This is a genomic window from Streptomyces sp. NPDC039480 (assembly GCF_055597165.1).
In genome coordinates this window covers 276,375-332,459 of the sequence record NZ_JBVITX010000007.1, presented here as the reverse complement: position 1 = coordinate 332,459, position 56,085 = coordinate 276,375, and the positions used below count along the sequence as shown (strand labels likewise).

Annotated in this window: 50 protein-coding genes and 2 pseudogenes (1 of these 52 cut by a window edge); 27 read left to right on the top strand and 25 right to left on the bottom strand. The window is 72.7% G+C overall.

Features of this window, described 5'->3' with window-relative positions; translation table 11 throughout:
• Window positions 1-43: 43 nt before the first annotated feature.
• A complete protein-coding gene (locus tag ACZ56E_RS23480; RefSeq protein ID WP_471216973.1) occupies window positions 44-880 on the bottom strand; it encodes a hypothetical protein in 837 nt (278 codons plus the stop codon).
• Window positions 881-998: 118 nt separating this feature from the next.
• Between ACZ56E_RS23480 and ACZ56E_RS23475 the strand changes: the two genes are divergently transcribed.
• Window positions 999-1,637, top strand: a complete 639-nt coding sequence (locus ACZ56E_RS23475; protein ID WP_471216971.1) for a hypothetical protein — start codon at window positions 999-1,001, stop codon at window positions 1,635-1,637.
• Between the two features lie 61 nt (window positions 1,638-1,698).
• A pseudogene (locus ACZ56E_RS23470) lies at window positions 1,699-2,073 on the top strand (VOC family protein); the annotation flags it as partial.
• Here ACZ56E_RS23470 and ACZ56E_RS23465 read toward each other — a convergent pair.
• Window positions 2,072-3,700 carry a FadD3 family acyl-CoA ligase gene (locus ACZ56E_RS23465; RefSeq protein WP_471216969.1) on the bottom strand — a complete coding sequence of 543 codons (1,629 nt, stop codon included), beginning with the start codon at window positions 3,698-3,700 and terminating at the stop codon, window positions 2,072-2,074. The pseudogene ACZ56E_RS23470 and the gene ACZ56E_RS23465 sit on opposite strands and share 2 nt — an antisense overlap.
• A gap of 113 nt (window positions 3,701-3,813) precedes the next feature.
• On the opposite strand from ACZ56E_RS23465, the gene ACZ56E_RS23460 reads away from it, so the two are divergent.
• The 4 genes from ACZ56E_RS23460 (at window position 3,814) to ACZ56E_RS23445 (ending at window position 7,103) form a co-directional block, all read left to right on the top strand.
• The gene (locus ACZ56E_RS23460; RefSeq protein ID WP_471216967.1) at window positions 3,814-4,965 is read left to right on the top strand and encodes a lipid-transfer protein; all 1,152 of its coding nucleotides are present in this window, start codon (window positions 3,814-3,816) and stop codon (window positions 4,963-4,965) included.
• Window positions 4,966-5,055: 90 nt separating this feature from the next.
• A complete protein-coding gene (locus ACZ56E_RS23455; RefSeq protein WP_471216965.1) occupies window positions 5,056-5,505 on the top strand; it encodes a Zn-ribbon domain-containing OB-fold protein in 450 nt (149 codons plus the stop codon).
• Window positions 5,502-6,293 (top strand): enoyl-CoA hydratase/isomerase family protein, encoded by a 792-nt coding sequence (locus ACZ56E_RS23450; RefSeq protein ID WP_471216963.1) that lies wholly within the window; start codon window positions 5,502-5,504, stop codon window positions 6,291-6,293. Before ACZ56E_RS23455 ends, ACZ56E_RS23450 begins: the two co-directional genes overlap by 4 nt.
• Window positions 6,294-6,425: 132 nt before the next feature.
• Window positions 6,426-7,103 carry a hypothetical protein gene (locus ACZ56E_RS23445; protein ID WP_471216962.1) on the top strand — a complete coding sequence of 226 codons (678 nt, stop codon included), beginning with the start codon at window positions 6,426-6,428 and terminating at the stop codon, window positions 7,101-7,103.
• Here the strand turns inward: ACZ56E_RS23445 and afsK are convergent.
• Both afsK and ACZ56E_RS23435 read right to left on the bottom strand, forming a co-directional pair.
• Complete coding sequence (afsK, locus tag ACZ56E_RS23440; protein WP_468610476.1) at window positions 7,100-9,493, bottom strand: protein serine/threonine kinase AfsK; 2,394 nt, start codon at window positions 9,491-9,493, stop codon at window positions 7,100-7,102. The two genes, ACZ56E_RS23445 and afsK, sit on opposite strands and share 4 nt — an antisense overlap.
• Before the next feature lie 227 nt (window positions 9,494-9,720).
• On the bottom strand, window positions 9,721-10,533 hold the full coding sequence (locus tag ACZ56E_RS23435; protein WP_471216960.1) for a VOC family protein: 813 nt from the start codon (window positions 10,531-10,533) through the stop codon (window positions 9,721-9,723).
• Between the two features lie 179 nt (window positions 10,534-10,712).
• Here ACZ56E_RS23435 and ACZ56E_RS23430 point away from each other — a divergent pair, with 179 nt between their 5' ends.
• Window positions 10,713-11,360 (top strand): TetR/AcrR family transcriptional regulator, encoded by a 648-nt coding sequence (locus tag ACZ56E_RS23430; protein ID WP_398303174.1) that lies wholly within the window; start codon window positions 10,713-10,715, stop codon window positions 11,358-11,360.
• Between the two features lie 66 nt (window positions 11,361-11,426).
• Here the strand turns inward: ACZ56E_RS23430 and ACZ56E_RS23425 are convergent, their stop codons facing one another.
• Both ACZ56E_RS23425 and ACZ56E_RS23420 read right to left on the bottom strand, forming a co-directional pair.
• Complete coding sequence (locus tag ACZ56E_RS23425) at window positions 11,427-11,954, bottom strand: nitroreductase/quinone reductase family protein (RefSeq protein ID WP_471216958.1); 528 nt, start codon at window positions 11,952-11,954, stop codon at window positions 11,427-11,429.
• Window positions 11,954-13,171 carry an acyl-CoA dehydrogenase family protein gene (locus tag ACZ56E_RS23420; protein ID WP_471216956.1) on the bottom strand — a complete coding sequence of 406 codons (1,218 nt, stop codon included), beginning with the start codon at window positions 13,169-13,171 and terminating at the stop codon, window positions 11,954-11,956. Before ACZ56E_RS23420 ends, ACZ56E_RS23425 begins: the two co-directional genes overlap by 1 nt.
• A 151-nt stretch (window positions 13,172-13,322) precedes the next feature.
• Between ACZ56E_RS23420 and ACZ56E_RS23415 the strand changes: the two genes are divergently transcribed.
• Window positions 13,323-14,510 (top strand): thiolase C-terminal domain-containing protein, encoded by a 1,188-nt coding sequence (locus ACZ56E_RS23415; RefSeq protein ID WP_471216954.1) that lies wholly within the window; start codon window positions 13,323-13,325, stop codon window positions 14,508-14,510.
• Here ACZ56E_RS23415 and ACZ56E_RS23410 read toward each other — a convergent pair.
• A complete protein-coding gene (locus tag ACZ56E_RS23410) occupies window positions 14,484-14,741 on the bottom strand; it encodes a DUF397 domain-containing protein (protein WP_471216952.1) in 258 nt (85 codons plus the stop codon). The two genes, ACZ56E_RS23415 and ACZ56E_RS23410, sit on opposite strands and share 27 nt — an antisense overlap.
• Window positions 14,738-15,577: a helix-turn-helix domain-containing protein gene (locus ACZ56E_RS23405; protein WP_471216950.1), complete on the bottom strand. Its 840-nt coding sequence runs from the start codon at window positions 15,575-15,577 to the stop codon at window positions 14,738-14,740. The genes ACZ56E_RS23410 and ACZ56E_RS23405 overlap by 4 nt, the downstream gene beginning before the upstream one ends.
• Before the next feature lie 89 nt (window positions 15,578-15,666).
• On the opposite strand from ACZ56E_RS23405, the gene ACZ56E_RS23400 reads away from it, so the two are divergent.
• Both ACZ56E_RS23400 and ACZ56E_RS23395 read left to right on the top strand, forming a co-directional pair.
• Entirely contained in the window at window positions 15,667-16,074 is a 408-nt protein-coding gene (locus tag ACZ56E_RS23400; protein WP_468610491.1) for a hypothetical protein, read from the top strand.
• A 57-nt stretch (window positions 16,075-16,131) separates the two neighbouring features.
• Complete coding sequence (locus tag ACZ56E_RS23395; RefSeq protein WP_471216948.1) at window positions 16,132-16,812, top strand: pyridoxine/pyridoxamine 5'-phosphate oxidase; 681 nt, start codon at window positions 16,132-16,134, stop codon at window positions 16,810-16,812.
• A gap of 7 nt (window positions 16,813-16,819) precedes the next feature.
• Here the strand turns inward: ACZ56E_RS23395 and ACZ56E_RS23390 are convergent, their stop codons facing one another.
• Together ACZ56E_RS23390 and ACZ56E_RS23385 are read right to left on the bottom strand one after the other, a co-directional pair.
• Window positions 16,820-17,671, bottom strand: coding sequence for a GNAT family N-acetyltransferase (locus ACZ56E_RS23390; protein ID WP_471216947.1), 852 nt, complete (start codon window positions 17,669-17,671; stop codon window positions 16,820-16,822).
• 184 nt (window positions 17,672-17,855) lie between these two features.
• On the bottom strand, window positions 17,856-18,293 hold the full coding sequence (locus ACZ56E_RS23385; RefSeq protein ID WP_471216945.1) for a Zn-ribbon domain-containing OB-fold protein: 438 nt from the start codon (window positions 18,291-18,293) through the stop codon (window positions 17,856-17,858).
• 393 nt (window positions 18,294-18,686) lie between these two features.
• Here ACZ56E_RS23385 and ACZ56E_RS23380 point away from each other — a divergent pair, with 393 nt between their 5' ends.
• The 4 genes from ACZ56E_RS23380 (at window position 18,687) to ACZ56E_RS23365 (ending at window position 24,098) form a co-directional block, all read left to right on the top strand.
• Window positions 18,687-19,844, top strand: coding sequence for a flavin-containing monooxygenase (locus tag ACZ56E_RS23380; protein WP_471216943.1), 1,158 nt, complete (start codon window positions 18,687-18,689; stop codon window positions 19,842-19,844).
• Window positions 19,845-20,107: 263 nt separating this feature from the next.
• Window positions 20,108-22,333, top strand: a complete 2,226-nt coding sequence (locus ACZ56E_RS23375; protein WP_471216942.1) for an acetate--CoA ligase family protein — start codon at window positions 20,108-20,110, stop codon at window positions 22,331-22,333.
• Window positions 22,334-22,457: 124 nt separating this feature from the next.
• Window positions 22,458-23,321: an enoyl-CoA hydratase/isomerase family protein gene (locus tag ACZ56E_RS23370; protein ID WP_471216940.1), complete on the top strand. Its 864-nt coding sequence runs from the start codon at window positions 22,458-22,460 to the stop codon at window positions 23,319-23,321.
• Between the two features lie 75 nt (window positions 23,322-23,396).
• Entirely contained in the window at window positions 23,397-24,098 is a 702-nt protein-coding gene (locus tag ACZ56E_RS23365; protein WP_471216938.1) for a flavin reductase family protein, read from the top strand.
• 15 nt (window positions 24,099-24,113) lie between these two features.
• On the opposite strand, the gene ACZ56E_RS23360 is transcribed toward ACZ56E_RS23365, so the two are convergent.
• A complete protein-coding gene (locus ACZ56E_RS23360; protein WP_471216936.1) occupies window positions 24,114-25,430 on the bottom strand; it encodes an MFS transporter in 1,317 nt (438 codons plus the stop codon).
• A 71-nt stretch (window positions 25,431-25,501) separates the two neighbouring features.
• Here ACZ56E_RS23360 and ACZ56E_RS23355 point away from each other — a divergent pair, with 71 nt between their 5' ends.
• On the top strand, window positions 25,502-26,491 hold the full coding sequence (locus ACZ56E_RS23355) for a GlxA family transcriptional regulator (RefSeq protein WP_471216934.1): 990 nt from the start codon (window positions 25,502-25,504) through the stop codon (window positions 26,489-26,491).
• Here the strand turns inward: ACZ56E_RS23355 and ACZ56E_RS23350 are convergent.
• From ACZ56E_RS23350 to ACZ56E_RS23335, 4 genes are all read right to left on the bottom strand, one after another.
• Entirely contained in the window at window positions 26,423-27,607 is a 1,185-nt protein-coding gene (locus tag ACZ56E_RS23350; RefSeq protein ID WP_471216932.1) for an MFS transporter, read from the bottom strand. The genes ACZ56E_RS23355 and ACZ56E_RS23350 overlap by 69 nt on opposite strands.
• A gap of 773 nt (window positions 27,608-28,380) precedes the next feature.
• Window positions 28,381-29,430 carry a Zn-dependent alcohol dehydrogenase gene (locus tag ACZ56E_RS23345; RefSeq protein WP_471216930.1) on the bottom strand — a complete coding sequence of 350 codons (1,050 nt, stop codon included), beginning with the start codon at window positions 29,428-29,430 and terminating at the stop codon, window positions 28,381-28,383.
• 12 nt (window positions 29,431-29,442) lie between these two features.
• Complete coding sequence (locus tag ACZ56E_RS23340; protein ID WP_471216928.1) at window positions 29,443-30,660, bottom strand: acyl-CoA dehydrogenase family protein; 1,218 nt, start codon at window positions 30,658-30,660, stop codon at window positions 29,443-29,445.
• A gap of 38 nt (window positions 30,661-30,698) precedes the next feature.
• On the bottom strand, window positions 30,699-31,646 hold the full coding sequence (locus tag ACZ56E_RS23335) for an SDR family NAD(P)-dependent oxidoreductase (protein WP_471216926.1): 948 nt from the start codon (window positions 31,644-31,646) through the stop codon (window positions 30,699-30,701).
• An 83-nt stretch (window positions 31,647-31,729) separates the two neighbouring features.
• Between ACZ56E_RS23335 and ACZ56E_RS23330 the strand changes: the two genes are divergently transcribed.
• Window positions 31,730-32,680 (top strand): cyclase family protein, encoded by a 951-nt coding sequence (locus ACZ56E_RS23330; protein ID WP_471216924.1) that lies wholly within the window; start codon window positions 31,730-31,732, stop codon window positions 32,678-32,680.
• Window positions 32,681-33,316: 636 nt separating this feature from the next.
• Here ACZ56E_RS23330 and ACZ56E_RS23325 read toward each other — a convergent pair.
• The 3 genes and pseudogenes from ACZ56E_RS23325 to ACZ56E_RS23315 all read right to left on the bottom strand — a co-directional run.
• Window positions 33,317-33,742, bottom strand: a pseudogene (locus tag ACZ56E_RS23325) (ATP-binding protein); the annotation flags it as partial.
• Between the two features lie 534 nt (window positions 33,743-34,276).
• A complete protein-coding gene (locus tag ACZ56E_RS23320; RefSeq protein WP_471216922.1) occupies window positions 34,277-35,134 on the bottom strand; it encodes an acyl-CoA dehydrogenase family protein in 858 nt (285 codons plus the stop codon).
• Window positions 35,135-35,142: 8 nt separating this feature from the next.
• Window positions 35,143-36,285, bottom strand: coding sequence for an acyl-CoA dehydrogenase family protein (locus ACZ56E_RS23315; RefSeq protein WP_471216920.1), 1,143 nt, complete (start codon window positions 36,283-36,285; stop codon window positions 35,143-35,145).
• 160 nt (window positions 36,286-36,445) lie between these two features.
• Here ACZ56E_RS23315 and ACZ56E_RS23310 point away from each other — a divergent pair, with 160 nt between their 5' ends.
• A complete protein-coding gene (locus ACZ56E_RS23310) occupies window positions 36,446-38,023 on the top strand; it encodes a class I adenylate-forming enzyme family protein (RefSeq protein WP_471216918.1) in 1,578 nt (525 codons plus the stop codon).
• A gap of 17 nt (window positions 38,024-38,040) precedes the next feature.
• Here ACZ56E_RS23310 and ACZ56E_RS23305 read toward each other — a convergent pair whose 3' ends face one another.
• The gene (locus tag ACZ56E_RS23305; RefSeq protein WP_471216916.1) at window positions 38,041-38,553 is read right to left on the bottom strand and encodes an EF-hand domain-containing protein; all 513 of its coding nucleotides are present in this window, start codon (window positions 38,551-38,553) and stop codon (window positions 38,041-38,043) included.
• Window positions 38,554-38,727: 174 nt separating this feature from the next.
• Here ACZ56E_RS23305 and ACZ56E_RS23300 point away from each other — a divergent pair, with 174 nt between their 5' ends.
• The gene (locus tag ACZ56E_RS23300) at window positions 38,728-39,189 is read left to right on the top strand and encodes a hypothetical protein (RefSeq protein ID WP_471216914.1); all 462 of its coding nucleotides are present in this window, start codon (window positions 38,728-38,730) and stop codon (window positions 39,187-39,189) included.
• 27 nt (window positions 39,190-39,216) lie between these two features.
• On the opposite strand, the gene ACZ56E_RS23295 is transcribed toward ACZ56E_RS23300, so the two are convergent.
• Window positions 39,217-39,591 carry an STAS domain-containing protein gene (locus tag ACZ56E_RS23295; protein ID WP_398303122.1) on the bottom strand — a complete coding sequence of 125 codons (375 nt, stop codon included), beginning with the start codon at window positions 39,589-39,591 and terminating at the stop codon, window positions 39,217-39,219.
• A 358-nt stretch (window positions 39,592-39,949) separates the two neighbouring features.
• Between ACZ56E_RS23295 and ACZ56E_RS23290 the strand changes: the two genes are divergently transcribed.
• Entirely contained in the window at window positions 39,950-40,546 is a 597-nt protein-coding gene (locus ACZ56E_RS23290; RefSeq protein ID WP_468610524.1) for a sigma-70 family RNA polymerase sigma factor, read from the top strand.
• Window positions 40,543-41,889: a zf-HC2 domain-containing protein gene (locus ACZ56E_RS23285; RefSeq protein WP_471216912.1), complete on the top strand. Its 1,347-nt coding sequence runs from the start codon at window positions 40,543-40,545 to the stop codon at window positions 41,887-41,889. Before ACZ56E_RS23290 ends, ACZ56E_RS23285 begins: the two co-directional genes overlap by 4 nt.
• A 27-nt stretch (window positions 41,890-41,916) precedes the next feature.
• On the opposite strand, the gene purU is transcribed toward ACZ56E_RS23285, so the two are convergent.
• Both purU and ACZ56E_RS23275 read right to left on the bottom strand, forming a co-directional pair.
• Entirely contained in the window at window positions 41,917-42,798 is an 882-nt protein-coding gene (gene purU / locus ACZ56E_RS23280) for a formyltetrahydrofolate deformylase (protein WP_468610528.1), read from the bottom strand.
• An 82-nt stretch (window positions 42,799-42,880) separates the two neighbouring features.
• On the bottom strand, window positions 42,881-43,381 hold the full coding sequence (locus ACZ56E_RS23275; RefSeq protein WP_468610530.1) for an SCO4402 family protein: 501 nt from the start codon (window positions 43,379-43,381) through the stop codon (window positions 42,881-42,883).
• A gap of 118 nt (window positions 43,382-43,499) precedes the next feature.
• Between ACZ56E_RS23275 and ACZ56E_RS23270 the strand changes: the two genes are divergently transcribed.
• Window positions 43,500-44,774 (top strand): ABC transporter substrate-binding protein, encoded by a 1,275-nt coding sequence (locus ACZ56E_RS23270; RefSeq protein ID WP_471216909.1) that lies wholly within the window; start codon window positions 43,500-43,502, stop codon window positions 44,772-44,774.
• A 42-nt stretch (window positions 44,775-44,816) separates the two neighbouring features.
• Here the strand turns inward: ACZ56E_RS23270 and ACZ56E_RS23265 are convergent, their stop codons facing one another.
• Window positions 44,817-45,890 (bottom strand): hypothetical protein, encoded by a 1,074-nt coding sequence (locus ACZ56E_RS23265; RefSeq protein WP_471216907.1) that lies wholly within the window; start codon window positions 45,888-45,890, stop codon window positions 44,817-44,819.
• A 246-nt stretch (window positions 45,891-46,136) separates the two neighbouring features.
• On the opposite strand from ACZ56E_RS23265, the gene ACZ56E_RS23260 reads away from it, so the two are divergent.
• Both ACZ56E_RS23260 and ACZ56E_RS23255 read left to right on the top strand, forming a co-directional pair.
• Window positions 46,137-46,301, top strand: a complete 165-nt coding sequence (locus ACZ56E_RS23260) for a hypothetical protein (RefSeq protein WP_471216905.1) — start codon at window positions 46,137-46,139, stop codon at window positions 46,299-46,301.
• Between the two features lie 219 nt (window positions 46,302-46,520).
• The gene (locus ACZ56E_RS23255; RefSeq protein WP_471216903.1) at window positions 46,521-46,928 is read left to right on the top strand and encodes a hypothetical protein; all 408 of its coding nucleotides are present in this window, start codon (window positions 46,521-46,523) and stop codon (window positions 46,926-46,928) included.
• A 590-nt stretch (window positions 46,929-47,518) separates the two neighbouring features.
• Here ACZ56E_RS23255 and ACZ56E_RS23250 read toward each other — a convergent pair.
• Window positions 47,519-48,907, bottom strand: a complete 1,389-nt coding sequence (locus tag ACZ56E_RS23250) for a transcriptional regulator (RefSeq protein ID WP_471216901.1) — start codon at window positions 48,905-48,907, stop codon at window positions 47,519-47,521.
• A gap of 316 nt (window positions 48,908-49,223) precedes the next feature.
• Between ACZ56E_RS23250 and ACZ56E_RS23245 the strand changes: the two genes are divergently transcribed.
• From ACZ56E_RS23245 to ACZ56E_RS23230, 4 genes are all read left to right on the top strand, one after another.
• Complete coding sequence (locus ACZ56E_RS23245; RefSeq protein WP_468610540.1) at window positions 49,224-49,886, top strand: bifunctional DNA primase/polymerase; 663 nt, start codon at window positions 49,224-49,226, stop codon at window positions 49,884-49,886.
• A gap of 80 nt (window positions 49,887-49,966) precedes the next feature.
• Entirely contained in the window at window positions 49,967-50,743 is a 777-nt protein-coding gene (locus tag ACZ56E_RS23240; protein ID WP_471216900.1) for an ABC transporter ATP-binding protein, read from the top strand.
• Window positions 50,740-52,365, top strand: a complete 1,626-nt coding sequence (locus ACZ56E_RS23235) for a transporter (RefSeq protein WP_471216899.1) — start codon at window positions 50,740-50,742, stop codon at window positions 52,363-52,365. Before ACZ56E_RS23240 ends, ACZ56E_RS23235 begins: the two co-directional genes overlap by 4 nt.
• Before the next feature lie 405 nt (window positions 52,366-52,770).
• Window positions 52,771-54,183 (top strand): PAS domain-containing protein, encoded by a 1,413-nt coding sequence (locus ACZ56E_RS23230; RefSeq protein ID WP_471216897.1) that lies wholly within the window; start codon window positions 52,771-52,773, stop codon window positions 54,181-54,183.
• Window positions 54,184-54,960: 777 nt separating this feature from the next.
• Here the strand turns inward: ACZ56E_RS23230 and ACZ56E_RS23225 are convergent.
• A protein-coding gene (locus ACZ56E_RS23225; RefSeq protein WP_471216895.1) for an ABC transporter permease crosses the window boundary here: on the bottom strand, window positions 54,961-56,085 show its 3' portion. Its footprint extends 96 nt past the window's final position; the window shows 1,125 of its 1,221 coding nt (coding positions 97-1,221); the start codon falls outside the window, past its right edge — the gene reads right to left on this strand; the stop codon is at window positions 54,961-54,963.

Genomic DNA, 56,085 nt, shown 5'->3' with positions numbered 1-56,085 from the left:
CGCGGCCGGACGGAAGGCGGGACGCGGCACCAGACGGGCTGCGTCAATCGACCCACTCCGCCAGGGACCTTTTCAGTGCCGCCACGAACGCGTCCCGCGTCTCCTCGTCCAGGAGGTCCAGGGAGAGGTAGGGGTTGAGGTCCTCCAGCTCGACCAGCAGCAGCTCCCCGGCACGGGTCCTGCACGCGTCGACCCGCTGGATGCCGTGGTCGACGGCGTTCCACTCGACGAAGCCGCGGGCGAAGGCCAGGTCGGCCTCGGTGGGGACGTAACGCTCCAGGTGCCAGCGCCTGGCGGGGTCGGGCGCGTGCAGTGCGTACTGGAAGGCGTCGTCCACGAAGTAGAACGAGACCTCGTACGTGAAGTCGACGCACGGCTGGATCAGGACGCCGGCCTCGGGCCGCAGCCTCGCGACCTCGTCCCGGCTCATGAACTCCAGGCCTATGGAGTCCGCGCCCGCCTTCGGCTTGACCACGTACGTGTCCGACTCCGGGAGGCGGTCGAGCTCCCCCGGGTCGTCAACCGTGGGGATCACGGGGTGGCCGCCCGCCGTCAGGTCGAGCAGATACTGCTTGCCGACCATGTCGGCCTTGCCGTTCAGCTGGTTGTAGACCCGCGCACCGCAACGCCCTGCACGTTCCTTGAAGTCCTCCCACTGCGCCTCGTAGTGGAGGACGGGCCCGCTGTTGCGGACCACGACGGTGTCGAAGGCCCCCGTCTCCATCAGGGCCGCCGCGTCCAGCGGATGGCACAGAGCCACGTCGAAGTCCTCCCGGAGGCGGGAGGTGAGATAGATGTCCTCGTCGCAGTAGCGGCGACCTTTCGCCTGATAGGCAAGGTCCGTGACAAAGAGGATGCGGAGCTGTCGTGCGGAGTGCATCAACCAATCCTGACAGAGCCACCCACCCGGCCCCGGCCCAGCCGCTCACCCGGTCCCGGCCCAGCCGCATACCCGGTCGAGGCCCAGTCGCCCACGCTGCCGTGGCACAGTCATGGGCATGGTCACCTCGACGTACCGAACCCCCACGTACCGAACCCGCCGAAGACGCCTCGGTGCCTGCGCGCTCCTCCTCGGCTCCGCCCTCGCCCTCACCGCCTGCGGCGACGAGCGGCCCGCCACGGACGCCGCGGCCCCCTCCGCCGGCACGCCAACGCCATCCCCGTCCCCCACGCCCTCGGAAGCCCCCGGCGCCTCCCCCTACGTAGAGCCCGGAGTCGTCGACGGCGCGCCCCACAACGGTGAGAACAACGCCTACCGCCGCCCCGGTGAGATGTCCGTGGACTCCGCGGAGGCCGCCCGCGTCGAGGCCGCCCGCGTCCGGCCCGTCCTGAAGCGGCTGTGGGAGGCGCGGAAGTGGGACCCGGACAGCGTGCGCACCGCGCTCACCGGCGAGCTCGGGTACGAGGTCCGGAAGACGACCGAGAAGGGCGAGTTGATCGGCGGGCAGCTCGACGTGCAGGCCATGAACTCGCGGTACGAGGAAGGGGACCACGTCACGCCCGAAGGTGCCGTGATCGGGCTCTATGTAGGCGACGACGCCTGCGTCACCGCCTTCGTCCAGAAGTCGGACTTCGAGGTCAGGACGAGCGGGCGCTTCATGGAGACCGGCTGTTTCGAGCCGCCGTCCGGGCACTGACCGCCCGCGCCGGGCTAATTTCCGTGGACAACTCCCGCCCCCACAGCGGAGAGTGCCGCCCATGACATCTCATGTGCGCCACCTCACGTTCGACTCCCACGACGCCTACCGCCAGGCCACCTTCTGGGCCGAGGTCCTCGGTGGCAAGGTTTCCGACGACGACTCCCCCGGTGACCCGGAGGCACTGGTCGAGTCGGCCGGGGCCACGCTGCTCTTCGTGACCGTGCCGGACACCAAGACCCTGAAGAACCGGCTGCACGTCGACCTCCAGCCGCAGGACCGGACCCGCGACGAGGAGGTCGAGCGGCTGCTCGCGCTCGGCGCGAAGCTCTACGAGGACCACCGGCGGCCCAGCGGCCGCGGCTGGGTCACCCTCACCGACCCGGAGGGCAACGAGTTCTGCGTGGAGTGCGGCGAGGCCGAGCGGGCCGCCCTCATCGCGGCCGGCGCCGAGTAGCAGCGGCAGTGCCGCCCCGCAGCTCCCCCTTGACCACCTTCCCGCTCGCGTTCCGCGGCAGTTCCGCCACGAACTCGACGGCTCTCGGCACCTTGTAGTTGGCCATCTCCCGGCGCGCCCACGCGATCAGGTCGTCCGCCGTCACGACGGCCCCCGGGCGCCGCACCACGTACGCCTTGCCGACCTCGCCGAGCCGCGGATCGGGCACGCCGATCACGGCGACGTCCGCCACCTCCGGGTGCACGCCGAGGAGTTGCTCTATCTCGGCGGGGTAGGCGTTGAAGCCGCCGACGATGAACATGTCCTTGATGCGGTCCGTGATGCGGAGGTTGCCCTCCTCGTCGAGGACGCCCACGTCGCCGGTCCGCAGCCAGCCGTCGGGCGTCAGGCACTGTTCGGTGCCGGCGGGGTCCTCGAAGTAGCCCCGCATGACGTGGTGGCCGCGCACCAGGATCTCGCCGGGCCGGCCGGGCGGCAGCGGTGCCCCGGCGGGGTTCACCACCCGCACCTCCGTGTCGGGGATGGCCCGGCCCGACGTCGCCGCGATGACGTCGGCCGGGTCGCCGCGGCGGCACATCGTGACGATGCCGCTCGCCTCCGAAAGCCCGTACGCGGTCAGGACGGTGGCGATGTGGAGCTCCGTGCGCAGCCGCTCCACCAGCCGCAGCGGCACCACCGCCGCGCCCGTCACGACGAGCCGCAGCGCGGACAGGTCGTGCTGGTCGCGCGAGGGGTGGTCGAGGAGCGACTGGTGCAGGGTGGGCGGGCCCGGCAGGACCGAGATGCGTTCGGCGGCGACGTTGGCGAGGACCGTGTCCACGTTGAAGACCGGCTGCGGGATCATCGTCGCGCCCCGCATCAGGCAGGCGATGATCCCGGCCTTGTAGCCGAAGGTGTGGAAGAACGGGTTCACGATCAGATAGCGGTCGCCCTCGCGCAGCCCGGCGAGGTCGCTCCACACGTCGTAGCAGCGCAGGGTCTGCGCGTGGGTGATGACGGCGCCCTTGGGGCGGCCCGTCGTGCCCGAGGTGAAGATGATGTCCGAGGGCGCGGCGCCGTCGACGGACGCCGCCCGGGTGCGGACCGTCTCGCCGGGCACCCGGTCGCCGCTCGCCAGGAAGTCCTTCCAGGTGCGGAAGTCCTCCGGGGCGTCGTCCGCGAGGACGACCACCTCCTTCAGGTGCGGCAGGCCGGGCAGCGGGCCGTCCCCGGGCCCGTCCGCCGCCGCGCGGCGCAGCGAGGCGACGTACGACGTGCCGAGGAACGTGCCCGTGACGAAGAGGAGCCGTGCGCGGCTGCGCGCCAGGACGTCCGCGGCCTCGGCGCCCTTGAAGCGGGTGTTGAGGGGGACGAGGACCGCGCCGGCCGAGACCGCGCCGAGCGCGGAGACGATCCAGTCGAGGGTGTTGGGCGCCCAGACGGCGACGCGGTCGCCCGGCTCGACGCCGTTGGCCATGCAGGCGGCCGCCGCGTGCTCCACGCGCTCGCCCAGTTCCGCGTACGAGACGCGGGTGCGGCCCTCGACGACCGCCTCCCGCGCGCCGTACCGTCCGGCGGCCGCCCGGACCAGTCCCGGGATGCTGCCCCACTCCAGGTCGCCGCGCATCGCAAGCCCCTCCCGCAGAGAACCCAGTAGCTGACTAACCGTCAGATTAGCTGTAGCCTGACGCGCTGTCAGCAGCCGTGACACGCCCGCGACAGGCGGAGGTTCCGTTGCCCATGGCTTCACTCAAGGACGCTACTGCGATCGTCGGGATCGGCCAGACCCCGTTCGCCAAGCAACTCCTCGACAGCGAGAAACAGTTGGCGTGCCGGGCGATCGTCGACGCGCTCGACGACGCCGGTATCGCCCCGTCCGAGGTAGACGCCTTCGCCTCGTACACGATGGAGGAGACCGACGAGGTCGAAGTCGCCAAGGCCATCGGCGCCGGCGACGTGACCTTCTTCAGCAAGGTCGGCTACGGCGGCGGCGGTTCCTGCGCCACGGTCGCCCACCTCGCATCGGCCATCGCCACCGGCCAGGCGAGCGTCGGCGTCGCCTGGCGCTCCCGCAAGCGCGGCAGCGGCCCGCGCCCCTGGAAGAACACCACAGTCCAACTCCCCACCCCCGCCCAGTGGACGCGCCCCTTCGGCCTCCTCCGCCCGGCCGACGAGATAGCGATGCTCGCGCGCCGCTACATGCACGAGTACGGCGCGACCCGCGACCACCTCTTCAACGTCGCCCTCGCCTGCCGCAACCGCGCCAACCAGAACCCGGCCGCGATGATGTACGAGCGCCCGCTGACCCGCGACATGTATATGACCTCGCGCTGGATCAGCGAGCCGCTCTGCCTCTTCGACAACTGCCTTGAGACGGACGGTGCGCTGGCCTGCGTCATCGTCTCCGCCGAGCGGGCGCGCGACTGCCGCCGCAAGCCGGTGTACGTCCACTCCGTCGCCCAGGGCCTGCCATCCCAGCACCACGGCATGGTCAACTACTGGAACGACGACCCGCTCTCCGGCCCGGCCTGGACGGCGGCCCGACACCTGTGGAAACAGGCCGACTTCGGACCGCAGGACGTCGACGTGGCGCAGATCTACGACGCGTTCACCCCGCTCATCCCGCTCTCCCTGGAGGGCTACGGCTTCTGCGGCCGCGGCGAGGGCGGCGCCTTCACGGAGGGCGGCGCGCTGGAGAGCGGCGGACGACTCCCCATCAACACGGGCGGCGGCGGCCTCAGCGAGGCGTACGTCCACGGCTTCAACCTCATCAACGAGGGCGTGAAGCAACTGCGGGGCACATCCACGGCCCAGGTCCCGAACGCGACGACGTGCCTGGTGACGGCAGGGGAAGGGGTCCCCACCTCAGCACTGCTACTGCGGTCCGCATAGTCCCTGACGGCCCCGCAGGGGCCGTTCAGGGGCGCGGGGAACTGCGCGAGCAACCAAAAAACAAACCCGCACCCGGCAAAGGGACAGCACATGGCAGACGCGACCCCCGACCCCCTCCTCACACCCACCACGGACGACGACGGCGCCCCCTTCTGGGCTTACGCCGCCCGAGGCGAACTCCGCATACAGTCCTGCACCGCCTGCGGTGAGCTCAGGTTCCCGCCCAGACCCTGCTGCCCCCACTGCCAGTCCTTCGAAAGCGACTGGCGCCGCATGAGCGGCCGCGCCCGCATCTGGTCGTACGTCTTCCCCCACCCGCCCCTCCTCCCCGCCTACGCCGCACACGCCCCCTACAACGCGATCATCGTCGAGCTGGCCGACGCCCCCCGCATCCGTCTCGTCGGCAACCTCGTCGCGGCTCCCGACGGCGAGCTGGACTCCGTCCCCCCGGACCGGCTGCGCATCGGCGCGAAGGTGCAGGTCGTCTTCGCGGACGTGGGCGGAACCGTCGTCCCGCGCTGGCTCCTGGAGCGCCCGTGACGTCCCCCGCCGCCCTGCGCACGGCGGTCGACGAGGACACCGGCGTGGCGGTCCTGACCCTGGACCGCCCCGAGCGCCACAACGCCATCGACGTACGGACGGCGGAGGAACTGGCCGCGACCTGGCGGCGGTTCCGGTACGACGACACGGTCCGTGCGGTCGTCGTGACGGGCGCGGGAGAAAAGGCCTTCTGCACCGGTATCGACCGGGACGCGGACGTGCCCCAGCCCAGCTCCCCGTACACGATCGACGACCCGCTGATCGCGATCGGCCCGAAGGCGAACGACCTGTGGAAACCGGTGATCGCCGCGGTCAACGGAATGGCGTGCGGCGGCGCCTTCTACCTCATCGGCGAGGCGGAGTTCGTCGTGGCCGACGAGCACGCCACGTTCTTCGACCCGCACACCACGTACGGCATGGTCAGCGCGTACGAGACGATCCACCTGGCGCAGCGCATGCCGTTCGGCGAGGTGGCGAGGATGGCGCTGATGGGCACGGCGGAAAGGATCTCCGCGCGGCGGGCGTACGAGACCGGCCTGGTCTCCGAGCTGACGCCACCCGGCACCTCATTGGCCGCGGCGGTCCGCGCCGCCGAGACCATCGCCTCCTACCCCACGGAGGCGGTGCAGGGCACCGTGCGGGCGGTCTGGTCGGCGAAGGAGGCGGCCCGCGCGCAGGCGCTGGCGCACGCACCCCACCTGATCGCCCTGGGGAACCTGCCGCCGGACCGCCAGGCGAAGCTGTTCGCGGAGCGGCCACGGCGGGGCGGCGACTTCCGTACGCGGTAGCGGGGAGGGCCCGAGGGTCTGAACGGCACGCGTCCCGTCACGTGGCGGGCGTCACGCACTCGGCGTAGCGTCGATCTTGAGAGACGCGTACGGATGCGCACAGCGAGTCGCACGCATGGAGGAGGCCCGTTCATGGTCCGCAACGTCCTCGGGTCGATCCTCGCTCTCGCCGGAGCGACGGCCGCCGTATGGAGCCCCTTCCGAGCCTGGTACGACGGCCGTCCCGGACGTGACTTCCGCATCGGTGAGCTGTTCTCCGGCGGGGTCACCGACGCGAAGGCCGAGCTCTTCGGCTCCCTCTTCCTGCCGGTCGCCTTCGCGGCACTGCTCACGCTGATCGGTCTCTTGCTGAGGTCGCGGCTCCTCGTGGCGCTGGCGGGCGTGGTCGTGCTCGGCTTCACGGTGCTGTGGATGGTCCGGCAGGGCCAGGCGGAGGGCAGTCTGGCCGTCGCGGGTGACGGCTCGGGCCTCGGCCTCGGCGTCCTGCTCGGCCTGGGCGGCGGTGTGGTGCTGCTGCTGGCGGCGGCACTCATGGCGGGGCGGCGCCGCAGACGCGGGCGCGGGCGTCGCAGAGCGACGGACCAGGACGCGGTCCCGGCCGCTCCGGCACCGGCACCGGCACCCACGGAGCCCTCCACCTACGGGGACCTGTACGGCGACCCCAACTACCCGGCGGACCCGTACCCCCCGCCGGACCCGTACCCGACAGAACCGATCCCGACTTACCCGCCGGACGCGCCCCCACCCCCCTGGCAGAACCCGCACAACCCGCCGGACCCGCACGACCCGCCGGACCGCCCCCACCGCTAAGTCCTCGGCGACGTCCCCGTCCCCCGCTCCGCGTCCAGCGCGTACACGCACCGGTCCTTGCTGCACGCGTAGACCACGCCGTCCCGCACCACGGGCGCGCCGGTGATCTCGCCGCCCGTGGCCAGCTTCCAGCGAAGGCGGCCGTCGTCCGCCTTCAGGGTGTAGAGCAGGTGGTCCGTGGAGCCGAAGTGGATGCGGCGGTCGGCGACGACGGGTGCGCCCACGACCTCGCCGCCCGCCTGGAAGCGCCACTTGGGCGTGCCGGTGACGGCGTCCAGGGTGTAGAGCCCCTTGCCGCTGCCCACGTGGACGTGGCCGTCCGCGACGAGCACGGGCTCGATGGAGGAGCGGGACTCCGTGGCGATGCGCCAGCGGTCGCGGCCGTCGGTCGCGTCGAGGGCGTACACCGTCCCGAGGTAGTCGGCGAGGTACACGCCGCCGCCCGTGACGGCGGGCCCCGGGGCGAAGGCGGGCGGGCAGAGGAAGGCGGCGGGCGCCTCGAAGTGCCAGCGGACGTGCCCGCTCGCCACGTCGATGGCGAGGACGCGGGTGCCCGCGGCCACGTACACGTACCCGTCCTGCCCCTGGGCGAGCCGCACCGGCACGCCGCCGCAGGAGGCCGCGTCGCCGACGGGGTACGACCAGCGTTCCTCACCGGTCCGTGCCTCCAGCGCCCGCAGCCTGGCGTCCTTCCACACGTACACGGTGCCGTCGAGGACGAGCGGCCCGGCCTCGGGCGTCTCGAAGTCGGTCTGCGCGCCGGTGATCTCCCAGAGCTTCTCGCCGTTGGCCGCCTCCCACGCCTGGACGCCGCCGCCGCGCGTGCCGGTGACGACCGTGCCGCGGTCGGCCTGGAGGGAGTACACCCAGGCGTCGGTCGGCAGCCGCCACAGGTCGGAGCCGTCGGCGCCGTCGAGGGCGTAGAGCGTGGGGCCGTCGGAGGCGTGTACGCGGCCGTCGGCGACCGCCATGGACCAGGCGACGTCCCGCGTCTTGAAGCTGCGGCGGCCCGTGGCGACGTCCAGCGCGTGGACTTCGAAGGACGTCACGTAGACGAGGTTCCCGGCGACGGCGGGCGTGCCCCAGACGTCGTTGGACATCCGGAAGCGCCACGGCCGCCACGTCGAGGAGGCGTCCGGCGCCGGGGCGGGCGCCGGTACCGCGGGCGCCGGTTCCGCGCCGTTGCCCGGGGCCCGGTGGCCCGCGGACCGTGACCAGGAGGCGGCGAGCGCAGCGGCGCCCGGCGCGACGGCCGGGCGGGCACCGGCCACCCGCGGTCCCGGACCGATCGGCACCTTCGCCCCGGCGAGCCGCACGGGCCCGGAGTCGGGGCTGCCGCCGAAGGGCGACCTGGCCGGCGGCGCGGGCGGCGGCTGCTGCGGGGGCGGCGGGGCCGTCACGGGCGCGGCGGGAGCGGCGGACATGGCGGGGGCGGCGGCCCGTCCCGCACTGCGCCCGGCGGAGGCGGGGACCCGGGCGGGCGGCCGACCGCCGCGGCGGGCCTCGATGAGCGCGACGGCGCGCTCCGGCAGCCACGCGGACGCCGTACCGCTGTCGTCGTTGTCGGCGCTCTCGGAGGCGAAGAGGTGCGGGGCGAGCTGTGCCTGGAGGTCGGCGGGGCTGGGCCGGAGCGCGGCCTCCATCTGCATGCAGGACTCGATGAGGGGCCGCAGGTCGCTCGGCAGCCCTTCGAGGTCCGGGCCTTCCCTGAGCAGCATGAAGACGGTCTCGACGGGGTTGGCGCCGTGGAAGGGGGCGTGGCCGGTGGCGGCGAAGACGAGGGTCGAGCCGAGCGAGAAGACGTCGCTGGCGCCGGTCACGCTGCGGGAGTCCTTGGCCTGCTCGGGCGACATGTAGGCGGGGGTGCCCACGGCGACGTTGGTCATGGTGAGCCGCGTGTTGGAGACGCCGGACGCGATGCCGAAGTCGATGACGCGCGGGCCGTCCTCGACGACGAGGACGTTCGACGGCTTGAGGTCACGGTGGACGAGGCCCGCGCCGTGGATGGACTCCAGGGCCTCGGCCACGCCCGCCGCCAGCCAGCGCACCGCCTGGGTGGGCAGCGGCCCGTGTTCGTTCACTATTTCTTCGAGGGAGGGCGCGGGGACGTACGCGGTGGCGAGCCAGGGCACGGCGGCCCGCGGATCGGCGTCCACCACGGCCGCCGTATAGAAACCGGACACGGCGCGGGCCGCCTCGACCTCGCGCGTGAAGCGGACACGGAACAGCTGGTCCTCGGCGAGCTCGGTCCGCACCGTCTTGATCGCCACGCGCCGTCCCGACGCGGAGCGCGCGAGATAGACCAGGCCCATGCCACCGGCGCCCAGCCTGCCGAGGACCTCGAACGGGCCGATCCGCCTCGGATCGTGCTGCGTCAGCTGATCCACCACTTGCCCTGCCACCTCCCCGTACGGGACCGCCGAAGAAGACAGCCCCGTGCAGCGTCTCACCACCCGAGCCGCTACGGCGGCACGCACCCTGATTCTTCCTGTCCGGGGCGGCGGTGGCGAACCCGGGGCGGGATCGGGGTGTCTCCGGACAAAATGCCGTGTGGCCTGGTCCGGCGAGCGGTTTCGAGCGGTTTCTCAGTCCTGTCTGACGTCTCTGACGTCCTGTCTCAGTCCTGGAGGACCGCGAAGGTGGCTCCTTGGTTGTCCGTGAAGACCGCGATCCGCCCGTACGGGGTGTCGTGCGGCGGTGCCTGGACGCGGCCGCCGAGGCGGGTCACCGCGGCGGCCGTCGCGTCGGCGTCGTCGACGTTGAAGTACACGAGGAAGTGGGCGGGCATCTCGTCGGGGATGCGCAGCCGGGCGGCCGGGTCCGTGGCGGCCGGGATCAGGCTGCGGCCGCCGATCGCCGTGTCGGGGCCGGGTGCGGCGCCCGCGGGCGACCAGGTGCGGAAGTCCTCGCCGTCGAGGTCGAGGTCGAAGCCGCCGTATCCGAAGACGCGCTCGTAGAACGGGTCGACCAGGTCCTTGTTCCGCGAGTACACCTCGGCCCAGCAGTACGACCCGGGCCGCTGCTGCTTGCCGAAGCCGTGGTGCGTGCCGGGCTGCCAGAGGCCGAAGACGGCGCCCTCGGGGTCGGCGACGAGCGCCATGGTCCCGGCGGGCCCGACCGGCCTGGGCTCGGTGATCACGGAGCCGCCCGCGTCCCTGACGCGTTCGGCCAGGGCGGCCGCGTCGGGGGTGGCCAGATACACCGTCCATACGGTGGGCATGCGGCCGTCGGCCTTGGGGGCGAGCGCGGCGACGGGCAGACCGTCGCTGTACGCCTGGGCATGGCGCCCGCGCTCCGGCCGGGCCCCCTGGCCCTCCGGCCCGGCTCCCTGGTCGAAAGTCCACCCGAAGAGCTCACCGTAGAACCGCTTGCCGCCCTCGACGTCGGGGAGCATCGCGTCGACCCAGCAGGGCACGCCCTCGTAGTCCATACCAGCCAAGCTAGCCGCCCGTCCCGGTCCCCGCAGCGCAAAGATTCGAACGTATGGCCAATTCCCACGGGAGCCCTCCGGCCGGGCGCCGAGGTGCGCCCCGCGCCGTGCTTCCGCGCCCCAACCCCATTTGCACTCGGCCGAATCGCGCTCCGATCACCCCTCGGTAAGCTGACGGCATGACAGGACAGGTACGTACCGTCGACGGCCGCGTGGCCGGCCGGCGCGGTCAGGCGACGCGTCAGAAGCTGCTCGACTGCCTCAGCGAGATGCTCAGCTCCTCGCCCTACCGGGACGTCAAAGTCATCGACGTCGCCCGGAAGGCGGGAACTTCACCCGCGACCTTCTACCAGTACTTCCCCGATGTCGAGGGCGCTGTCCTGGAGATCGCGGAGCAAATGGCCGCCGAGGGCGCCGAGTTGACCCAGCTGCTCGACGGGCGCTCCTGGGTCGGCAAGGCCGGCTGGCAGACCTCCCAGGACCTTGTCGAGGGCTTCCTCGACTTCTGGCGCAAGAACGACGCGATCCTCCGGGTCGTCGATCTGGGCGCCGCCGAGGGCGACAAGCGCTTCTACAAAATCAGGATGAAGATCCTCAACTCGGTCAACAACTCCCTTACGGACACCGTCAAGGAGCTCCAGGCCAAGGGCAAGGTCGACAAGGACGTCAGCCCGGCCGCCATGGCGGGCTCCCTGGTCGCGATGCTCGCGGCGGTCGCCTCCCACCAGCGGGGCTTCCAGACCTGGGGCGTCAAGCAGACCGAACTGAAGCCGAACCTGGCGATGTTGGTACATCTGGGCGTCACCGGTAAAAAGCCGACGAAGTAGCCCAAAGAGAGAGCGACGGGCCCCCGCCCCGAGCTCCCTGCCCGGTCCTGTCAGCCCGACGGCGGATCACCTCGGTGGTCCGCCGTTGTGGTCGGGACGGGCACCAGGCGCCGGGACCGGCACCAGACGGAACAGCCGTATCTCCCGCTCCACCCGGGCCTGGTACGCGGCATACGGCGGCCAGAACCGCAGCGCCGCCTCCCAAGCCGCCGCCCGCTCCTCCCCCGTGAGCAGCCGCGCCCGCACGGGCATGTCGGCGCCCCGCCAGTTCACCTCGGCATCGGGGTTGGCCAGCAGATTGGCGGTCCACGCGGGATGCCCGGGGCGCCCGAAGTTGGACCCGACCAGCACCCAGCTCTCGCCACCCTCCCCGCCCTCCTCCGGCATGCACGCCAGCGGCGTCCGCCGCTCGATGCCGCTTTTCGCGCCCCGCGCGGTCAGGATGAGCCCGGGCAGCATGCGCGCGCTGAGCAGCACCTTTCCCCCGGTCAGCCGGTGCACGGCCCGGTCCATGGCGGGCACGAAGTGCGGCGCGACCTTCGCGAAGGCCCGGGTGGCCGACACCTTCTGCACCAGCCGCAGCCCGGCCGGCATCAGACTGCCTCCTCGACTTCGGCGGGCTCGAACAGCCCGGCGCGGTCCGCCGCGCGGGCCCGCAGCCGGTGGACCGGGCCGAAGAGCAGTTCGTCGCTGGACGCCCGCTTGAAGTACAGGTGCGCCTCGTGCTCCCAGGTGAAGCCGATGCCGCCGTGCAGCTGCACCGCTTCGGACGCGGCGGTCCGCAGCGCGTCGAGCGCCTGCGCGAGGGCGAGCCCGCCGGCCCGTTCGGCGCCCTGCCCGCCGAACCCTGCGGCCTCCGCGCCCGCCGCCCACGCCGCGTAATAGGCGGCCGACCGCGCAGCCTGCACCTGCACGTACACGTCCGCGAGGCGGTGCTTCACCGCCTGGAAGGATCCGATCGCCCGCCCGAACTGCTCGCGCTGCTGTACGTATTCGACGGTACGTTCCAGGGCTCGATCCGCGGCGCCGACGGCCTCGGCGGCGATGACGGTGGCGGCGACGTCCCCGACCGCACCGAGCGCGGCAGGCACATCGGCCTCGTCGGCGCCCAGCAACTCGCCCTCCACGTCGCGGAGTTCCACGCACGCCTGAGTGCGGGTCTCGTCCAGCGCGGTCTGCCGGGTCCGCACCATGCCGGGCGCCCCCTCGCGCACGAGGAAGAGGAGCGTGCGGGACCGCGCGAAGCCCCCCGCGTGCGCGGCGACCACGAGCAGCCCCGCGCTGTGCCCGTCGATGACCTGCTCGGCCTGCCCGTACAGCCGCCACACCCCGTCGGCGAGCCTCGCCTGCACACCGCCCGCACGCCCGCCGCCCGCCCAGTCGCCCCGGTTGTCGCCGACGAGACCGAGCGCCGTGGCGAGCCCCGCGCCGGGGACGGCGAGGGCGGCGGTCAGCTCTCCGGCCGCGATGCGGGGAAGGGATTCGGCGCGCTGCTCGTCGGTGCCGAGCGCGAGGATCAGCGGGGCGGCGAGGACGGCGGTGGCGAACAGGGGTGTGGGCGCGAGGGCGCGCCCCAGCTCCTCGCAGCCGAGGGCGAGCTCGGCGGAGGTGCAGCCGACCCCTCCGTACGCCTCGGGAAGCGCGAGGCCGGGCAGCCCGAGCTGTTCGGCGAGGGCGGTCCACAGGCCGGTGTCGTGGCCGGCCGGGGTGCGCACCGCCGCCTTGACCTCGTCGGGACCGCACCGCTTGGTGATGACCTCGCGAAGGGTGCGGCGGATCTCGCCCTGTTCCGCGCTGAAGGCGGCGTCCATCGGCAGGCTCCTCCCCCGGGCGCGGGGCTACGGCGACCCGGCCCTAGAACTGACGGGCCGTCATGTTAGGGCGGGGGCGTCGATATGCACAGGGTGTGGGCGGCGAAGCAGAGCCCTTCCCCGTACGCGTATCTGATGTACCGTCAGATTCATGTCTGCTGCCACCCGTTCAGGCTCCGCATCCGGCCGCAAGGTCGCCGTCGTCGGTGTCGCCCTCTCGGACTGCGGCCGGGTCGACGAGGCGACGCCCTACGCCCTGCACGCCCAGGCCGCCCGCCGAGCGCTCGCCGACTCCGGCCTCGGCCGCGACGTCGTCGACGGCATCGCGTCGGCGGGCCTCGGCACGCTGGCCCCGGCGGAGGTCGCCGAGTACCTGGGCCTCAAGCCCCGCTGGCTCGACTCGACGTCCGTCGGCGGCGCCACCTGGGAAGTCATGGCCGCGCACGCGACGGACGCGATAGCGGCGGGGCGGGCCAACGCCGTGCTCCTCGTCTACGGCTCGACGGCCCGCGCCGACATCAAGGCCAAGCGGCGTACGTCCAACCTGTCGTTCGGCGCGCGGGGCCCGCTCCAGTTCGAGGTCCCGTACGGGCACACCCTGATCGCCAAGTACGCGATGGCCGCCCGCCGCCACATGCACGAGTACGGCACGACGCTGGAACAGCTCGCCTCGGTCGCCGTCCAGGCCCGGGCTAATGCATCCACCAACCCGGACGCGATGTTCCGCGACCCGATCACGGTCGACGAGGTGCTGGACGGCCCGATGATCGCCGACCCGTTCACCAAGCTGCACTGCTGCATCCGCTCCGACGGCGGCGCGGCGGTGCTGCTCGTGGCCGAGGAGTACGTACGGGACTGCGCGACCGCCCCGGTGTGGGTGCTCGGCGCGGGCGAACACGTCTCCCACACGACGATGTCCGAGTGGGACGACTTCACGGTCTCCCCGGCGGCGGTCAGCGGCCGCCTCGCCTTCGAACGGGCCGGGGTCACGCCGGACGAGATCGATGTGGCCGAGATCTACGACGCCTTCACGTACATGACCCTGGTGACGCTGGAAGACCTCGGCTTCTGCGCGAAGGGCGAGGGGGGTCCCTTCGTGGAGAAGGGCCGCCTGCTGCGGGGTGGCACGCTGCCGACCAACACGGACGGCGGCGGGCTCTCCGCCCAGCACCCGGGCATGCGGGGCCTGTTCCTGCTGGTGGAGGCGGTACGCCAGCTCCGGGGGCAGGCGGGCGACGGGCAGGTCCGCCGCCCCGACGGCGGCCTGCCGGAGCTGGCGGTGGCGTCGGGGACGGGCGGGTGGTTCTGCTCGTCAGGGACGCTGGTACTGGGGCGCTGACTTGAGGAACGCGGTCCACGCGGTGGGCGTGACCGTGAAGGTGGGCCCGCCCTCGTGTGCGGTCTTGGAGTCGCGGATGTGGATGGCGTGGGGGCAGGTGGCTACCTCTACGCACACGCCGCCTTCGTTACTGCTGTAGCTCGACTTGCGCCAGGTGTAGGCGGCTTCGACGCAATTGGTGCCTTCATTGCCGCTGTAGCTGCTCTTGAACCACGCCAGCTCGGCGTTCATAGCTGTCCCGCCATTCTCTCGATCAGTTCCGCGGATGCCCGGGGCGTAAGCGCCTGTGCCCGCAAGGCGCCGAAGCGGTCGATGAGTTGATTGACCTCTTGTGGCTTCGAGATCAATCTACCGCCGATCTGGCCGTCGTCGTAGGCGAAGTTACGGCCTTCGGCAGTGCTCAGCAGATAGGTTGCCCCTTGCAGCCCCGCATGCTCGCGCGTCTCCGTCGGCATGACCTGCACCCTCAGATGGTGCATTGCACGCACACACTCCAGCACGTGAAGCATCTGCTTCCGAAGCACCTCGCGGCCGCCGATCGGACGCTTGAGCACCGACTCCTCGATCACATACCCGATCATCGGCGGCGGCTTGCGAGTCAGCACCGCCTGCCGCTCCAGGCGACCTGTCACGTCCTTCTCGATCCGGTCCTCCGTGAGCTGCGGCACCCGCTCCTCGTACAGGGCGCGCATGTAGTCCTCTGTCTGCATCAGCCCCGGAAAGGCCATGGTCTCGTACGCGCTGATGCTTGCCGCCGTCTTCTCCTGCCGCACCCAGCCCACAAACGTGGGCGGGTACTTCTCCTCCTCCATCAGCGGGATGCACGACTTCAGCGCGCCCCGCGCGTCCAGCACCGTGTCCGCGTCCTCCAGGTAGCTGGACGTGGGGATGCGCTCTGCCCGCTCGTACGCCCCCGCGAGGGACTCCGAGACGAGCAGCCGACCGGCCACGTCCTTACGGGACATCCCTGACCGCTCCCGGAAGTTCCGCAGCAGGCCGCCCACGAGGCGCCGCGCCGGGGACGGGACGGCCGTCTCCGCCCGCTCGGTCGTCGTCTTCTCACTCATCACCACAACGCCACCGCCCTCTCCACGCCCTGTCGATGTGTCCCCTGCGCCTCTGGTAACGCTACGCAGTCACCCCGACCCTCGTAGTCATGACGAGCGAACTCACCCCCGATTGGGTACCCGCCCACGGCCACCAACTTCGCCTCACCGGGGTGCACTTTGACGCGATCCGGGTCAGGGGCGTGCGCGGCGAGGCCGTCCTGCACCACCTCGCCACGCTCACGGAGGGCGACCCCGGGCCCGTCATCCGCGAGGTGTCCGGTGGCCGCTGGAACTACTTCCTGCTCGCGCCGGGGACCAGCAAGAACTTCGACTGGCCGCCGGGCGCCACGTGTCTCGGGCCCGCCGCACGGGACCAGTACGTCGGCGTCCCGGCCGCGTACGGCAACACGTATCCGCTGAGCTGGCGGTGCGGGGCGCCCCGGGAGGGGGTGTTCGTGGACGGGGAGCTGCTGCACGGCGTCCTGATGGCCCAGCTCGTCGGAGAACCGGAGTGACGGGAGCGGCGGGGCGATAGGGGCGGGCCGGGAGGGGCGGGAGGTCACAATCGACGCATGACATCACCCGTTCCGCAGGAGACCTTCCGTACGCTGCTCCGGGCCCAGAAGGTCTGGGACGTAGAACTCCCCGCCTTCGACCCGGCGCGCGCCCCCGCCGCACCGCTGCCCCTCTTCCACACGTGGTTCGCGGAGGCGGTGGACGCCGGGCAGCCCGAGCCGCACACGATGCAGCTCGCGACGGTGGCGGAGGACGGCGGCCCCGACGTGCGGACCGTGATGCTGCACGACGCCGACGAGCTCGGCTGGCACTTCGCCTCGCACGCGAGCAGCACGAAGGGCCGCCAGCTCGCGGCCCTTCCCGAGGCCGCCCTGCACTTCTACTGGGCGGCGCAGGGCCGGCAGATCCGCGTCAGGGGCCGGGTCACCACGGCCCCGCACGCCGAGAGCACCGCCGACCTGCACGCCCGGTCGACCGGCGCGCTCGCGGCGGCGCTGGTGGGCCGGCAGAGCGAGATCCTGCCCTCCTCCGAGGAGTTGGCCCGGTCGTCCGAGGCCGCCTGGGAGCGCGCGCGGGCGGAGCCGGACGCGGACGCCCCGACGTGGACGCTGTACGTCCTGGACCCGCTGGAGGTGGAGTACTTCCAGGGGGACGCGAGGCGCCGCCACGTACGGCTGCGCTACCGGCGGCAGGCGGAGGGCGACAACGGCTGGACCAGGGAGCTCCTCTGGCCGTGACGGTCGGTCAGCGGGCGAAGTCGTACTGCGCGAAGTCGCCCACCGGCCGGTACCCGATGCGCTGGTAGAGGCCGTTGCTCGTCGGGTTGGCCAGGTCCGTGAAGAGCAGGACCTCCGCCGCGCCCGCGTCGAGGGCGGCGCGGGTGACGGCGACGGTGGCGGCGCCTCCGTAGCCCCGGCCGCGCAGGTCGGCGGGGGTGTAGACCGGGGCGACGCGGACCTGGCCCGCGATGAGGCGGGTGGCACCGGCCATCGCGAGGGGGGTGCCGTCGGGGGTCTCCCAGAGGGTGACGCCGCCGTACGCGATACGGGTGTCCGCCCAGTCACCGGCGTTCATCGAGGTCGACTCCCCGACGGCCTCGCCGAACTCCCTGCACCAGCGCACAAGCAGCTCCCGGTCCGCCTCTCCGGCGACGCGGGCGCGGCCGGCCGGGGCGGGCTCGGGCGGCGTGAGCTCACCGAGCCGGTACAGGCGCTGGCTGGTGTCGAGGGTCGCCTTGGCGCCGGTGTGCTTCTCCCAGGCGTGGGCGAAGGCTTCGGCGGTGGCCTGGTCGGCGCCGACTCCGGGCAGGTCCGGGCTGACGTCGGCGAGCTGCCGGGCGAGCGCGTCGACGGCCTCGGCGCCGAGCGGGGCGATCGGGCTGACGGACACGCGATGCGGCGGGGTCCGCACGAAGGCACCGAGGACGGCACCGGAGGCGCCGGTGTACGTACCGAAGAGGGGCGCGCCCTCCCCGTAAGCCTGAAGTCCCCGCGCGCGGAGCGTGTCGGTGACGGTGAGCAGGACGGTGTGCAGGGCCGGCTCGGACCGCAGATACGCCTCGCTCCGGGTCAGGAACCCGTCGAGATCGGTGGTCAATTGCCAGCCGGGGGTGGGAGATGGGGGCGCGGAGGGCGCAGGGGTCACAGAGGGCGCGGAATCGGCCGGGGTTTCTGGAGACATGGCCCATGTTCCCTCGGGGGCCGGGCCGACTGCCTCCCCTTTTTCACCTCCGCGTTCGGCCTCCGCGTTCGGCCTCCGCTCCTGGGAGGCGGGGTGCGGCTCACCCTTCGACGCGCCCCGGCCGGAACACCGCCACCGCCACCCCCTCCGCCGCCTCCCGGAAGGTCACCTCCACCGCCATACCGACCCGCAACACCGCCCCCTCCTCGCACTCGACGATCTCCGTCATCATGCGGGGCCCTTCCGCGAGGTCGACGACGGCGGCGACGTACGGGACGCGGCTGCCGAACGGCGGCAGGTCGTTCCGGTGCACGACGGACCAGGTATAGAGCGTGCCCCGCCCGCTCGCCCGCTCCCAGGTGACGTCCTCGCTCCAGCAGCGCGGACAGAACTCCCGCGGATAGTGATGCGCCGCTCCGCACGCCCCGCAGCGGCGTATCAACAACCGCCCCTCGGCGGCCGCGTCCCAGTAGGTCCGGGTGAAGGCATCGACCTCGGGAAGGTCGAAACGGGGCTCGGCACGCTGGTCCGTACTCACGTGGGACTCCGATCAGGAGAGAGGGTCGGCTACGGGTCGGGCGGGGCTGGTGCCAGCGCCTTGGGTCCGTCTGTGGGTGCGGGGCCGCGGGGGTATGTACGTACTCGCCATCACTGTGCGCCACGCCTCAAGAACAAAGACGCCACAGTGCGCTCAGTGCTCCGTGCGCACATACCCCCACGTCCCCTCGCGTCTCGCTGGCGGCGGACGGCCGGTGGGGCCTGCCGCGAGCCCGGGTCACTTCTGACGCTACGTCAGTTCAGCGTGCGGAGCGGCGGCAGCGCAAGAGACGCGCATCCTGCATCCCGCACCCCGCATCCCCCGTGATCTATTCGCAACCGGTTTCGGACTTGACCGTCACCCATCAAGTAATCGCGCGGTTACTCTCCAGTCATGGCCGACTCGATGCCTCCGCTTACGCTCACGCAGGATCGTCCCGTGTACGTCATCGGCGGCGGACCCGGCGGGCTCGCCGTCGCGGCAGCCCTGCGCGCACGCGGCGTCCGCGCCATCGTCCTGGAGAAGTCCGACCGCGTCGGCGCCTCCTGGCGCGGTCACTACGACCGGCTCCACCTGCACACGACGCGCCGCCTCTCCAGCCTGCCCGGACTGCCCATGCCCCGTTCGTTCGGCCGCTGGGTGGCGCGGGACGACGTCGTCCGCTACCTGGAGAAGTACGCCGAACACCACCGGCTCGACGTCGTCACCGGGGTCGAGGTGACCCGCCTGGAACGCACCGCCGACGGCACGGGGTGGCTGCTGCACGCCACCGGCGGCCGCGAACTCACCGGCAGCGCGGTGGTGGTCGCCACCGGCTACAACCACACCCCGCACCTCCCGGACTGGCCCGGCCGCGACACCTACACCGGCGAACTCCTGCACGCCGCCCGCTACCGCAACCCCCTCCCCTACGCCGGCAAGGACGTCCTCGTCGTCGGCGTCGGCAACACGGGCGCCGAGATCGCCGTCGACCTCGTCGAGGGCGGCGCCGCCCGGGTCCGCCTCGCAGTGCGCACCGCCCCGCACATCGTGCGCCGCTCCACGGCGGGCTGGCCCTCCCAACGCACCGCGATCCTGTGCCGCAGGCTCCCCGTCGCCCTGGTCGACCGCCTCGCGCGGCCGATCACCAGGCTCGCCGTCCCCGACCTCACCTCGCGAGGACTGCCACGCCCCGACACCGGCCTGTACTCACGGGTGAAGCAGGGCTCGATCCCGGTGCAAGACGTCGGCCTGATCGACGCCGTACGCAAGGGCCGGGTGGAGCCGGGCGCCGCGCTGGAGTCCTTCGAGGACGACAAGGTCGTCCTCGCCGACGGCACGAGGATCGCCCCCGACACCGTCATCGCAGCCACCGGCTACCACCGCGCCCTCGAACCCCTGGTCGGCCACCTCAACATCCTCACCCCGACCGGCCGCCCAACCCCCCACACCCCGCCCCAGGCCCCCGCCCTGTACTTCACCGGCTTCACCAACCCCATCAGCGGCACCCTCCGCGAACTCTCCCGAGACGCCAAGAAAATCGCCAAGGCAATAGCCCGACTCCCCAGGTAGTTCCGGCGGGCCGGGAAAGGCCGCCCGGAGGGCGCCTTTCAGGGGCGCGGGGAACTGCGCGGCCAGCCACAACGAACCCGCGGCCGATTCACGACCTTGGCACCACCCAGATCCTGCGCTTCCGTAGACAGGTCGGACGAGGGCGCCCCACCCACCCCGCCCCACCGAGAGGCTTTACGTGCAGCACCGTTCCTGACGAAGCGTCAGTTAAGTAACCTGACTAGGCGTCAGATACGTGCTGTCACACAGGAGCGGGCGGACCGATGCTTGGATCGACTCACGGCACCTTCACCACCGACCCCCGCCGCGCACACGTCGTGGCCTGCGGCGAACTCCCTCCCGGCGCCGTCCACGGCCGGGCCGTCACGGCGGACGACCTGGACGTCGGCGGACGCCCGCTGTACTCCGGCGTACCCGACCTGGACCGCTTCTTCCGCCCGAACTCCGTCGCCGTCATCGGCGCCTCGGACGCCGAGGGCCGGCCCAACACCGGCATCACCCGCCAGCTCATCGCCTGGGCCGAGCGGGTCGGCGCGCGCCTGCACCCCATGCACCCCACGCGTCAGTCGGTTTTCGGCATCCCCTGCTTCCCTTCCGTCGCGGACCTGCCGGAACAGGTCGACCTCGCCGTCCTGCTGGTCGGCGACCCGCTGCCCGTCATCGAGCGGCTCGCCGAGGAGAAGGTGCGGTTCGCCGTCGCCTTCGCCTCCGGGTTCGCCGAGACCGGCGAGGAGGGAGCGGCCGCCCAGGCCCGCCTCGCCGCCGCCGTCCAGCGCTCGGGCCTCAGGCTGCTCGGCCCGAACACCAACCTCAACGCCTTCGAGCACTTCCGTGAGGATCTAGAAGGCCCTGCCGTCGCCCTCATCACCCAGTCCGGCCACCAGGGCCGCCCCGTCTTCGCCATGCAGGAGCTCGGCGTCCGCCTCTCCCACTGGGCGCCCACCGGCAACGAAGCCGACCTGGAGACCTCCGACTTCATCTCCTACTTCGCCGAACGGCCCGAGGTCGGCGCCATCGCCTGCTACGTCGAGGGCCTCAAGGACGGCCGCGCCTTCCTGCTCGCCGCCGACCGGGCGGCCCGGCGCGGCGTGCCCGTCGTCGCCGTGAAGGTCGGCCGCACCGAGACCGGCGCCCGCACGGCCGCCTCACACACCGGCAAACTGACCGGCGCCGACGCGGTGGTGGACGCGGCGATGCGGCAGTTCGGCGTGATCCGCGTCGATGGACTCGACGAGCTGCAGGACACCGCCGCCCTGTTGGCGCGGGCCCGCACGCCGCTGGCCGACGGGGTCGCCGTCTATTCGATCTCGGGCGGCACGGGCGCGCACTTCTCGGACCTGGCGACGGAGGCCGGCCTCTCCCTGCCCACCCTCTCCGCCGCCAAGCAGGCGGAGCTGCACCAGTGGATACCCGACTACCTGAACGTCGCCAACCCCATCGACAACGGCGGGCACCCCGTCGGCGACTGGCGCGGACGGAAGATCATCGACGCGATCCTCGACGACCCGCAGGTGGGGGTGCTGATCTGCCCGATCACCGGCCCCTTCCCGCCGATGAGCGACAAGCTCGCGCAGGACCTGGTGGACGCGGCGGAGCAGACGGACAAGCTGGTGTGCGTGGTGTGGGGCTCGCCCGTCGGCACCGAGGACGCGTATCGCAAGACGCTCCTCGGCTCCTCGCGCGTCGCCACCTTCCGCACCTTCGCCAACTGCATCACGGCGGTGCGCGCGCATCTGGACCACCACCGCTTCACCACCGGCTACCGCTCCCCCTTCGACGAGGCGCCACGCACGCCGTCCCCCTCCTTCCGCAAGGCGCAGGCCCTGATGCGGCCCGGCCAGCAGCTCAGCGAGCACGCGGCGAAGCAGCTGCTGCGCGCGTACGGCATCAGGGTGCCGCGGGAGCAGTTGGTGACCAGTGCGGCGGCGGCCGTCCGGGCGGCTGGGCTCGTCGGCTACCCGGTCGTCATGAAGGCGTCGGGGCCGCAGCTCGCGCACAAGACCGAGCTGGGCTTGGTCAAGATCGGGCTGACCTCGGCGAGTCAGGTGCGGGACGCCTATCGGGAGCTGACGGACATCGCCCGCTACGAGGACGTCCCGCTGGACGGCATCCTCGTCTGCCAGATGGTCGAGCCGGGCGTCGAGATGGTCGTCGGCGTCACGCACGACTCGCTCTTCGGGCCGACGGTGACGGTCGGGCTCGGCGGCGTACTCGTCGAGGTGCTGCGGGACGCGGCCGTGCGGGTGCCGCCCTTCGGTGAGGACCAGGCGAAGGCGATGCTGTCCGAGCTGCGCGGGCGCGCGCTCCTCGACGGGGTCAGGGGGGCGGCTCCCGCCGACGTCGACGCGCTCGTGGAAGTCGTCCTGCGGGTGCAGCGCATGGCGCTCGAACTCGGCGACGACATCGCTGAGCTGGACATCAATCCCCTGATGGTGCTGCCGCGCGGGCAAGGAGCCGTCGCCCTCGACGCGCTCGCCGTCTGCCGATAGGCCGCCCCCGCCCCGCCCCAGGAGCCGCCCGCACACCGCCCGCGCCCACGCCGAAGCCCACGCCGACGTCAACGCCCGTGCCCGTGCCCGCACCCGTCCCCGTACACAACGGAGCCACTCCCCCATGACAGCCTCCCCCGGACCCGTCGAACCCGTCGAACCCCTCAACTCATTGATACGGCACACCACTGACAACGCCGTCTCGTGGATCACGCTGAACCGGCCCGAGGCCCTGAACGCCCTCACCCCGGACCAGCGCGAACGCGTCATCGGCCTGCTCGACGAGGCCTCCGGAGACCCCGCCGTACGGGCCGTCGTGATCACCGCGACCGGCAAGGGCTTCTGCGCGGGCGCCGACCTGCGCGGGGCGAGCGGGGCGAACACGGCGAGCGGAGCCTCCGGGGCGTCCGGCTCGGGCGAGCGCGTGCCCGGTGACGTCGCCCGCACCATCCGGCAGGGCGCGCAGCGGCTCGTCGCCGCGGTCCTCGACTGCGAGAAGCCGGTGATCGCCGCGGTGAACGGCACCGCGGCTGGTATCGGCGCCCATCTGGCGTTCGCCTGCGATCTGGTCATCGCCGCCGAACCGGCGAAGTTCATCGAGGTGTTCGTGCGCCGCGGCCTCGTGCCGGACGGCGGCGGCGCCTATCTGCTGCCCCGGCTGATCGGGCCGCAGCGCGCGAAGGAGCTGATGTTCTTCGGGGACTCCGTGTCCGCCGCCGACGCCGAACGGCTCGGGCTCGTCAACCGCGTCGTACCGGCCGACGAGCTGGAGAAGACGGCACGGGAGTGGGCGCAGCGGCTCGCGGCCGGGCCGACCCGCGCCCTCGCCATGACCAAGCAACTGGTCAACGCCTCCCTGGAGTCGGACCGCGCGACGGCCTTCGCGGCGGAGGCGGCGGCCCAGGAGATCAACATGACCACGGCGGACGCGAACGAGGGCGTGGCCGGCTTCGTCGAGCGCCGCACCCCGTCGTACCGGGGCCGCTGACCCCCGCCCCGTCGCCGTACCACCGGAGAACCGCGAGACGCCTGCCCCTTCACATCTGACACCCCGTCAGCTTCAATGGGCGATGTGATGGGACACGCAGAGATGGCGGCCACCGCTGTTCGATACCTCAGGTCGGTCGGGGCCCACAGCACCACGGCCCCCGTCGAGGCGCTACCCCGCCCTCAGCTGCGCGCGGTCGGCGACGACGAGCGGGCACCCCTCGACCGCGGCGAATTCCGGCGCGTGCTCGGGAACTTCGCGACGGGCGTCACCGTGATCACGGCCCCCGCCCCGGTCTCCCCGGTCTCCGCGGGCTCCCCGGGCTTCCCGGGCTCTCCGGGGGCGGACACCGGAGTCGGCGGCGAGGACCCCGGCCGCCGCCCCGCCGGCTTCGCCTGCCAGTCCTTCGCCTCGCTCTCCCTCGACCCGCCCCTGGTCTCCTTCTCGGTGGCGCGTACGTCGACGACATGGCCGCACATCGCGCGCGCGGGCGTCTTCTGCGTCAACATCCTCGGCGCCGACCAGGGCGAGCTGTGCCGCGCCTTCGCGGTGAGCGGCGCCGACAAGTTCGCCGGGGTGGAGTACGACGCGGCGCCGGTGTCCGGCTCCCCGCGCCTGGCCGGGGCGCCGGCCTGGGTCGACTGCACGGTCCAGGCCGTGCACACCGGCGGCGACCACCTCATCGTGGTGGGCCGGGTGGACGCCCTCGGCGCGACCGAGGACAACGCCGACCCGCTCCTGTTCCACCGGGGCACGTTCGGCCGCTTCACCCGCTGACGCGTCCGGGGCCGCTCAGGCGGCCACCGGCAGGGGCTCCGCGTCGCGCCGCCGGATCACCAGCGCCATCAGCGCCGCCGCCGCGCACAGCGCCCCGGAGGCGTACCAGACCACGTCGTACGAGCCGAAGGCGTCCCGCGCCACACCCCCGAGGAACGCGACCAGGGCCGCGCCCACCTGGTGCGAGGCCAGGACCCAGCCGAAGACGATCGCGCTGTCGTCGCCGTACTGCTCGCGGCAGAGGGCGAGGGTCGGCGGGACGGTGGCGACCCAGTCCAGGCCGTAGAAGACGATGAAGAAGATCATCGGCGGGTGGACCGTCGGCGCGAGCAGGATGGGCAGGAAGAGGAGCGAGACGCCGCGCAGCGCGTAGTAGACGGCGAGCAGCCGGCGCGCGTCGAAGCGGTCCGTGAACCAGCCCGACGCGACGGTCCCGATGATGTCGAAGACGCCGATGACCGCGAGCAGCGACGCGGCGGCCGTGACGGGCATGTGGTGGTCGTGCGCGGCGGGCACGAAGTGGGTCTGGATGAGCCCGTTCGTCGAGGCGCCGCAGATCGCGAAGGTGCCGGCGAGCAGCCAGAAGGGGCCCGTGCGGGCGGCCTTGAAGAGGACCGTGACGGCCCGGCGCGCCGCTCCGGGGACGGGCGCGGGCTTGGCGACGAACTCCTTCGAGCCGTAGGGCTTGAGGCCGACGTCGGCCGGGTGGTCCCGGAGGAGCAGCCAGACGAAGGGGACGACCACCAGGGCGGCGAGGGCGACCGTCACGGCGGCGGGGCGCCACTTGTACGTCTCGACGATCCAGGAGAGGAGCGGCAGGAAGATCAGCTGCCCGGACGCGGAGGCGGCGGTGAGGATGCCGGTGACCAGACCGCGCCGTTCGGTGAACCACCGGTTGGTGACGGTGGCGGCGAAGGCAAGCGCCATCGAGCCCGAGCCGAGCCCGACGAGCAGACCCCAGCAGAGCAGCAGCTGCCACGCGGAGTCCATCCACACGGTGAGGCCGGAGCCGCACGCGATCACGATCAGGGCGACCGCGACGACCCTGCGGATGCCGTAGCGGTCCATGAGCGCGGCGGCGAACGGCGCGGTGAGGCCGTACAGCGCGAGGTTGAGGGAGACGGCGAGCCCGACCGTGCCGCGCGACCAGCCGAACTCGTCGTTCAGCGGGTCGAAGAGAAGGCTGGGCAGCGAGCGGAAGGCGGCGGCGCCGATGATCGTCACGAAGGTGACGGCGGCGACGAACCACGCGCGGTGGATACGAGGGGTACGGCGCCGGGGCGTGCTGCCCGGCGGGGTGCTCCGCGCGGACGTCTCGGTTGTCTGGGTCACGTCATTCAGGATCCGGAAACGGTACGTCCCGAACGAGTGGCCCGAGGGACAGCATTCGCTAGGATCGGGCCATGCCCTCACCGCCCGACCGGCACCGTGTCGTCGTCCTCGCCCTGGACGGCGTGATCCCCTTCGAACTGGGCATCCCGCAGCGGATCTTCAAGGGGGCGCGCACCCCCGAGATGCGGCGCTTGTACGAGGTCGTGACCTGCTCGGTGCGGCCACCGGGCCCGGTCCGCACGGACGCCGACTTCGCGATCCTCGTCGAGCACGGCCCGGAGGCGCTGGCCACCGCGGACACCGTGGTGATCCCGGCGTCGTACGAACTGGGGCCGGTGTACGAGGAGGGCCGCCTCACCGAAGAGCTGACGGCGGCCCTCGCCCACGTCAGACCGGGCACCCGGCTGGTCTCCATCTGCACGGGCGGCTACATCCTGGCCGCCGCAGGGCTCCTCGACGGCCGGCCCGCGACCACGCACTGGTCGTCGGCCGAGCACTTCCAGCGGCTCTTCCCCAAGGTCAGGGTGGACGCGGACGTGCTGTTCATCGACGACGGCGACGTCCTGACGTCGGCGGGCGTGGCCGCGGGCATCGACCTCTGCCTCCATGTCGTACGCAGGGACCACGGCACCGCCGTCGCCAACGAAGTGGCCCGCCGCACCGTCGTACCACCCCACCGCGACGGCGGCCAGGCGCAGTACATCCACCGGCCCCTGCCCGAACCGCAGGTGGCGACGACGCGGACGGCACGGGCCTGGGCGCTCGGCCGCCTCGACCAGCCGCTGCAACTGCGCGACATGGCGGAGCAGGAGTCGATGTCGGTCCGCACGTTCACGCGGCGGTTCCGCGAGGAGGTCGGCATCAGCCCCGGCCAGTGGCTGACGCAGCAGCGCGTGGAGCGGGCGCGCCACCTCCTGGAATCCACCGACCTCACCGTCGACCAGGTGGCGCGGGACGCGGGGTTCGGGACGGCACAGTCAATGCGGCAGCACCTACAGGCCGCGCTCGGCGTCACCCCCACCGCGTACCGCCGCACCTTCCGCGACGTCACCACCGCCTGAGCGCGCGCCGGCCCGTCCACCGGCTTCCAACGGCTTCGCCTCCCCCAGCACACCGATCACGGTCAGTACGACGCCGAGCGCCACGCCCGCCAGAATCGCCGTCGACGGCGAGACCACGCTCAGGAGCCCGCCGGCCAGCGAGCCGCTCGCGGCGTATCCGGCGCCCACGGCCGCGTACATCACCGAGTAGCCCGCGGCGAGGGCGCTGGGCGGCAGCAGCTCGCGCAGCGACAGGTTCCGGGTCAGCATGGCGCCCGCCTGCAGCACCCCGGCGACCCCGAGCACACCGAACATCCAGCCGACCCCAGGCACCACGGCGCCCAAGGCCAGACACCCGCAGAGACCGGACATCAGCACCACGCTCTGCGTCCGCAGCCGCCCCGGCCACCGCCGCAGCCCGTACACGAACGACCCGGCGGCCGACCCCACCGCGAGCACCGCGAGGAGCGGGCCCGCCCACCCGACGGCGATCCCGCGCTGCTCCAGCAGGGCGGGCAGCACCAGCTCCGCGAGAGCGAGCATCGACAGGCTGGCCGCCCCCGTCACGAAGACGGGCCAGGCCCGCACGAGAATCCGCGCCATGGACTCGCCGCCCCGGTCGTCCGCGTCCGACTCCCACCCGGCGGGCAGCATCCACAGCCCCGCCACGGAAGCCCCCATGAGCAGCCCGGCCAGCAGCAACGGCAGCACCGCGGAGACCCCCAGGGCGAGCCCGGTGACGGCGGCGGGCGCGACCGCCCAGATCACGAAGGTCAGCACCGACTCGAGCGCCAGCGCCTGGGCGACGGCCTTCTCCGGCACGAGACCGGTCAGCAGCGCGCGCAGGCCGCCGGGCGCGGCGGCGGGGCCGGCACCGGCGAGGAAGGCGAGTCCTCCCAGTACGACGGGGTGCGCGTCCGGCAGGGCGCCGAGCCCCACGAAGGCGAGGGCCCCCACGCCGAGTCCCGCAGCGAGCTGCGGGCGCGCTCTCTCGGCCTGTATCCGCATCCCGAGCAGCGGGGCGCCGATGATCTCTCCCACGACGTACGCCGCGGCGAGGGCCGCGCCCAGGACGTAGCCGCCCGGGCGCTCCCGTACGAGGAAGACGAGGGCGAGGGGGGCGGCCGCCACGGGCATCCGCGCCCCCACCGCCACAATCCCCCACCGCGCAACGCCCCCTGACACAACCTCCCGATACCCCATCCCCCGACGCTAACGACCCCGCCGCCTCCGCCACCTCCGAATAACGGCCCCCGCGACGCCCTGCAGGCGTAGGCCCCCAAGCCCGCCGCTCCGCGGCGGATACTCCCCACCCACCCACCCGTTCACCCCGCAACGCCTTGCGGGAGTAGGGGCGGGTGGGTGGGTGTTCCCCCGCGGCGTCCTGCGGGGGTAGGGGCGGGTGGGTGGGTGTTCCCCCGCGACGCCCTGGGGGGGTGGGGACGGGCGGGTGGGGGGGCTGCCTTGCGCCGTCCAGCGGGAACAAGGGCGGGTGGGCGGGCGTTCCCCCACGACGCCTTGGGGGTGGGGTCCGGTGGGCGGGGGTTCACCCCGCAACTCCTTGCGGGAGTTGGGGCGGGTGGGCGGGTGTTCCCCCGCGACATCCAGCAGGGGTAGGGGCGGGTGGGCGGGGATTGCCCCGCGACGGCCCGCAGGGGAAGGCGCAACCCCCACCGGGCCGCAGGCGCGAGCGCGCGTCCGAGGGGAAGGTGCAAGACCCCCACCGGGCCGCAGCCGCGAGCGCGCCCGAGGGGACGTGGGGGTATGTGCGAACGGAGCACCGAGCCGGCTGTGGCGTCTTTGTTCGGGTGGCGGGGCGCAGGGATGGCGAGTACGCACATACCCCCGCGGCCCCGCCCCAGGGGCGGCAGAAGGCGCAGACGTCCGCCCAAGGCGCCCCGCCAGAACCCTCAGAACGTCAGCACCCCCCGCGCCACCCGCCCCGCCCCCGCGTCCTCCATCGCCTTGGTGAAGGCCTCCAAGGGATACGTCGCCGTCACCAACTCGTCCAGGAGGAGTTGGCCGCTGCGGTACAGCTCCGCGTACAGGGCGAAATCGCGCTGGGGGCGTGAACTCCCGTAGCGGCAGCCCAGGATCGACTTGTCGAGGAACATCGACGCGACCACGAACGACGCCTCAGCCATCGCCCCCGGCATCCCGAGCAGCACCGCCTGCCCATGCCGGTCCAGGAGGTCCACCGCCTCCCGCACCAACTCCACCCGCCCCACACACTCGAACGCGTGGTCGACCCCGTCCGGCAGCACTTCGCGGACCCCCTCCGTGGAGGGTTGAAAGTGTGTCGCCCCGAACCTCCGCGCCACCCCCTCCTTCGCAGGATTCGCGTCGACCGCCACGATCGTCCCCGCCCCCGCGATCCGCGCCCCCTGCAGCACATTGAGCCCGATCCCGCCCGCCCCGATCACCACCACCGAGTCCCCGCGGCCGACCCGGGCGCGGTTGAGCGCCGCCCCCACCCCCGTCACCACCGCGCACCCGATCAGTGCCGCCGACGTCAGCGGCACATCGTCCGCGATCTTCACGGCCTGCACCGCCTTGACGATGGTCCGTTCCGCGAAGGCGGAGTTCGCCGCGAACTGGTACACCGGCTTCCCGCCCCGGGAGAACGGCTGGTCCGGCATCCCGATGGCCCGCCTGCACATCGTCGGCCGCCCCCGATGACACTCACCGCACGTCCCACAATTGGCGATCGTGGAGAGAGCCACATGGTCCCCGGGCGTCACATGCGCCACCCCCGCCCCCACCGCCTCCACGACCCCCGCCCCTTCATGCCCGAGCACCACCGGCAGCGGAAACGGAATGGTCCCGTCGATCACCGAGAGGTCGCTGTGGCACAGCCCCGCCGCGACCATCGCGACCAGCACCTCCCCGGGCCCCGGTGCACGTATCTCCAGGTCGTCGACGACCTCGACCCGCACCCCGTCGAAGACAACACCCCTCATCACGCACACCCCTCACCGAGGCCCTCTGGCCTCTCTCGGCAGGCCGAGCACGCGCTCGGCGATGATGTTCCGCTGCACCTCGTCCGACCCGCCGTAGATCGTGTCGGCCCGGCTGAAGAGGAAGAGCCGCTGGGTGGAGTCGAGTTCGTAGGGCGCCTCCGGGGACCAGTCCCGCGGGCCCGCGGCAGCGGCGGCCCCCCGCACCTCCATCGCCAGCTCCCCGAGCCGCTGATGCCACCGCCCCCACAGCAACTTGGCCACACTCGGCGCCCCCGCGTCACCCGAGCCCCCTGAACCCCCCAGGGTTCGCAGCGCGTTCCAGCGCATCACCCGCAACTCCGCCCACCGCCGCACGATCCGCTCCCGGACCACCGGGTCCCCCACCGCCCCGGACGCCACGGCCTCCCGTACGACAGCCGCCAGTTCCTCCGCGAAGCCGATCTGCTGGACGAGCGTGGACACGCCGCGTTCGAAGCCGAGCAGGCCCATCGCGACCCGCCACCCGTTGCCCACGCCGCCCACGACGTGCTCGGCACGCGCGCGTGCACCGTCGAAAAAGACCTCGTTGAACTCGCTGGTCCCCGTCAGCTGCCGGATGGGACGGACCTCGATCCGGGCGGGCTGGTCCATGGGTAGCAGGAGGAGGGACAACCCGTGGTACCCCGGCCCCTCACCCCGCTCCTCCGTCCGCGCCAGCACGAAACACCAGTCGGCCTCCTGCGCCAACGACGTCCAGATCTTCTGCCCGGTGATCCGGAAGAACCCCGCCCCGTCCCGCACCGCCCGCGTCCGCACGCCCGCCAGGTCGGACCCCGCCCCGGGCTCGCTGTACCCCTGGCACCAGAGGGCCTCGCCCCGCGCGATCGGGGGCAGGAAGGTGTCCCGCTGGTCCTGGCTGCCGTACGCGAGCAGCGTCGGCGCGAGCAGGTTCTCTCCGATGTGCCCGTACCGGCCGGGCGCCTTGGCCCGCGCGTACTCCTCGGCCCACACGACCTGCTGGGTCAGCGTCGCCGCCCGATTGCCGTACGGGCCCGGGCCCCACCCAAGGCCGATCCAGCCCCCCTTCCCCAACTCCCGCTCCCACGCCCGCCGTACCGCCCCGCCCTCGTGCTCACTGCCGGGGCCGCCCCGGCCCACCGCGGCGGCGAACTCCCCGGTCAGGTGTGCCGCGAGCCAACCCCGCGCCTCCGCGCGGAACTCCTCGTCCTCGGGCCCGAAACCGAAATCCACAACCCTGCCCCGCCCTACCCTGTCCCGCCCCGCCCCGCCTACGCGTCCGGCCGTTCCCGGCCGGCCTTCGCCTCCGCCTTCGCCTTCGCCTTTGCCTCCGCTGCCGCCTCCGCCATCGCCTCCAGCTGCGCCAACATCGGCATCGGGTCGGTGCCCACCGTCCCCGGCAGGAAGTCCGCGATCCGCTCCGGGGTCCACGCCCCTTCGGCGTACCCCGCGCGCAGCTCACGCGGCTGCGCCCATACGGCGATCTTGGGTCCGGCGATCGTGTAGACCTGCCCGGTGATCTCCTCCTCGCGGGCCCGGTCGCTCAGCAGATAGACGACCAGCGCGGCGACGTCCTCCGGCTCCCCGATCTCCGTCAGCTCCATCGGGACGTTCGCGGACATCCGCGTCCGCGCGACGGGCGCGACCGCGTTGGCCGTCACCCCGTACTTGTGCAGGCCCAGCGCGGCACTCCGCACCAGCGAGATGATTCCGCCTTTCGCGGCACTGTAGTTGGCCTGTGCGACGGACCCCTGGTGGTTGCCGCTGGTGAAGCCGATCAAGGTGCCCGAGCCCTGCTTCCGCATCACCGCCGACGCGGCGCGGAAGACGGTGAAGGTGCCCTTCAGGTGGGTCGCGACGACCGGGTCCCATTCCTCCTCGGACATGTTGAACAGCATCCGTTCGCGCAGGATCCCGGCGACGCACACCACTCCGTCCACACGCCCGTACTCGGCGAGGGCGACGTCGACGATCCGCTGCCCGCCGGCCATGGTCGAGATGTCGTCGGCGACGGCGACGGCGTCCCCGCCGGCCGCCTCGATCTCCTTGACCACCGCGTCGGCCACCGCGCTGGTCGGCTCGGCGCCTTCCATGGAGACGCCGTAGTCGTTGACGACGACCTTCGCCCCCTCGGCCGCGGCGGCGAGCGCGACGGCCCTGCCGATACCGCGCCCCGCGCCGGTCACGGCCACCACCTTGCCTGCCAAGAAGTTCCCCACGCCGGCCCCTTCCCGCGGTTTCTGACGGACCGTTAGATTCTACGACCCGTCGGACGGCGGAAGACAAGCCCCAGGGAGGACCCATGTCGGACGCAGGCCCATCGTCACCGTCACTGCCCGCCGAGTTCCACGACATCGCCAAGCGTGTGAACAACTGGGGCCGCTGGGGCGCCGACGACGAGCTCGGCACCCTCAACCTCGTCACCGACGAGGTCGTACGCGCCGCCGCAGCCGAGATCCACTCGGGCCGGCGCGTCCCGCTCGCGCTCCCGCTCAAGGAGGACGGCGTGCAAACGGGCCTGATACCGGGCCGCGTCAATCCCCTGCACACCATGGTGCAGATCAACCAGGAGCTGTTCGGCCCCGGCACGGTCGCCACCAGCGACGACGCGGTGACGATGGGCCTGCAGACGGCCACCCACTGGGACGCCCTCACCCACGCGTCGCACTCGGGGAAGATCTACAACGGCCGCCCCGCGGACAGCATCACCGCCCACGCCCGCGCCCGGTTCAGCGGCATCGACAAGGTGCCGCACATCGTCTCGCGCGGCGTCCTGCTCGACGTCGCACGCACCAAGGGTCTCGACCGGCTGCCCGGCGATCACGCCGTCACCCCAGAAGACCTGGACGAGGCCGCGGAATTCGGGGGTGTCACGGTCCGCGCGGGCGACATCGTGCTCGTACGCACCGGGCAGATCCAGGTCTATCTCACGGGCGACAAACACGCGTACGGCCATCCGTCGCCCGGCCTGTCGCTGCGCACGCCCGAGTGGTTCCACGCGCGGGACGTGGCGGCGGTCGCGAACGACACCCTGACCTTCGAGATCTTCCCGCCGGAGGTCGAGAACCTGTGGCTGCCCGTGCACGCGCTCCATCTGGTCGAGATGGGGATGCTGCAGGGCCAGAACTGGAATCTGGAAAACTTGTCCACAGCCTGTGCACAAGTTTCCCGCTACACCTTCCTGCTGTCCGCGATGCCCGAGCCGTTCGTCGGCGGGACGGGCACACCGGTGGCACCGGTCGCCGTGCTGTGAACACCGCTTCCAACAGGCCCGCTTTCGCACCGGACGGCGGCGCGTCGGCTTCCGCCCCGAGCGCGCCGCCGCGCACGCCGCCGTCCGGTTCCGGCACCCGGTCCCGTCCTGTGCACCTGCGCGGCCACGAAGGGACTGACGCCGAACGCGCGACCCACCTTTCGTCAAGGAAACCCGTCGCCGGGCACCCTTGACGTCCCCTCGCAGCGAATCGCTGCACACAAGCGTGATCAATCGGACACGTCACGTCAACAGCGCACCGTGGCACACGACGGCGCATACGGGCTCGAAGCCAGAACTTCAGACCGTCAGGCCTTCGGACCGTCAAGCCTTCAGATCGTCAAGCCTTCAGATCGTCAAGCCTTCAGGCCGTCAGACCGCTTCGTAGGCGACATCCACGTCGCCGTACGCCGCCCTGTTGTAGACCGTCCTGCCATAGACCCCGTAGGTCTGCCCGCCATAGACGGCGCCCGCTCCGTCGCACGCCGTCACGCCGTGGGGCGCCACGCCGTGGACCGCGACGCCGCAGCCCGCCGTGTCATGGACCACGGCGTCACAGGCGACCGTGTCGCAGGCCGCCGTGTCGTAGGCCGCCGCTTCATGGGTCGTCCCCTCGAAGGCGACCGCCGCGACACCGGGCTCGCACCGGTCCACCTCGCACCAGATGCTCTTGCCCGCGCCCTCGGGCCGCCAGCCCCAGCGGTCGGCGAGGCCGTCGACGAGCTCCAGGCCGCGGCCGTTGGTGTCGTCACCGTGCGCATGCCGCTGCGCCGGCGGCCGGGCGCTCCTGTCCACCACCTCGACCCGGACCGTCCCCACCCCGTCGCCCGCGTCGGCCGCGCCGGCCGGGGCACCGGGGAGCAGCATGCGCAGCACAGCCGGACACCCGGTGTGCACAACGGCGTTGGTCACGAGCTCCGAGATCAACAGGATCAGGGTCTCGGCCACTGGTTCGTCGGCTTCTATCCCGGAGCCCGCCAGTCGTGAACGGGCCCATCGCCTGGCCCGCCCCACTTCCGCGGGGTCGGCCCCGACCTCCAGCTGAACTTGAAGCACCTGCACCGCTCACACCATCCGAACCGGCGGACACATCGCCTCGCGACTCCACAGGGTCACCGAACGTGATCCCCTTGGGAGACAGCATGATTGACGTTCAGTCACCCCAACAAGCGCTTCGGGCATATTCCAGCGCGAAGGAGTACGCGTGCTGCATACTGTGCGACGCGCGCCGCGGGGGGTCGAACAGGCGGCGGTATAACCCCGCCCTGTCCTGCGAGCGGCGCGCATTGCCGGGTCCGGGGCCGCCCCATGGGCAGCACCGGCATGGCTCGGCCTCTGAACCACTCGCATCTCACACAAGGTACCCGAGCCGGACACCGACTCCATGCCGTGACGAGTCTCGCGTAGGACACAACCCGATATCGACGCTGAGTAGTCTTCGCGAGGGCGGGGTTCACCCCAAGGAACACCGGGGCAAAGCGCCTGATATCGGGCAGACCAATTTTTGCGCGGCACCGCCGGCCACCTCCCCGCGCCTCCGAGCGCCTCCGCGCACCCCTCCGCACCTCTCCGCACCCCTCGACACCTCCCCGCCCCTCACAGCGCCGCGGCCAGCTCCTCCTCGGCGTCCCGCGCCGACCGCCCCAGCTCGGCCCGCACCCAGGCCCGCTTGAGGTGCAGGTGCACCTCGGCCTCCCAGGTGAAGCCCATGCCGCCGTGCACCTGGAGGCAGTCGCGCGCGTTGCGCACGGCCGCGTCGTCGGCGAGCAGCTTGGCGGCCGAGGCGTCGAGCGCGTCCCCGGTCACGGCCGCCGCGTACACGGCGCTGCGGGCCAGCTCGGCGCGTACGAGCATCTGCGCACAGAGGTGCTTCACCGCCTGGAACGCGCCGATCGGCCTACCGAACTGCTCGCGGCGCCGGGCGTGTTGGACGGCCGTCTCGCAGCTGCGGGCGGCGCTGCCGAGCTGTTCGGCCGCGTAGAGGAGGACCGCCGGGGCCCCTCCGGCTCCCCGGGCGGCGTCCCCGGCGTCCGGCACCCGGTGCAGCGGCGTCAGCGGGTCGACCGACCGCAGGGGCACGGCACCGGCGACGTCGCCCCGCACCACGTCCGCCTCGGCCAGCCACGGCACCAGGGAGCCGTCGACCGCGGTCACGACGGTCTCTCCCGTGGCGGCGCCCGGCACGGCCCCCGCCGCGAGGAACGACGCCACCGCGGGCCCCGGCAGCAGCGCGCGCCCCGCCTCTTCGAACACCAACACGGCCTCCGGGAGCCCCAGTCCGACCCCGCCCTCCGCCTCGGGCAGCGCGAGCGAGAAGAAGCCCGCCTTCCCCAGTTCGCGCCAGAGCACCCGGTCGAGGCGGTCCGTGGCATCCCGCAGCGCGAACCGGCCGTGCAGGAGCTGCCGCATGCCGTCCCGCAAGGCCCGCTGGTCGTCGGTCAGTTGGAAGTCCACGCGGGCCTTCACCGCCCCTTCGGGAGGCCGAGGATCCGCTCGGCCACGATGTTCTGCTGGATCTGCGAGGTCCCCGCGGCGATGGTGTACGAGAGCGAGGAGAGCCGGTCGAGGGTCCACTCGTGCCGCAGGTCGAGGGAGCCGGGGCCGAGGACCTCGGCGGCGGCGTCGTACAGCTCCTGGCGCGCGTGCGAGTAGCGCAGCTTGAAGACCGAGCCGCCCACGCCGGGCAGCCCGCCGGTGCGCTGCGCCTCGCTCACGTTCCACTGCGTGAGCCGCCACAGCGCCGAGAACTCCGCGCTCAGCCGGCCAAGCCTGCGCCGCAGCGCCGGATCGTCCCAGCGGCCGTTCCCGCGGGCCTCGCGGGCCAGCTCGCCGAGGACGCGCCGGCAGGCCACCACTTCCCCGACGAAGGCGGTGCCGCGCTCGTACGAGAGGGTCACCATCGTCACGCGCCAGCCGTCGTTCTCGTCCCCGACGCGGTTGGCCACCGGCACCCGCACCTCGTCGAGGAACATCTCGGCGAACTCGGTCGAGCCCGCAAGCGTCCGCAGCGGGCGCACCGTGATGCCGGGGGCGTCCATCGGCATCGCGAGCCAGGTGATGCCCCGGTGCTTGGGCACGGCCTCGCTGACCGGGGTGGTGCGCACCAGGAGCTCGCACCAGTCGGCCACCTCGGCGTGGGAGGTCCAGATCTTGGACCCGCTCACTACGTAGTGGTCGCCGTCGCGCCACGCGCGCGTGCGCAGCGACGCGAGGTCCGACCCGGCGTCGGGTTCGCTGAACCCCTGGCACCACACCTCGTCGCCGCGCAGGACGGGCGGCAGCCACCGCTCGCGCTGTGCGGGCGTGCCCTCGGACGCGATGGTGGGCCCCGCGTGCAGCAGGCCCACGAAATTGGCGCCTACGTAGGGTGCGCCCGCCTTCTCCGTCTCCTCCAGGAAGATGAGCCGCTGTGTCGGGGAGGCGTCCCAGTGGACCTCTCCGTAGCCCGCGTCGTGGAGCATGCGCTGCCACGCGGTGTCGTAGGCGCGGCGGCCCGGCCAGTCCTGCGGGGAGGGCTTGGCGGGGAGTGTCGGCAGCACCGCGGCGAGCCATGCGCGCAGCCCGGCCCGGAAGGCTTCCTCCTCGTCGGTGTACGTGAGGTCCATGCGGCTCCTACGCGTCCGGCAGGGTACCTGACGGCTCGTCAGGTGACGTCTGTGCGCAGGCTAGCCCCGCACCCCTGGACCGACAAGGCGCCGGGGCTTACGCTCTCGGCACGATCTGACGTACCGTCAGCTTGAGCCTCGCGGGCCGGGAGGGGATCGCATGGGGTCTTCGGAGGACGACACCGCGTACGCACTGGGTGAGTCCCGCACTCTCTGGGAGCTGATCGCGCGCCGCGCCGACCTCACCCCCGAACGGCCCGTCCTCATCCAGGCCGCGGCCGATCCGGCGGACGACCGCACGCTCACCTTCGGAGAGCTGCGGGACCGCGCCGAGCGCGTCGCCGCCGGGCTGTACGGGATGGGGGTGCGGCCCGGCACGGTCGTCGCCTGGCAGCTGCCGACCCGGATCGAGACGGCCCTGCTGTCCTTCGCGCTCGCCCGCATCGGCGCCGTCCAGTCACCGATCATCCCCTTCCACCGGGACCGCGAAGTCGGCTTCGCGCTGCGGGAGTCGAAGGCGGAGTTCTTCGCCGTGCCGGGCGTCTGGCGCGGCCACGACCACCTGGAGACGGCGTACCGGCTCGGCGCGGGAGTCGACTTCGAGGTGTTCGAGGCGTACGCGTCGCTGCCCGACGCCGATCCGGACGTCCTGCCACCGCCGCCCTCCGAAGGCACGTCGGTGCGCTGGATCTACTGGACGTCGGGCACCACGTCCGACCCCAAGGGCGTGCTGCACACGGACCGTTCCCTGCTCGCGGGCGGCTCGTGCCTGGCCCACGCGCTGCGTCTGAAGGCGTCGGACGTCGGCTCGATGGCGTTTCCCTTCGCGCACATCGCGGGCCCCGACTACACCGTGATGCTGCTGCTCTACGGCTTCCCGGCGGTGATGTTCGAGCACTTCGCGCTGCCCGCCTCGCTCGACGGATACCGGCGGCACGGCGTGACCGTGGCGGGCGGTTCGACGGCCTTCTACTCGATGTTCCTCACCGAGCAGCGCCAGCTGCCGGAGGGCCAGAAGGTGATCCCGTCCCTGCGCCTCCTCGCGGGCGGCGGGGCGCCCAAGCCGCCGGAGATCTATCACGCCGTCGTACGCGAGATGGGCTGCCAGCTCACGCACGGCTACGGCATGACCGAGGTGCCGATGATCACCATGGGTGCTCCGGACGACACCGCGGAGAACCTCGCGACGACCGAGGGGCTGCCCCCGGCGGGCATGGAGATCCGCATCACGGACGCCGACGGCAAGGTACTGCCGCCCGGCACGGACGGCGAGGTGCGGCTGCGCGGGGAGGCCGTCTGCCAGGGCTATGTCGACCCGGCGCAGAGCGCGGACGTCTTCGACGCCGACGGGTTCCTGACCACCGGGGACCTCGGCCATCTCAGGAAGACGGGCCATCTCGTCCTCACCGGGCGCGCGAAGGACATCATCATCCGCAAGGGGGAGAACATCTCCGCCAAGGAGATCGAGGATCTGCTCCACCAGCACCCGGCCGTGGGCGAGGCCGCCGTCGTCGGGCTGCCCGACCCGGAGCGCGGCGAACGGGTCTGCGCGGTGGTCGAACAGCGCGCGGGGACCGGCGTACTGACGCTGGAGGCGGTCACCGCGTACCTGCGCGGGGAAGGCCTCTCCCCCTACAAGCTGCCGGAGCAGCTGGAGGTGGTCGAGGCGCTTCCCCGCAACGAGACGCTGCGCAAGGTGCTCAAGTACAAGCTCCGGGAGCGCTTCTCCCGGCCCTGACGCCCCTCAGGCGCGCGCTACTCGGGCACGGTGAAGTACTGGGCGAACGCCGTCACGATCTCCTCCTCCGAGACCCGGCCGTCGTGGTCCACGTCCAGGGCCGCGGCGACCCCTTCGGCCACGTCCTCGGGCACGCCGAGCGCCTTGAGCGCGCGCTTGGCCTCCACCGGCGTCACCGCGGCGTCCGCGTCCCCGTCGGCGACGGCGAGCGCCGCGTGCAGGAACGGCCGGGCGATCTCGGCGAACCGGCCCGGGTTGTCCCGCAGCCGCTTCACCGCGCCGCCCACGAACTCGTCGCGGGTGATCCGCTGGTCGCCGTCGCGGTCCGCGATCCCGGCCATGCCCTGCCAGAACGCCTCGGCTCCGATGTAGAGGGCCTGCCCCTTCTCGGAGCGCGCCGGCGCGTCGAACTCCGTGCACAGGGCTGCCGCCGCCGTACTGAAGTCCTCACGCGAGATGTAGCCGTTGCCGTCCTGGTCGAAGGTGGCGAACCGGGCCGCGATCCTACGCTCGTACTCGGCACTGTCCATGATCTTCGGGCCGCCTCACTTCCGCGGTTGGATACTTGCTCGGGGGTGTTCTCCCCGGCTGCGAGCGTACGTGGTGGACGGCTACCCGGAGGCGGGAAAGCGACGCTTGTGTCAAGACCGCCGGAATTCCGGGACACGGGTGTGCCACGGGCGGGGTGTGCTGCACTGTCCTGCGTGGAAGCGGTAGCGGCGAGTGTCATAGCGGTCCTCGGAACCCTGCTGGGTGCGGGTCTCACCCACTCCTTCCAGCGGAGGGCGATCGAACGGACGGAGCGGTTCACGCGGGGCGAGAGGCTGCGGCAGGAACGGATCGACGCGTACTGCGCGTACGCGGGAGCGCTGGTCAACTACCGGCGGATTCTGGTCGACCGCTGGTTCAGCAGGGCGGAGAACCGGCACGACGAGAGCGAGGAGGCCCGCTTCCGCTCGTACGAGATGCGTTCCGAGGCCCAGGAGGCGCTGTTCCGCGTGCAGTTGCTCACCAGCAACGACGAACTCGTCCGGCTCGCGTGGGAGACCCTCGACCACGTCGCCGATGTGCACAGGGCCGACGACCGCGACGCGCTCGCCGAGCGGCGCCGCGTGTCGCGGGACGCCATCAACTCCTTCGTGGCGGAGGCCAAGCGGCACGTGTAGGAGGAGCTGGGCGAGACCGGCCGGTGACTAGGCGGAGAGCGGTGTAGCGCCGTCGTCCAGGGCCGCGGGCACGTCCGGGAAGACCTCGAAGAGCCTGCGGACGCCGAGCGCCGCGAGGACCCGGTTGACGTGCGAGCCGTCCTCGGCGCCCTGGGCGGGCAGTATCAGCCGCAGCCGGCCCTGGAAGGAACGGATCAGCCGGCGGGTGGCGATCAGCACGCCGACGCCGCTGGAGTCGCAGAACAGCACTTCGGAGAGGTCGAGCACGATGCGGCGGCGGCCGTCGGCCACGGCGTCGTGCACGCGCTGGCGCACCATGGGCGAGGTCATCAGGTCCATTTCGCCGGAGACGCACAGCACGGCCCAGCCTGCCTGCTCGCTCACCGTCACCTTGAGCGTCACGCGCCACGCCTCTCGCTCGCCATCGCCTGCCCCGCCGTCGGCGGAGTGATCCGGAAGCAGTCCCTACGTTTCGTTCAGCTTCGGCTGCCCCATCGCTGCCTCCATGAAACACCAGCGGGCCACCGTCAATATCATCCGGCCTCCGCCGGAGTGCGTGCTTTGCCGCAATCAAGAGCCTGCTGTCAGTGGCGCCGACTACATTCGAGGAAGTCCCGGGAAGTCCGAGGCGGGGGGACAGCAGCATGAGCGCAGAACTCGAAGTACCGTTCGAGTAGCGAGTAGCGAGTAGCAAGTAACGAGTAGTAGCGAGTACGAGCAGTCAGGCAGGCAGCACAGGGCAAGCGCACGAGGGGGCCGCATGCCGAAGGAAGCGCCGCGGCGCTGGGACCGCCGGATGCAGCAGCGGCTCGCGCACGGAGAAGCCGCCGCGCTGGGAGAGCTCTACGACCGCTTCGCCTCACTCGTGCACGGCCTCGCGCACCGCGTCCTCGGCGACGTGAGCGCCGCCGACCGCGTCACCCGCGAGGTTTTCGGCCACATCTGGGAGAACCCCGACGCGTACGACCCGCGCCAGGGCCCCCTGCGCTCCTGGCTCGCCACGCTCGCCCACCAGCAGGCCGTCCGCAGGCTCCGCCAGACCGAGTCCGCCGCGCTCGCCCGCAGCGGCGAGGGCACCGCGGAGGACCTGGAGCGCAAGGTCCGCCGCGCGTCGGCCGCGGCCCGCGCGGACTACATCGTGACGGCCATGCCCACCCCGCTGCGGGCCGCCCTCGAGCTCGCCTACTTCCAGCGCCGCGACTACCGCCAGACGGCGGCCGACCTCGGCGTCACCGAGGACGAGGCCCGCCGCAGGCTCCGCCTCGGCCTCCAGCTCCTCGCCACGGCCAACGACACCCCCGCGCCCTCCGCCGGCCTGCCCCACGACACCTCGCCAGGACCCGGAGCCGCGCTGTGAGCGGCGCCGACCGCCCCGAGCCGCTCGACGGCCCCGACGGCACAGGACCCGACCGCCCCGACGGCACCGCGCCGCGCATACCGACGCCGCGCGCCTCCGTGGAGGACACCGGACAGCCCCTGCCCGACCTGCCCGAACGGCCACCGGCGCCCGCGCCGCTCGTCCTGGAGCACCGCGTCCTGAAGTCCCTGCTCGGCGCCTGGGCGCTAGCCGCCTGCTCCGCCGAGGAGGCCACCGCCGTCGAGGAGCACCTGGGCGGCTGCGGCCCCTGCGCGGAAGAGGCCCTGCGGCTGCGCGACGCGGTCGGCCTGCTCCACCCCGAGGAGAGCCTCGACCTCGACCCGGGCCTGCGCACCCGCGTCCTGGAGAGCTGCCTCGGCCGCCGCCCGCCCCGCATCCCGGTCCCCGAGTGGGCCGTTCCGTACGACGCGGAGACCGCCCGTCTCGATGCCCTCCTCCAGGACATCGGCGACGCGGAGTGGCACGCCCCCGTGCGGCTCCGCTGGTTCGAGGGGGACGGCCCGGTCACCAGGAAGACCACCGTGGCCGGGGTCATCGCGCATCTCCTGGCGGTCGACGGCATGGTCGGACTCGCCCTCGGCCTCGACGACCCGCTCGGGCCGGACGTCAGAGTTCCGCAGGACGCGGCCCACCGCACCGAGGCGTACTGGCGCGCCTCGCACTTCCCGCCCACGCGCGCGGTGCGCACCCCCTGGCGCGACCAGACGCACGAGCTGATCCGGACGGTGTCGTTCGCGGCCGGGGGTCCCTCAGGGGCTTCGGGCTCCGGAGGAGGTTCGGGCCGGCTCCCGGTGCCGTACGGGACGGTGGCCGCCCCGGGCGGCGGCGGCGCGGGGCCCGGGCCGCGGCGGACCGTCGAGCTGCCGCTGCGCGACTCGATGGTCGACCGCGCCTTCGAGTGCTGGATCCACGCGGGCGACATCGCCGACGCGGTCGACTATCCGTACGCGCCGCCCGCACCCCGGCACCTCCACCGCATGATCGACCTCGCGGCCCGGCTGCTCCCCGGCACGCTCGCGGAGCGCCGCCGCTCCGGGCTGGCCACGCCGCCCCGCCACTTGGTCGCGGCGGGCGCGCCGGGCCGCAGTCTGCGTCTGGAGATCGAGGGGCTCGGCGGTGGCGAGTGGCTCATCCCGCTCGACTCCCCCGCGGCGACCGGGTCACGGGAGCACGAGGTGGCCCATGTGGCGCTGGACGGCGTCGAGTTCTGCCGTCTCGCTGCGGGCCACGTCTCGCCGGAGGAGGCGGCCGCGGGTCAGGACGGCGACCGCGAGGCGATCCGCGACGTCCTGTTCGCGGCGGCCTCGCTGAGCCGGATGTGAGCCGTAAGCCGTAGTAGGGAGAGGGGGCTAGGCGAAGACGACCGTGCGGCGGCCGTTCAGCAGGATCCTGCGCTCCGCGTGCCACTTCACGGCCCGCGCAAGGGCCTGGCACTCCACGTCACGGCCCACCGCGACCAGCTGGTCGGGGGTGACGTCGTGGCCGACGCGCTCGACCTCCTGCTCGATGATCGGCCCCTCGTCGAGGTCGGCCGTCACATAGTGCGCGGTCGCGCCGATCAGCTTCACACCGCGCGCGTGCGCCTGGTGGTAGGGCTTCGCGCCCTTGAAGCTCGGCAGGAAGGAGTGGTGGATGTTGATGATCCGCCCGCTGAGCTCCTTGCACAGGTCGTCCGAGAGCACCTGCATGTAGCGGGCGAGGACGACCAGCTCCACGCGCTCCTCGCGGACGATCTCCAGGAGCCGCGCCTCGGCCTGCGGCTTGGTGTCCCTGGTCACCGGGATGTGGTGGAAGGGGACGCCGTACGAGGCGACGAGCTCGGCGAAGTCCGTGTGGTTGGAGACGACCGCGGCGATCTCCACCGGCAGCGCGCCGATCCGGGAGCGGAACAGCAGGTCGTTCAGGCAGTGGCCGAACTTCGACACGAGCAGGACCACCCGCATCCTGTCCTCGGCGCGGTGGATCTGCCAGTCCATGTGGAAGGAGTCGCCGATCGCGGCGAAGCTCGCCCGCAGCTTGTCGACGGTCACCGGAGCCTCGGCGGAGAAGTGCACGCGCATGAAGAACAGTCCGGTGTCGTGGTCGCCGAACTGCTGGCTGTCCTCGATGTTGCAGCCGGTCATGAAGAGATAACTCGACACGGCGTGCACGATGCCCTGCTTGTCGGGGCAGGAGAGGGTGAGGACGTACTGCTCAGCGGGGGCGGCGGGCGCGGTGGACTGCTCGTTCATGCGGCCAAGGTTCCCACAGCGGGGACCGCGGACGGCAATCGTCCCGCGGGTCGGACCGGGTCACGCCCGGCGGCCGCCGCGGTCAGGCGGTCCGCGTCATGATCCGCAGCACTTCGAGCGTCTGCGGCGGTACGTCGGGGTCGTCGCCGTCGCCCGCCGCGAGCCGGACGTGCGCGTCGCGCGCGGCACGGACCGCCTCGGGCCAGCCGGGGTGCTCCAGATAGACGGAGACCAGCGCGTCGGGCCCGACCTCGTGCATGATCCGCAGGACGCGCAGCACGGCCGTGTCGACGAGGGCCGCCTCCTGCGGGTCGCGGAAGATCGTGCCCACGTACTTCTCAGCGGACCAGTTGTCCAGCCACGTGTCCTCGACCAGCCGGTACACGGCGTCGGTCACGTCCCCGTACTCGTCACGCCCCGCGAGCCAGCACTCCCGCTGGAAGTCGGGGTCGGAGAGCATGTGCAGCGCCGAGCGCACGTTGCTGCGCCAGCGCCACCACGGCATGTCGTTGGTCGGCATGCCACCCATGGTGCTGGAGCGACGGCCACGACGGGAAGACTTCTCCGAACCTTGCACGGTCATGGATCGTACGTTCCCACTCCGCGCACGCGAACCGGACCCCGCCCGTTCACCTTCATGTCACAGTCCGTTGAGAACGCGTCACTCCACGGTTGGCCACGTCAAGGAATCGTGCAGGGACATGACCGGCTGGCGACGCACCTTCCTCCCCCGCCCTTCCCGAACCGCAGCACTCTCGGCGGCCGCTGTGGCGGCGTGTACGTCCCTGATAACCGGCTGCGGGGTCATCCCTGGAACCACGGGGGGTTCCGGGGACGACCCCATCACCGTCATGACGTGGGCCCCCGAGAAGACCAAGGCCACCAACAAGCCCGGCGTACCCGCCATGGCACAGGCCTACGCCCGCTGGGTCAACGCCCACGGCGGCCTCGGCGGCCGCGAGCTGAAGGTCCTCACCTGCAACGACCACAACGACTCGGTCGGCGCCGCGGACTGCGCGCGGGAGGCCGTCGAGAACGACGTGGTGGCGGTCGTCGGCGCGTACAGCCAGCACGGCCGCTCCTTCCTCGGCCCCCTCGAGGTCGCCGGCATCCCCTACATCGGCGGCTACGGCATCACCGACGACGAGTTCAGCAGCCCGCTCTCGTACCCGGTCAACGGCGGCGAACCGGCGCTCCTCGCGGGCAACGGCCGGCAGCTCGCCGCCCGCTGCGCACGCGTCTCCCTCGTCCGCCCCGACACCCTCGCCGGCGACGAGCTGCCCAAGCTCCTCAACCAGGGCCTCGCCGACGGCCACCACAAACCCGTCTCGGACATCCGCGCTCCTGAGGACGGCACCGACCTCACACCGCAGGCCGAGCGCGCCCTGAAGGACGCGGGCGCCTCCGACGGCTGTGTGACCGCCGCGCTCGGGGCGCGCACGGACACCTTCTACGACTCGTTCCGGCGCACCAAGGACGACTATCCGCCGGTACGGATCTCGTCGGTCCTCGGCAGTGTCGACCAGTCCCTCATCGACCGCACCGGCGGCGCGAACGGTCCCTACGAAGGGGCGTACGTCACCGGCTGGTACCCGGCGGCGGGTGACGCCAGGTGGGACCGGATGCGGGACGTCATCCGTGAGCAGGCGTTCGGCGACAACCGGGTCGACCCGGCGGACGCGGGCGTCCAGACGACGTGGATCGCGTACACCGTCCTGAAGCAGGCCGTCGAGTCGCTCGACGGCGGCGAGGTGTCGTCCCGCACGCTGCGCCGCGCCCTCGACGGCGGCCTGCGCGTCGAGACGGACGGCCTCACGCCGCCGCTGAGCTGGCGCTTCGAGGACCTGCTCGCCGCGAGCGAGTACCCGCGCCTGATCAACTCGGGCGTCACGTTCCAGGTGGTGCGGGACGGGCGGCTCGTCCCGGCCCGCGAGGGCTTCGTGAACGTGGAGAAGACACTGGAGCAGACGGCGTAGAACGGACGGCCGCCCCCGACCTGCGTCCCCGTCCCCCGCCCGTCAGAGCTGGGTCTTGGTGCGCTCGGTCAGGCCGTACTTCCGCGCGATCGCGTTCCAGTGGTTGGCGGCCTGCTCCTTGGCCGTCGTCGCCGCGCCGCTCTGCCGGTTGCCCGCCGCGGTCTGCGAGGTGTTGCGGGCGTGGCCCTTCCTGCAGCCCTTCTTGCCCGCGACCTGGTCCGCCCACGCGGCGTAGTGGTTGTCCGCGGCGGCGGACGCCTTCCACGCCTTGTTGAGGGAGGCGGTCAGCTGGTCGTTGGCCGGGAGCTTGTCGACCTTCAGGGCGGCGAGCCGGGTCACGAGTCCGTTGCGCTGCCGGGCCGCGCCGCGCAGGTCCTTCGCCGACTGGCTGAGGTTCTGGCACTTTCCTACGTTGCGTACGGCGGCGATGACCGTGTCACGGCTGTCGTTGCTGTCGGCGAGCAGCTTGTCCAGGGCGACGGCCTGGTCCTTGGCGGGGTCGGCGGTGGGCGAGGGCCGCTCGTCGGGCTCGGCGGATGCGGAAACAGGCTTCCCGTCATCGCTCTTCTCATCGTCCCCGCCCCCGGAGCTGAGGAGAGCGCCCGCGCCGACGCCGAGGAGGGCGATGCCGACTCCGACGGCGGCGATGAGCGGCACCTTCGATCCGGTGCGGTTGCGCCGGCCGCCTCCGCCGCCGTGACCGCCGGGTGCGGGCGCGGGGACGGGTGCGGGGCCGTGCGCCTCGACGCGGGGCATCTGCTGGGTGGAGGCGGGGCCCCCGGAGTCCGCGTCACTGTCGCTACGGAAGAGGCTGTCGAACTCGGCGGGCGGCTGCCGGTCGCCGGGGGCGCCGGGCCGGATGCCGTACGGGGCGGCGGCCGGCTCGGGCGGCGGGCCGTCGGCGGGGATCGGCGCGATGAACTGGGTGGGATCGCTGTCGGAAACGGGGGCGGGCGCGGACGCGGACCCGGACGAACTGGTCCGCCCCAGGAACTGCGTGGCATCGGCGGCGGGAGCCTCGGGCGGCAGGGCACCGGGTCCCACCGGGGGTATGTACTGCGTGGCCCCTTCGTCGGGCACGGGGGCGATGTACTGCGTGGCCCCCTCATCAGGCACAGGGGCTATGTACTGCGTCGCCTCACTGTCGGAGGGCGCGGGGGCTCCCGGCGCGGCGACGGGAGGCAACGGCATGCTCTGCGGGGCGGGGGCGACGGGGGGCAACGGCTGAGCCCCGCGAGGCGCGGCATGAGCCCCATGCGCACGCTGCGACGCGGCGGCGGGGCCTACGTGCCCCTCCTGCCCGGACTCCGCCGACGCGGCGTGCGCACCGTGTCTCGCCTGCGAGGCCGGCCCCGGAGCGGCATGGGCACCGTGCGCCTGCTGCGGCGCGCCATGCGCCGCCTGCGCCCCGTGCGCGCCCCGCCCCGATGCGGCGCCGTACGACGCCCCACCCTGAGACTCCCCACCCGCCCGCCCGTACTGCCCCTGCGGGGCGTCGTACCCGGCCTGCGGGGCGCCTTGACCTGACTGCGGGTAGCCGTAACCGGGCTGCGGGGTGACCCCGGGGCGGGATCCGCCCTGACTCGCCTGCGGGTAGCCGTACCCGGGCTGCTGGGCGCCCTCGCCCTGCTGCGGGTAGCCGTAACCGGGCCCTGGGGTGCCCTGACCCGCCTGCTGCGAGCCGTACCCGGCCTGCGGAGCGCCCTGACCCGGCTGCGGATAGCCGTACCCGGGCGCCGGGGTGCCATGGCCCGGCTGCGAAGCGCCCGGGCCTGCCTGCGGGGCGCCCTGGCCCGACCGCGGGTCGCCATATCCGGGCTGCGGGACGCCGTGGCCCGGCAGCGGGGCGCCGTGCCCGTACTGCGAAGCGCCCTGGCCCGCATGCTGCGCGCTGTATCCGGACTGCGCGGCACCCTGACCCGGCTGCGGAGCACTCTGCCCCGACCGCAGGTCGCCGTACCCGGGCTGCGAAGCACCCGGACCGGACTGCGGATAGCCGTACCCGGGCTCTGGGGCCCCTTGGCCCGACTGCGGAGCGCCCGCGCCCTGCTGCGGGTAGCCATACCCGGGCCCCGGGGTGCCCTGACCCGGCTGCGGGTAGCCATACCCAGGCTCTGTGGTGCCGTGGCCCGACTGCGGAGCACCCTGACCTGATTGCTGAGCACCCTGACCCGACCGCGGGCCGCCATACCCGGGCCCCGAAGCGCCCTGACCCGCCTGCTGCACGCCATACCCGGACTGCGAAGCACCCTGACCGGGCTGCGGAGCGCCCCCGCCCTGCTGCGGGTAGCCATACCCGGGCCCCGGGGTGCCCTGGCCCTGCTGCGGGGTGCCGTAGCCCTGCTGTTGGGCTCCGTACGAGGCGTCGTACGAGGGTGTGGGGGGCGTCTCCGGGGGGAGGGGCGGGGTGGGGGTTTCGGGGCCCCAGGGGTGGTTCCAGGGGGTGCCGCCCGGAGGGGCGCTGTGGGGGCCCGCGGTGGTGGGGAACAGGGGCTCGCTGCCGTCCGCGGGCAGCACTACGCCCTCATGGGCGGGCCGCTGCTGCGGATCGGAAGAAGCAGCGCCCTGACCGCTCTGCTGCGTCACCGGGACTCCTACACCTGGGGGGACCTACGGAACCGTCGGGTCACGCTACCGGGTCCCCACATCCCTCTGCCACGCAGCTCAGAACGCCGCCCTCCGCTCGGTGTCGGCTGTAACAGAACTTTCCGGGGCGGCGCTGTTCACGGGTGCGTTTCCCCGTCTCACGCCGCCTGGACCTCGACGCGCGCCCCGAACTCCCGTACCACCGGCTCCTCCCGGTACGGCTCGAGGCGGTCCTGGAAGTCCTCCAGGTACTCCGCGCCGCGGTTGGAGCGCAGGGTGCCGAGGAGTTCGACGGCCTTGAGGCCCGTGTGGCAGGCCTGTTCCACCTCGCGCCGCTGCACCTGTGCCGTGGCGAGGAGGACGAGGCCGATCGCGCGACGGCGCGCCCGGGTCTCGGGGTGCCCGTCCAGGGACTCCTGGGCGCTGCGCGCCGCCGCGTCGGCCTGGCCCAAGTCCCGGTGACAATGCGCCATTTCATCGGCCAGATACGCGTGGTCGAAGTGCCGGATCCAGACCGGGTCGTCGCCGGAGTCCGCCGCGCCGGCGGCGCGGTCCATCGCCTCGGTGGCCCGGCCCGCCACGACCTGCGTGGCCCGCGCGTCACCGAGCAGCGCGTGCCCGCGCGCCTCGGCGGCGTAGAACATCGCCTCCGCGCGGGGCGTGACCCTGCCGCGCGTCCCTTCCTGCGCGGCCCGCGCCAACTGCGCGATCTCGCGCGGGTTCCCGAGCTGGGCGGCGAGGTGGCTCATGGACGCCGCGAGCACATACCCGCCGTACCCCCGGTCGCCCGCCGCCTGGGCCAGGCGGAGCGCCTGGATGTAGTAGCGCTGGGCGAGCCCTGGCTGGCCCGTGTCGACGGCCATGTACCCCGCGAGCTCGGTCAACCGGGCGACCGCCGCGAACAGTTCGCGCCCGACCGCTTCGCGGTAGGAGCCCGCGAGCAGCCCGGACACCACGGAGTTGAGGTAGTGGACGACGACCGGCCGCACGTGACCGCTGCCGAACTGGTGGTCCAGCTGGGTCAGCGCCTCCGTCATCGCCTTGACCGCCGCCACGTCCGCCATGCCGACGCGCGGCCCCGCGGCCCGGCCGACCTGCGAGTCGGGCGACGAGATCAGCCAGTCACGGCTGGGTTCGACGAGCGCGGACGCGGCCACGGACGACCCGGAGAGGAAGTCCCTGCGGCCCACGTCGCTGCGCCACAGCTCGCAGACCTGCTCGATGGCGCCGAGAACGGTCGGCGAGAACTGCAGGCCCACGCCGGAGGCGAGGTTCTTGCCGTTCGCCATGCCGATCTCGTCGATGGTGACGGTGCGGCCCAGCTTGCGGCCGAGTGCCTCGGCGATGATGCCGGGCGCCCGGCCGCGCGGCTGCTGTCCGCGCAGCCAGCGGGCCACGGACGTCTTGTCGTACCGCAGGTCGAGACCGTGTTCCGCACCGCACATGTTGACCCTGCGGGCCAGTCCGGCGTTGGAGCAGCCGGCTTCCTGGATGAGCGCCTGCAGCCTTTCGTTGGGCTGTCGCGCGACGAGCGGCCTTGCGGCCATGGCGTACCCCCTGTGTGCACCGTGGACCATCGGATCGGTCGGCCGCCATGGGCCGCCTCACGATGATCAATGCCCTTGAGGCGAGGCGAAGATGCGCCACAAAAGAAGCAAAAGAAGGCATAAAGAACTATAAGAACTACATATGCTTCTCCGAGGCGTTCTCTGACTGCCCGTGTCCTGGTTACCCGCGCCCGGGAGCCATTCCTCCTGCGCGCCCCCACCCATGCACCCATGCGCCCCAGCCGCAGGATCGATGCTCCTCCCCCGCCCTCGCGTGCGCCCGTAACCCGCGGTGGCACCGGGAGTTGAGAACTCCGTGGAAGAGACCATCGGAGTCACGTCAGCAGCCGCGCAGATCCCGAAGCAGCGCGGAGAAGCCTTGCTGGACACGGCCGTGCGGTACGCGGAGGAGCGTCACTGGGACGTGTTTCCGGGGACCTGGCTCGAGTCCGTCGAAGGGGTCGAGCAGTGCTCGTGCGGGGACCTCCCGTGCGATGCGCCGGGCGCACACCCCGCCAGGGAGGACTGGGCGACCCAGGCCACCGGCAGCGCGACGGTCGCCCGACGGCTCTGGCAGAAGCAGCCCAAGGCGTCGATCCTGCTCCCCACGGGGCGTACGTTCGACGCGATCGACGTGCCCGAGACCGCCGGCTTCCTCGCCCTCGCCCGCATGGAGCGCATGGAGCTCACGCTCGGCCCGGTGACCCGCTCGCCCGACCGCCGCATGCAGTTCTTCGTGCTGCCCGGCGCCACCGCGAAGGTCCCCGACCTGGTCCGCAAGCTGGGCTGGCCGCCGGCCGCCATCGATCTGGTGCCGCTCGGCGAGGGCACCTATGTGGCCGCGCCCCCGACCCGCTTCGGCACCTCCGGCGCGGTCCAGTGGGCCTGCCGCCCCACCGCCGCCAACCGCTGGCTGCCCGACGCCGAGGAGATCATCTCCCCGCTGGCGTACGCGTGCGGCAGGGAAGCGCGCCGCTGACCGGCTGACCGCCCCCGGGGCCGCCACCGACGTATCGTGCGGACACGGCGGAAGCGGCGGAAGCGGCGAAAGGCGGCACGGTGACCGAAGCGGCGGCGGTACGGATCCAGGGGCTCTGGAAGCGGTTCGGCGAGCAGGTCGCGGTCGCCGGCATCGATCTCACCCTCCCCGCGGGCAAGTTCATCGGCCTGGTCGGCCCCAACGGCGCGGGCAAGACCACCACCCTCTCCATGGTCACCGGCCTCCTCAGGCCCGACCAGGGCACCGTCGAGGTCGTCGGCCACGACGTGTGGCGCGACCCCGTCGAGGTCAAGGCCCGCATCGGTGTCCTGCCCGAGGGCCTGCGCCTCTTCGAGCGGCTCTCCGGGCGCGAACTCCTCGCGTACACCGGAAGGCTGCGCGGCCTGCCCGGCGCCGAGGTCGACAAGCGCGCCACCCAGCTCCTCGACGTACTCGATCTCGCGGGCGCCCAGCACAAACTGGTCGTCGACTACTCGACCGGCATGCGCAAGAAGACAGGCCTCGCCGCGGCGCTGCTCCACAACCCCGAAGTCCTCTTCCTCGACGAGCCGTTCGAGGGTGTCGACCCCGTCTCCGCCCAGACCATCCGCGGCGTCCTGGAGCGCTACACCGCATCCGGCGCCACCGTCGTCTTCTCCTCGCACGTCATGGAGCTCGTCGAGTCGCTCTGCGACTGGGTCGCGGTCATGGCCGCGGGCCGCATCCGCGCCCACGGCACCCTCGCGGAGGTCCGGGGCGACGCCCCCTCGCTGCAACAGGCCTTCCTCGAACTCGTCGGCGCGAACAGCCGCGACGCGAGCTCCGACCTCGACTGGCTGGGCGGCGGCCCCCGATGACCACACCGCCCGCCGCCACCACCCCCATCACCTCCGTCACTCCCGTCACCTCCGTACTCGTATCCCTCAAGCTGTCCCTCCTGCGCAACGGACTGCGCCAGTCGGCGGGCCGCCGCGCCGCCTACATCGCGTCCGTCGCCTTCTCGCTCCTCTTCGCCGCGCTCCAGCTGCTCGGCCTCGTCGCGCTGCGCGGCAATACCCACGCCGCCACCGTCTGCGTCCTGCTCGTCGGCGTGCTCGCCCTCGGCTGGGCCGTCATGCCGCTCTTCTTCCCCAGCGGCGACGAGACGCTCGACCCGACGCGCCTGGTGATGCTGCCGCTGCGCCCCCGCCCGCTCGTACGGGCACTCCTCGTCGCGTCCCTCGTCGGCATCGGCCCCCTCTTCACTCTCTGCCTCGCGGCCGGCGCGACGGTCGCCCTGGCCCACGGCGCGGCGGCAGCCCTCACCGGCGTCGTCGCCACCGCCCTCGCCCTCCTCCTCTGCGTGGCGCTGGCCCGCGCGGTCGCCGCCGCCAACATCCGGCTCCTCACCAGCCGCAAGGGGCGCGACCTGGCGGTCCTCAGCGGCCTCGTCGTCGCCGTCGGCGCGCAGGTCGTCAACTTCGGCGCGCAGAAACTCGGTTCGTCGGGGCTCGGCACGCTCGACCCGGCGGCGGACGTCGTGCGCTGGATCCCACCGGCCGCCGCGCTCGGCGCGGTCGACTCGGTGAGCGGGGGCGCATACGGGACGGCGGCGGCCCAACTCGCCCTCTCCGCGGCCGCCCTGCTGGCGCTCCTCGCCCTCTGGCAGCGCAGCCTCACCCGCCTGATGACGACACCGGACGGCTCCACGCTCGCCGCGGCCGAACCGGACAGGGGCACCTCCCGCACCTCCGGCGCCCTCGGCGCGCTGCTCCCCCCTGGCCGCACCGGCACCGTCATGGAGCGCAGCCTGCGCTATGTGTGGCGCGACCCGAAGACCAAGGCGGCCTGGGTGACGTCCCTCGCCATCGGCCTGATCGTGCCGCTCTTCAACGCCCTGCAAGGCACCGGTTCCGTGTACTTCGCGTGCTTCGCGGCGGGGATGCTCGGCATCCTCATGTACAACCAGTTCGGCCAGGACACGTCGGCGTTCTGGATGGTGGCGATGACGATCTCCTCGACGCGCGACGCGTACGTGGAGCTGCGCGGCCGGGCCCTCGCGCTGCTCCTCATCACCCTGCCGTACGCCGCCCTTGTCACCGTCCTGACCACCGCGATGCTCGGCGACTGGCCCGCGCTGCCAGAAGCACTCGGCCTCTCCTTCGCGCTGCTCGGCGCGATGCTGGCCACGGGCGCGTGGTCCTCGGCCCGCTTCCCCTACTCGATCCCGCGAGAGGGCTACAAGAACGCCGCGCCCGGCCAGGCGGGCATCGTCTGGATCTCCATCCTCGGCGGCATGGTCGCGGCGGCCCTGCTGTGCGCGCCCGTTCTGGCCCTCACGATCTGGCTGCACGCGTCGGGCGCGGCCTCCTGGAGCTGGGTACTGCTCCCCGTGGGCGCGGTGTACGGCGCGGGGATCGCGGAGCTGGGCATGCGGCTCGCCGCGCCGCGGGTGGCGCGGCGGCTGCCGGAGATCCTCACGGCGGTGAGCAAGGGCTGACGGCTGCGGCCACCCGCCCCGAGAACGCGGACGACCCGCGAGCCGTGGTTCCTGCCGCCGGAGCGGAGGAAGCCGGCCGGACGTACCGGCGGCTCGCGGGTCGGGTGACCGCTTGGGAATAGGGCCGGCTGCGCGCACATCACACGCGCTGGTCCGGCGCCGAATTCGAGTTGCGACGTCGGGCCGCTAGCCCGCAGTCACCTCACGCGTCCGGTTTCGATACATCTGCCGAACCACCTCCCTTCTCGTGTGCACGCCACCCTAGGAACCGCCCCGCGGGCCACACAACCGAATTTCCCCGCACGATTTTCGGTCCGACTTCCGGGAACTTCCTGTGGGGTGCGTCACGTTCCAGTTGAATGATCTGACATGCGGTACAGGCAGACGGCCTGTAGGGGGTGCCACGTGAGTGCTTCGCGGCAGAGCGGAACCACTGACGAACTGGGTCCTGAAGAACCCGAGCCCGGCGGAGCCGAGTTGCTCGCGGCGCTGCTCGACGGGATGGACGCGGCACTGTGCGCGTTCGACGCCGACGGGGTGGTGACGCACTGGAACCGCGAGGCCGAGCGGATCCTCGGGTGGTCGGCGGCGGAGGCCGTCGGGCGGCGCGGCTTCGCGGGGTGGGCGGTGCGCGCGGCGGACGCCGGGGAGGTCGAGGAGCGGCTGCTGTCCGCGATGGACGCGCCGGGGCGGCAGGTGCACGAGTTCGCGCTCGTGACGAAGGACGGCGGGCGGGTGCTCGTGCGGATGCAGTCGGCGTCCGTGCGGGGCGGTGACGGCAAGCCGTCGGGGGTGTACTGCGCGTTCAGCGAGGTCCACGCGCAGATAGACCTGGAGCGGTCCATCGCGCTCAGCGAGGCCCTTTTCGAGAGCGCCTCGTGGGGTGTGGTCCTTGTCGACGCGGACCTGCGGCCCGCCGTGGTGAACGAACACGCGGCGCGTGCCTTCGGGGTGGGCCCCGCCGCCGTCCTCGGGCGGCCCCTCGCCGATCTGCTCGGGACGGGCGTCGAGGAGCTGGAAAGCGCGCTGACCCATGTCCTGGCCGAGGGCACGCCACCCGCGCCCGCCGAGACGTGGGTGTCGCTGCGGGCGGGTGCGGGGCAGTCGGGGGCGGGTCCCTCCGGGGCCGCTGCCGGTCAGGAGGGCGTGGGTGAGCGGCGCTGCTGGCGCAGCGGCTTCCTGCGCCTTGCCTCGCCGCTCGCGGAGGAGCCCGTGCCGCTCGGCGTCGGCTGGCTCTTCCTCGACGTGACCGAGGCCAAGCAGGCCGAGCAGGAGGCCTCGCAGCTGCGGTTCCGCTCCCAGCAGCTGCACCGGGCGGCGCGGGCCACCGCGGAGTGCGAGAACCCCATGGAGGCGGCGACGGTCCAGCTCGACTTCGCACTCGCCGGGTTCGCCGACCATGCCCTGGTGGACCTGGCGGTCGGCGGGGACCCGGTGCGGCTGGTGCGGGTCGCGGCGACGCCCGCGGGGCCGCCGGGCCCCTGCCTCCCCGTCGCCACGGCGGGCGTCCCCGTCCGCTACCCCGAGGGGCACCCGGCCCCCCAGTGCGTGGAGCGCACCGGATCGGTGCGGGCCAGCGCGGGGGCGGCGTCCGCACCGGAGCGGGCACGCCAGTGGGCGACGGTCCGCCAGTGGCCCGAGGAGGCGGTCCACGCACTGTGTGTGGTCCTCCGAAGCCGGGGCCGCACCCTGGGCGTGCTGACCTTCCTCCGGGGTGCGGCACGAGGCCAGTTCGACCGAGGAGACGCAACGTACGCAGAAAGCGTCGCCTCCCGCGTCGCCGCATCCCTGGACCTGGCACAGTCCCTGGCCCCCTGAGGGCCACCTACGCCACCACAGACGAGCCGGGCATGCTCGCCCCCCCTCCGCGGGGCGGCACGAGGGCAATTGGCCAACGGCGACGCGACCTACGCAGAAAGCGTCGCCTCCCGCGTCGCCGCGTCCCTGGACCTGGCACAGTCCCTGGCCCCGTGAGGGCCACCTACGCCGCCGCAGACGAGCCGGTCATGCTCGCCCCCACTCCGCGGGGCGGCCCGTGGGCGATTGGCCTGCGGCGACGCGGCCTACGCGGAAAGCGTCGCCTCCCGCGTCGCCGCGTCCCTGGACCTGGCACAGTCCCTGGCCCCCTGAGGGCCTCCGAGAACCCCTACCGGCGCAGGCGAGCTGGGCATGCTCAGCTGCCTCCCCCCCGGGGGGGGCGGCGCGTGGGCAGTTCCGGCCGGGGCGGCGCGGCGTGCGCGGAGAGCGTCGCGGCCCCGGTCACCCGACGCAGGCCCTGGCACCCCGGCAACCCGCGCCGCCACGGGCGAGTTGGGCGTGCTCTCCTCCCTCCGGGCGGGAGCGGTCCGTGGGTAATTGGGCCGCGGGGGCGCGACGTACGCGGAGAGCATCGCGCCCCCGGTCGCCTGGGCAGTCCCTGGCCCTCTGAGAACCCGTACCGCCGCAGGCGAGCCGGGCATGCCCACCCGCCTCCCGGGGGGGGCGGCCCGTGGGTAGTTCGACCGCGGGGGCGCCACGCACGCGGAGAGCGTCGCGTCCCCCGGTTCGCCTGGGGCAGTCCCTGGCGTCCTGAGAGCCGCGCCGCCGCGAGTGGCGTTACGCCGCGTGGAGTGCCAGCGTCGGGGAGAGGCGGGCCGCTCGGATCGCCGGGTACAGGCCTGCTGCCGTGCCGATGGCCAGGGTGGCAGCGAGGCCGCCCGCCATCGACCAGGGAGGGACCACCCACGGCAGGCCGCCGGAGACCGCGTATGCCGCCGTCGCGCCCGCGCCGAGTGCCACGCCCGCCGCGCCGCCGAGGCCCGACAGCATCAGGGACTCGGTGACGAACTGGACGCGGATCTGGCCCCGCGTCGCGCCCAGGGAGCGGCGCAGGCCGATCTCGTAGCGGCGCTCCAGGACCGAGATGATCATCGTGTTGGCGACGCCGACGCCGCCCACCAGCAGCGCGATGCCGCCCAGGCCGAGCAGCAGCGTGGAGAACGCCCCCTCCGTCGCCGCCTTCGCCCGGAGTGCCGACGAGGGGTCGGTGACCTGGACGTTGCGCGGGTTCTCCGGGTCGATGGATGCCGCGAGCAGCTTGCGGACCGTATTGACGGAGGCGTCCGTGGAGCGTTCGTACACCGAGGTCGGGCGGCCGTCGAAGCCGAGCAGCTTCTTCGACGCGGACCAGCCGGTCAGCGCCGACCGTTCGATGTCGGGGGCGAGCGGCAGGGCGTCGAGGATGCCGATGACGGTGTAGTACCGGTCGTCGATCCAGACCTGCTGTCCCGGCGAGGTGATGCCGAGCCGCGCGGCCGCGACGTGGCCGAGGACCACGGACGGGTAGCGGCTGTTCGCCGCGTTGAACCAGCTGCCGTGTGCCATGCGCCCCCGCAGCACCTTCAGCAGCCCCTCCGTGGACGCCTTCACGGAGATGCCGCCCGTCTCGTCCGCCGGGATCTTCTCGCTGCGGCGCACGGACCGGTCCGCGAGATCGCCGGTGGCGCCGACGTCCTGGACCCCTTCGACCCGCCCGACCCGGCCCGCCGCGTCCGGCGGCAGCGTCACCTGCTCACCGGAGAACATCGCCTCACCGGGCGACGCCACCAGCATGTTCGTGCCCAGCGCGTCGAGTTCCCTGAGGAGCTGGGCCTTGCTGGAGGACGAGATGCCCACCACGGCGACCATCGTCGCGATGCCGATGGCGATGCCGAGCGCGGACAGGACGACCCGCACGGGACG

Excerpts from the sequence above, each read along its gene's own strand:
- ACZ56E_RS23330 (WP_471216924.1), top strand. The coding sequence starts at position 31,730 with ATGTCGGACGCAGGCCCATCGTCACCGTCACTGCCCGCCGAGTTCCAC.
- ACZ56E_RS23250 (WP_471216901.1), bottom strand. The coding sequence starts at position 48,907 with ATGGCCGCAAGGCCGCTCGTCGCGCGACAGCCCAACGAAAGGCTGCAG.
- ACZ56E_RS23315 (WP_471216920.1), bottom strand. The coding sequence starts at position 36,285 with ATGGACCTCACGTACACCGACGAGGAGGAAGCCTTCCGGGCCGGGCTG.
- ACZ56E_RS23465 (WP_471216969.1), bottom strand. The coding sequence starts at position 3,700 with ATGCGCGGCGACCTGGAGTGGGGCAGCATCCCGGGACTGGTCCGGGCG.
- ACZ56E_RS23310 (WP_471216918.1), top strand. The coding sequence starts at position 36,446 with ATGGGGTCTTCGGAGGACGACACCGCGTACGCACTGGGTGAGTCCCGC.
- ACZ56E_RS23305 (WP_471216916.1), bottom strand. The coding sequence starts at position 38,553 with ATGGACAGTGCCGAGTACGAGCGTAGGATCGCGGCCCGGTTCGCCACC.
- ACZ56E_RS23430 (WP_398303174.1), top strand. The coding sequence starts at position 10,713 with ATGACAGGACAGGTACGTACCGTCGACGGCCGCGTGGCCGGCCGGCGC.
- ACZ56E_RS23420 (WP_471216956.1), bottom strand. The coding sequence starts at position 13,171 with ATGGACGCCGCCTTCAGCGCGGAACAGGGCGAGATCCGCCGCACCCTT.
- ACZ56E_RS23345 (WP_471216930.1), bottom strand. The coding sequence starts at position 29,430 with ATGAGGGGTGTTGTCTTCGACGGGGTGCGGGTCGAGGTCGTCGACGAC.
- ACZ56E_RS23270 (WP_471216909.1), top strand. The coding sequence starts at position 43,500 with ATGACCGGCTGGCGACGCACCTTCCTCCCCCGCCCTTCCCGAACCGCA.
- ACZ56E_RS23365 (WP_471216938.1), top strand. The coding sequence starts at position 23,397 with ATGGGCGATGTGATGGGACACGCAGAGATGGCGGCCACCGCTGTTCGA.
- ACZ56E_RS23425 (WP_471216958.1), bottom strand. The coding sequence starts at position 11,954 with ATGCCGGCCGGGCTGCGGCTGGTGCAGAAGGTGTCGGCCACCCGGGCC.
- ACZ56E_RS23415 (WP_471216954.1), top strand. The coding sequence starts at position 13,323 with ATGTCTGCTGCCACCCGTTCAGGCTCCGCATCCGGCCGCAAGGTCGCC.
- ACZ56E_RS23445 (WP_471216962.1), top strand. The coding sequence starts at position 6,426 with ATGGTCCGCAACGTCCTCGGGTCGATCCTCGCTCTCGCCGGAGCGACG.
- ACZ56E_RS23375 (WP_471216942.1), top strand. The coding sequence starts at position 20,108 with ATGCTTGGATCGACTCACGGCACCTTCACCACCGACCCCCGCCGCGCA.
- ACZ56E_RS23410 (WP_471216952.1), bottom strand. The coding sequence starts at position 14,741 with ATGAACGCCGAGCTGGCGTGGTTCAAGAGCAGCTACAGCGGCAATGAA.
- ACZ56E_RS23395 (WP_471216948.1), top strand. The coding sequence starts at position 16,132 with ATGACATCACCCGTTCCGCAGGAGACCTTCCGTACGCTGCTCCGGGCC.
- ACZ56E_RS23380 (WP_471216943.1), top strand. The coding sequence starts at position 18,687 with ATGGCCGACTCGATGCCTCCGCTTACGCTCACGCAGGATCGTCCCGTG.
- ACZ56E_RS23255 (WP_471216903.1), top strand. The coding sequence starts at position 46,521 with ATGGCCCGGCTGCGAAGCGCCCGGGCCTGCCTGCGGGGCGCCCTGGCC.
- ACZ56E_RS23350 (WP_471216932.1), bottom strand. The coding sequence starts at position 27,607 with ATGCCCGTGGCGGCCGCCCCCCTCGCCCTCGTCTTCCTCGTACGGGAG.
- ACZ56E_RS23290 (WP_468610524.1), top strand. The coding sequence starts at position 39,950 with ATGCCGAAGGAAGCGCCGCGGCGCTGGGACCGCCGGATGCAGCAGCGG.
- ACZ56E_RS23455 (WP_471216965.1), top strand. The coding sequence starts at position 5,056 with ATGGCAGACGCGACCCCCGACCCCCTCCTCACACCCACCACGGACGAC.
- purU (WP_468610528.1), bottom strand. The coding sequence starts at position 42,798 with ATGAACGAGCAGTCCACCGCGCCCGCCGCCCCCGCTGAGCAGTACGTC.
- ACZ56E_RS23260 (WP_471216905.1), top strand. The coding sequence starts at position 46,137 with ATGGGCACCGTGCGCCTGCTGCGGCGCGCCATGCGCCGCCTGCGCCCC.
- ACZ56E_RS23235 (WP_471216899.1), top strand. The coding sequence starts at position 50,740 with ATGACCACACCGCCCGCCGCCACCACCCCCATCACCTCCGTCACTCCC.
- ACZ56E_RS23435 (WP_471216960.1), bottom strand. The coding sequence starts at position 10,533 with ATGGACTACGAGGGCGTGCCCTGCTGGGTCGACGCGATGCTCCCCGAC.
- ACZ56E_RS23460 (WP_471216967.1), top strand. The coding sequence starts at position 3,814 with ATGGCTTCACTCAAGGACGCTACTGCGATCGTCGGGATCGGCCAGACC.
- ACZ56E_RS23355 (WP_471216934.1), top strand. The coding sequence starts at position 25,502 with ATGCCCTCACCGCCCGACCGGCACCGTGTCGTCGTCCTCGCCCTGGAC.
- ACZ56E_RS23370 (WP_471216940.1), top strand. The coding sequence starts at position 22,458 with ATGACAGCCTCCCCCGGACCCGTCGAACCCGTCGAACCCCTCAACTCA.
- ACZ56E_RS23405 (WP_471216950.1), bottom strand. The coding sequence starts at position 15,577 with ATGAGTGAGAAGACGACGACCGAGCGGGCGGAGACGGCCGTCCCGTCC.
- ACZ56E_RS23275 (WP_468610530.1), bottom strand. The coding sequence starts at position 43,381 with ATGACCGTGCAAGGTTCGGAGAAGTCTTCCCGTCGTGGCCGTCGCTCC.
- ACZ56E_RS23400 (WP_468610491.1), top strand. The coding sequence starts at position 15,667 with ATGACGAGCGAACTCACCCCCGATTGGGTACCCGCCCACGGCCACCAA.
- ACZ56E_RS23475 (WP_471216971.1), top strand. The coding sequence starts at position 999 with ATGGTCACCTCGACGTACCGAACCCCCACGTACCGAACCCGCCGAAGA.
- ACZ56E_RS23480 (WP_471216973.1), bottom strand. The coding sequence starts at position 880 with ATGCACTCCGCACGACAGCTCCGCATCCTCTTTGTCACGGACCTTGCC.